Below are 57671 nucleotides of genomic sequence, written 5' to 3'. Positions count from 1 at the left end.
GTTGCTTCCAGTCTGATCGGAACCGTACTGGGTTCACTGGTAGTGGGAATACCTGCCCGCGTTTATGGCCGTAAAAAGGTACTGCTGGCTATTGCTTTACTGTATGTCGTTTCAGCTATCGGCTGTGCTTCCATTTCTGCCTGGCTGTTGTTCGTATTGTTCCGCTTCATGGCGGGTGTTGCCGTTGGCGCATCGTCGGTAGTAGGACCCATGTATATTTCGGAGATCTCTCCGGCTTCGCTAAGGGGCAGACTGGCAGGGTCTTTCCAGTTGAATATAGTAGGTGGGATCTTCATCGCCTACCTGACCAACTTCCTGTTTGTGGGAATGGGAGATGATTCCTGGCGCTGGATGCTGGGCATTATGGTGGTGCCTGCAGCGCTGTTTGGGATATTGTTGAGAACGATCCCGGAAAGTCCCCGCTGGCTGATACTCAACAACCGGGAAGAGGAGGCGGTACCTGTTATGCAGCGCCTGCAGGAACCAGATGTTCCCGGCGCCATCAAAGCTATCAGGGAATCTGTTAAAACGCACCAGGAGAACCTGTTTCAGGCGAGGTATGCAAAGCCAATACTTTACGCGGTTTTACTGGCTATGTTCAACCAGTTATCGGGCATCAATGCCATCCTGTATTATGCTCCACGCATTTTCGAACTGGCAGGTTTCAGTAAAGCTGAAGCGTATCTTCAACCGGTATACATTGGTGCTGCCAATTTGTTATTCACCTTACTGGCCATGACCGTTATTGATAAATTCGGCCGTAAGACCCTGCTGCTGATCGGTTCCCTGGGGATGATCCTGTTCCTGGGCCTGACTGCCTACGCTTTCAGAGACCCGGCTCATCTGGGAGGGAATGTGCTGATCTACCTGATCGGATATATTGCCTTTTTTGCCTTCTCCCAGGGAGCGGTGATCTGGGTGTTCATCTCAGAGATCTTCCCCAACTCGGTACGATCACAGGGAGGAGCGCTGGGCAGTTTTACTCACTGGATAATGGCGGCCATCATATCCTGGACTTTCCCCATTATTGTGGCAGGCAGTGAAATGGGTGGATTTTACTCATTCGTGTTCTACAGCGGCATGATGCTGTTGCAGCTGCTGTTTATCTGGAAGGTGATGCCCGAAACGAAGGGGCGGTCTCTGGAAGAGATCCAGAAAGAACTGGGTATAGAGTAAGCTTTCTCCTGGTCTTCAACAAGTATATAGTCTCCTGCCTACAGGCGCTCTACTATAACATTACAGCCACTATCTATAGCCATCGCTATACAAAAGGAGCTGTAGGCAGGAGACTGTATGCTTGTTGAAGGCTTTCGTGACCGGAACTCATGTAGTCTTTTTACCGGTCATCCTGCAGGCGCGGTCCGGGTTCACTTTTATTTACTATTTTTAGTGATACTCGAAAAAATCAAACCAAACCAGCATGAAGCAATTATTAGTAGCCTTCACTTTATTGTTGTCCCCAGGCGTTTTGTTAGCCCAGAAAGGGGATTTTGTATTGAAGGGCAAAATCGGCAGTTGGAATGCACCTGCCAAACTGCAACTTGTTTACCGTAACGGAGGCGTTGACGTAAAAGACTCTGCCGACTTGAAAGACGGTACATTTCAATTTAAGGGAACGGTGGATGGTCCTTCTCAGGCCATGATGGTGTTAAAGCACGTCAATCCACCGGCCGACCCAAGGGCGCGTGATATGATCGTTTTCTACGTTGAGAAAGGCACGATTACCCTGAGCAGCCCGGACTCTTTGCAGAAGGTTACTTTTGCAGGCTCTCCGGTAAATGCTGATAATCAGCGCTTACAGGAAGCATTGAAGCCGGTAGGGGCACTTTTCGGACAATTGAACGCTGAGTACATGGCTGCCGACGAGCAGAAACGTGGCTCTCTCGAGTTCCGCCAGTACCTCGATCAGAAAGTAGACGAGATCCGCAAACAGGAGAAAGCTGTTTATGTGGATTTTGTAAAGAACAATCCGAAATCCATTATCAGTCTGGATGCCTTACAGCAATACTCAGGCGGTATGCCGGACGACCTGGGTCAGGTGGAGTCTATGTACAACAGCCTGGATGCCAAGGTGAAAAGTAGCAAAAACGGGCAGGAATATGCGAAGCTGCTGAATAGCTGGAAGAGCACTGCTATTGGCGCCGAAGCGCCGCTGTTCACACAGAATGACACCCTCGGTAAACCGGTGAACCTGAAGGACTTCCGTGGAAAATATGTGCTGGTTGACTTCTGGGCCTCCTGGTGTGGTCCCTGCCGTGCAGAGAACCCGCATGTAGTAGCAGCATACAACAATCACAAAGACAAGCCTTTCACCATTGTGAGCGTATCACTGGACCAGCCAAATGGACATGACGCCTGGCTGAAAGCGATTCATAAAGATAACCTGACCTGGACGCATGTGTCTGACCTCAAGTTCTGGGATAATGCCGTTGCAAAAATGTATGGTGTAAGGTCAGTACCACAGAATTTCCTGCTGGATCCGGAAGGAAAGATCGTGGCTAAGAACCTGAGAGGGGAGGAACTGGATAAACGTCTGAGTGAGATACTGAAGTAATCTACCGATAGTTATAAAATAGTCCATAGCAGATCGAAATTGTTGTAGGGTTTTTAGCAGATCAATGATTAAATTGGTATGTTAAGTAACCCGCGACAGGGCCGGTACGCTATGGGCTATTTGTTTTCAGGTAGTTTGTACGGACGGCCCCGGAGGCTTTAAATACGGAAAAATAACCGGATATGGATCTTTTTATAGAAGACAAAGATATTCAATGGGAAACGCCTGACCCGGGCATCCGCAGGAAGGTAATGGCTTATAATCAGCAGCTGATGCTGGTAAAGGTGGAATTTCAGCAAGGGGCGGTTGGAGCACTACATGAGCACTACCACTCACAGATCTCTCATGTGGAAAGTGGGGTGTTTGAGATCACGATTGATGGCGAGAAGAAAGTGCTGAAAGCAGGGGATGCCTATTACATTCCCCCGCATGTTGTGCATGGCGCCCTGTGCCTGGAGCCGGGTGTGCTGATAGACGTGTTTAGTCCTCACCGCGAGGACTTTGTTAAGTAATGTGATGATTTCCAGTTATGAGGACATGTTATATTTTAGCGGCCTCTGGAAATTCAGTACATTTATTCTGTTCAATTTTTCACCCTAAAAGCGAATAATATGTTGTCACAAAGAATGCAGGAGGCCCTGAACCGTCAGGTGGTAATGGAAGCTCAGTCTTCCCAGGCTTATCTGGCAATGGGCAGCTGGGCTGAAATACAGCCCGGTCTGAAAGGCGTAACAAAGTTTTTCTTCAAGCACAGCGATGAGGAGCGTTTCCATATGCTGAAGCTGATCCATTATATCAACGAAAGGGGCGGTTTTGCGATCATACCGGCATTGGCGCAACCTGTGCTAACGTTTGTTTCTCTGAAAAAAGCGTTTGAAGAGCTGTTTGCACATGAGGTAAAGGTGAGTGAAAGTATTAACGAGCTGGTGGACATCGCCTTACAGGAAAAGGACTATGCCACCCACAATTTTCTGCAATGGTATGTAAATGAGCAGATTGAGGAAGAACGGGTAGCCAGGGAATGTAATGATAAGCTGGAGTTGATCGGCGATGACAAGAGTGGTTTGTATCTGTTTGACCGTGATATTATGACTATGGAACAGGAATAAATTGATTTACAATTATTTATATGCCCGCTCTGCGTAAGCAGGACGGGTTTTTTATTGCCCCTCAATAAGCCCTGTTTTTCTAATGTATGGCAGATAATATATATTATAAATAATTAATTCAGAAAGTTTTATTATTTTTATTTGACATATACTTTTACTACATTGCTGTCTGAAATATAATGAAAAGTTAGAATGCAAAAGGAGGTTAATATAAATGATCTATGGGAGCGCATCACGGTTGATAGCGATTCTAAATCATTTGAGGTTTTTTTCCATGAATTAAACCCGAGGCTCGTTAAGTTTTGCACAATGTACGTTCATTATCAACAAGTTGCGGAAGAGATAGTTTCCGATGTATTTGTAAAATGCTGGATGGACAGAGCGAAAATGAGGGACGTTCTCAAGCCTGAGACGTACCTTTTTATTGCTGTAAAGAACCATGCACTGAATTATAATAAGCGTTTTTCCAGTACTCAACTGGTGAATATAGACGATCACGAGGGCGGCGCGCAGCTGGTAAATGCGGCCTCTCCCGAGATGGAATTAGAAAAGAAAGAGTTGTTTTTCAGGATGGACCAGGCTATTTCTTCCCTGCCCCGCCAGTGTAGCATTATTTTCCGGCTGGTGAAGGAAAACGGGATGAAATACAAGGAGGTAGCGGAGATCCTGAATATATCCCCCCGTACTGTGCATACGCAGATGCTGCGTGCTATGAAAAAGATGACAGTTGCTATGGAGCCTTATCTGAAAAAGGCAGGCAAGCAGACGTCGGATAATATTACCGATAGTATTATAACGACATTGCTGATAATATCAATATTTATGGGTAATTAACCCTTTAATATATATGTTAAAAAAATTTTTAAACCTTGTAAGCATATTAGGTACTAAATGTTGTCTTATATACAAAGGGTTATTCCATCGGACAATGAGTGAACGTTTTTTTGAAATTGTTATAAAGGACCTGGCTGGTGATTCAACACCAGAAGAAGGCCAGGAACTGAAACATATCATGAGTGAGGATGCTGTCTTCGCCAGACAGTATGAGCTGTTCCGCATGTACTGGGCCCAGAATCATCATGATCATATTGACAGCAGAAGACTTTTTTCTAATGTGCAGACGCGTATCAGTGAATTGGAGAAAGAAGCCGGTACGTCAGTCATCGAGCCACTGATGACGCCAGTACGCGGTAAAGGCCGCCTGGTATGGATGTCTGGTGTTGCTGCTGCGGTAGCGCTCCTGATCACCGCCGGCGTGTACTATTACAACTCACTGCATGAGCCGCTTATCGCCAAGTACACCTCAAAAGGGGAGAAATCCACTTTTATGATGGAGGACGGCACGCGGGTTACGCTGAATGCGGACAGTAAGCTGGAGTATGCAGCTAATTTCCCGCAGGAAAGCCGTGAAGTGTACCTGACAGGGGAGGCTTTCTTTGATGTGCACAGCGATGCGCAGAAGCCTTTCATCATTCATGCCAATAACATGGATATCAAAGTGTTGGGTACAGCTTTCAACGTAAAATCCTATCCTAACGAAACATCAACAGAAGCAACACTGTTGAAAGGGGCAATAGAAGTAACGGTTGCGGACAATCCATCTGAAAAGATTGTACTGAAACCATCCCAGAAACTTGTCGTAAACAATGACGACTCCAGGAAAAAGAGCTCAGTAAGCCTGAAAGAAGCCGCACCGGCATTAACTACAATGACCTACTTCCAGCAAAAGGATACCGTGATCATGGAAACATCCTGGCTGCAGAACAAGCTGGTGTTCCAGGATGAAGATTTCGAAACACTTGCAAGGAGGATGGAACGCTGGTATAATGTCAGTATCCGTTTTAACCGGAATGGTATGAAGCAGCTGAGGTTTACCGGTATCCTGGAGGGAGAAACAGTCGCAGAAGCATTTAGCGCACTGCACCTGACGGAAGATTTCAGTTACAGAATAGAAGATTCGACGATAGTTATATATTAATCAGGAAAGTACGGAAAAAGAAAAACGATTTTAAATTATCCTTTCAAACATTGAAAGGTGAGATGAGGACCCTATGAAGCCGATACCTATGTCTATGATTACACCGTATGTATTCGCTTGTTCATTTCACCAGAAACAAAGTATTAACGCCTAAAATTTTGTCTATGGGAAAAGAGATCGACTACTACTAGATAAAGCAGGCACCGTTTTTAAATGGTACCTGCCGGCAAAGAAACTTATATCCTTGAAATGAATGGTTTTTTGAACAATCCTGACATTTGAAAGACTTTAATCACCCTTAACATCTAAGTTATGACGTTTATCCTACGCCCCAGGGGCGTAAAGATCCCTTACGGGCTTTTAAAGCCAATGCTACTTATGAATTTGGTACTAGGACTAATGCTTACCATGAGTCTGAATGTACTGGCGGGTTCCCGCGCAACCAAGATCACTCTTAACCTCCGTGACGTTGAATTTAAAAAAGTGCTGACTGTAATTGAAAGTCAGAGCGATTACCGTTTTATGTTCAGCAACAGGAACATTCCGAGTGATAACAAAGTAGATATTAACGTAAAAGACGCACAGATCACTACAGTAATGGATCTGATATTGAACAATTCCGGTTTTACTTACCAGGAACTGTCCAACAATCTGATCGTTATCATGCCGAAAGGCGCTCAGCTGAAAGCTATTAAAGTTACCGGTAAGGTATTAGACCAGACTGGTGAGGCTTTGATCGGGGCTTCTGTAAAGATTAAAGGGACTTCTGATGGGGTAGCAACGGATGAAAATGGTGCATTTACCATTAGCGTTCCGGATGATGCAGTATTGTTAGTGTCTTATGTAGGTTTTAAAACACAGGAGATCCCTGTAAATGGTAAAACCGCTATCACTATCACACTGCAGCCAAATGAAAAAATGATGAATGAAGTGGTAGTAACTGCACTGGGTATCAAAAGAGAGCAAAAGGCTCTCGGGTACGCAGTAAGTACTATCACTTCTGAACAGATCACTGCTGCTGGCGCCACCAACTTCGCCTCTGCCTTATATGGTAAGGCAGCTGGTGTGAAGATCACTACTGCTCCCGGTGGTGCTACGAGCGCGGTGAATATACAGATCCGTGGTGTGAACTCCCTCAACTACAACACGCAACCGCTGTATGTAGTAGATGGTGTGCAGATCAGGAATAACAACGAAAAAGGTGCAGCAGGTACTAACAACAATGATTACTGGGCTGACCCACGTATCCGTGGTAATGGTATCCTCGATATCAACCCTGCAGACATCGAAAGCCTGACGGTATTGAAAGGTGCAAGTGCTACCGCTCTGTATGGTTCTGATGCTGCGAGTGGTGTTGTGGTAATTACTACCAAAAAAGGTATGAAGGGTAGAGGTTTGGGTGTTGATCTGAACTATTCACATACCGCCGAGCGAATTGCTTTTGCTCCTCAGTATCAGAACGTCTACGGTCCTGGTTATGACAGAAAGACCGCCGGTTCAAATACTAACGTTGATGGCTGGGTCCCCATTGGAACAGATGGAACGGTAAGGCCTTACTTCAGGGCCTACGCCCAGTTCGGTCCGAAAATGGATGGACAGATGGTGCCCTGGTGGGATGGTAGTATGCATCCTTATTCACCCCAACCCGACAACTATAAACAACTCTTTCAGAAGGGATACAATTCAAATTTGAATGTATCCCTTTCGAACATGACGGAAAAAGCGAATTACCGCTTCTCTTATACCCGCAGCGATTATAAAGGTATCCAGGTTGGTGGCAATCAGCAGCGTAATACTTTTAATCTGAACAGTACTATCAAGCTGCATAACAAAGTAAGCCTGGATGTTGTAGGTGGTTATGTAAATACAAAGATCACGAACCGTCCGCTGCAAATGGCACGTATCTTCAACGATTTTAACGGATTCTTCTCACGTGCCGAGGATATGGGTATCATATTCGATAAATATAAGACCTCCAAGGGATACAAATGGGTACCATATGATAAGCCACAGTGGAACCCTGACGAGGCTTTAAAATATAACATACGTCCGTCAGAAGTACTGAACCTGCTGTGGTATCAGCTGCGTAACCAGGAGATTGAAAAGCAGGATCGTTTATTGTCCAGCGTAACATTGAACATTGATCTGGCGAAAGGCCTGAGGTTTCGTACCAGGATAGGTAACGACTTTACGAGCCTGAATATCGAAACCAAGAAGTACAACGAGTATCCGATCGCATTCAACGGCGGAACGAGCACAGGTCAATATGCAGTGGCTAAAGGACGTTATTCTATCTTTTATAGCGATCAGTTGCTGACCTTTGCCAAAGATGAGGAAACGAGGAAATTTGGATACTCATTCAGCGCCGGTCTGCAGACACGTAAAGAAACCTACAGTGATCAGAATTCTTCTACCAATGGTGGTCTGGTTACTGCAAACTGGTTCAGTATCAATAACTCCTACAATGTTCAGAATACGTCAGAACAGCGTAGTGGAGCGTTTAAGTACGCTTACCTGGGTATCATGAACCTGAGCTACATGAACTACTTATTCCTGGAAGGTACTGCCCGTCAGGAGTATTCATCAACACTTCCTTCCGGCAATAACAGTTACTTCTATCCATCAGTGAACACGAGCTTCGTCTTCACAGAGGCTTTCCATCTGCCAACCCTCTTTACTTACGGTAAGGTGCGTGCTTCTTACGGTCTCGTAGGTAATGCTCCTCCTCCGTTTGAGTCGAACGTTACCTATACGCAGAAACCAATTTCTTCTGTTAATGGTTCTGTACCCTTGCTGGTAGCGCAGAATAACTATGGTAACGAAGCGCTGAAGTCAGAGAAGAAAAAAGAACTGGAAATCGGTACAGAGGTAAAAATGCTTGGAAATCGTCTGGGTGTAGATATCTCTTATTATAACAGCCGTGTAACTGACCTGTTGATGCGTTTGAACGTTGCAGTAAGTAATGGTGCAAACACAAGGATCACCAACGTAGGTGAACTACACAGTAAAGGTCTGGAGGTTGCATTGACCGCTACGCCTGTTTCAAGGAAGATCAAATGGAGTACCCGTTTGAACTTTGCGACAAATACATCCCGTGTTGAACAGTTGACGCCAGGTGTAAACCAGATCGTGATGCTGTGGGCAGCAAGGAACGCCCTGAAAGTGGTTGCGGAGAAAGGCCAGCCGATTGGTAATATTTATATGTACCCGCGCCTGACAGATAGCAAAGGTAATTTTGTGATTGATGACAATGGACTGTATGTTATTGACGAGACCAGGTACGAGAAAATGGGCAACCTGCTTCCTAAGATAGTAGGTGGTTTTGCGAACACGATCAACTATCATAACCTGTCCCTCGACTTCATGATTGACTACCGTTTCGGTGGAATGATCGTATCTACGCCACTAAAATATCAGACTGCTGCAGGTATGTTTAAAAATACCCTGGAAGGTCGTGATGAAGAACACGGCGGTATCCCATATTACATCAATACAGCTGGTGAGATGGTACAGCTTCCAAGTCATACCTCAGTTCCTCCAAATGGAAAGGCTTATCATGATGGTATGATCCTGAATGGTGTAACTAAAAGTGGCCAGCCAAACACTAAACTAATTCAGGCGGGATATTACTATTTTAGCACGTTTAATGATAATTCTCAATCCTGGAACATACCAGCCCTGCAAAAGAACGACTATGCAAAACTGCGCGAGCTGGTACTATCTTACACCGTTTCAAAAGGAACAGCGGCTAAACTGCGTTTGCAAAGCCTGCGCCTGTCGCTGATAGGAAGAAACCTCATGTATGTTTACAGAACTATGAAGAATCTTGATCCTGAAGCGCCAATGGGTGGTAGCTGGTTAAAACAGGGTATAGATGAAGGTTCTTCCGGTGCTACCCGTAGCTATGGTTTCAGCTTAAACGCCAGTTTCTAATTAATTTATTGTGACTTGCTACAAACAGTTATGATTATGAAGAAAATACTAATAAATATAGGTTGTGTCACGGCCCTTGCCATTGGTATGGCAGGTTGCAAAAGCCAGCTCGATGATTACTACGTAGACCCTGACAAAACAACTAATCCTACTATTGAGAAACTCTTCTCATCCATAGAGGATAATAACCGCGCAAGACCGAACTATACGGAAATGCGTACAATTGCTTTGCCAATGCTGGCTGCATTCTGTCAGACAGCTACGATAGACAATAAAGAGGAGAGGTATCTGCAGCCTGCAGGACCTGTGCAGGATCTTTGGAATGATTATTATACGCCAAGTAACCAGGGAACTGATCTGAACTATAATACCGGTAATGGTGTTGTGGCCCAGTATCGCACCATGCAACGTCTTTATAGTAACCTGCCGCTTGATGAACGCCCTAACTTCCAGATCTTCATGATGGCGGGCAAGGCATTGTTACTTGACCAGACAGCACAGATGATCGATATGTTTGGTGATATTCCCTTTACCGAGGCAGGATCACTGGATATGAGCAACACCATATCAAACGCAAAATTCCAGGATCAGAAGGCGCTTTATGATACCGTGCTGATAGGATTGAAGGATGTCGCTGACTGGTTTACCGGTACAACTCCGAATGCCATTGCAAGTGCATCTTTCACAGCGCAGGACTATCTCATGAGAGGAAGTATCGATAAATGGCGCCGTTATGTGAATTCCATCCGTCTGCGCTATCTGATGCGCATTTCTATGGTTGATGAAGCAAGAGCAAGAACAGAGGTACAGGAAATCCTCGCTAATCCGATCTTATATCCACTGGTGGACGGGGATGGCGTGGGTGATAACTATAGCCCGGCAAGTACTGATATATTATTATATCAGCTGACAAATTATAGCAATACGCCGATGGCTGCATTTACAGAGATCAGGGGACAGATTGCTCCTGACTACATGCTGAACACTGTGATGAAACCGGCAAATGATCCACGCATTCCGTTTATGTTTGACAAGAACACCTCTAAAGAGGGTAAGCCTAATAAGGAATATGTTGCGATGCCTAACACGGCAATTCTCCAGGGGGATAGCATTTCTTACTTTGCAACATATGACTCCACTACTTACCTGACCAATGGTAAATTGCCTGGTATTTACATATCTGCTTCTGAAGTAAACTTCCTGAAAGCTGAGGCGTTCGAACGCTGGGGATTAACCGGTGGTACTGCGCAGCAAAGCTATGAACTGGGTGTTCGCCAGGCCATCGCATTCATGTATTTCCTGTATAGTCAGAACCCTAACAACCGCGAAGGCTTAACAATGCCATCATCGATCACAATTAGTCAGTTCCTGACACAGCCTTCCATTGCTTATTCGGGTGATTCCAATGCGAAGCTCGCAAAAATATGGACGCAGAAGTGGCTGCATTTCAACGTGCTGCAGGCAAGGCAGGCCTGGGCGGAATGGCGCCGCACTGGTTATCCGCAGGTATACACCGTACCGTCAGGAAGGGCTGGTTACGAACTGCCTCCTACCAGGTTCCTTTATCCTGCGAGCGAGGTGGCTTATAACAGCAGCTATGATGACGCGATGAGGGCAAAAGATAGACGTGACGCAAAAATTTTCTGGATGAAAGAATAACAGACAGGATGTAAGAATTATAATTTAGATGGGGGGCAAGGCCACAAAGCTAACAATGGCAGACATTGTTATCTTTGTGGCCTTGTCAATTTTAAGCGGAGTACAATGAAAAGATATCTTCTCACAGCCGGGCTGATAATAGCCTCATTCTGGCAGGCATCAGCGCAGCAGAAGGCGGTATTGGTAAAAGACGAATTTATTATGCAGCACCCGCCTGTACCGGCGGCGCATGCTTCGACCATTACAGAATTACCGGGAGGGGAGCTGCTGGCTGCCTGGTTTGGAGGTAGCCGGGAAAGTGCGCCTGACGTTTGTATCTATACTTCCCGTTTTCACAAAGGAAAGTGGTCAGCACCGGTTATTGCTGCTACCGGTATTGTGAACGATTCCACCCGGTATGCCGCCTGGAATCCTGTACTGCTAACTACGCACACCGGCAGGATACTTTTATTCTATAAAGTGGGGCCTAATCCCCGTGAATGGTGGGGCCTTATGCAATCCAGTACTGACAACGGCCGTAGCTGGTCGCCCGCTGAACGGCTACCCGAGGGTATCCTGGGGCCGATCAAAAATAAACCGGTGCAACTGGCAGACGGCAGCATTCTGCATCCTTCCAGTACAGAAAGTCTGGACGAGAAGCAATGGCATATACACATGGAAATTTCAGACAGCACAGGGCATCATTGGAAGCGTATAGCGATAGATTGTGATACATTTGGGGTGATACAGCCTTCCGTACTTTTCCATGCCGGCAATCGCCTGCAAATGGTATGCAGAAGCCGTCAGAATGTGATTGTCCAGACTTGGTCGGATGATAACGGGCAAACCTGGTCGCCCCTGAGCAGGCAGACCATCAGGAACCCTAATTCCGGTATTGATGCTGTGACCACGAAAAAAGGGCTTCAGGTATTGGTATATAATCCGGCGATAGCAGGGAAGGACTGGTGGTTGGGGAGAAATGAACTGCGGGTGGCGGTGTCAAAAGACGGAGAACATTGGAACGATGTGTATGAACTGGTGAAACAGCCGAAAGGGGAGTTTAGTTACCCGGCGGTTATCCAGACGAAAGACGGACTGTTACATATTACTTATACGTACAATCGTGAGAATATTAAACATGTGGTGCTGAAGTTGGCAAACAACTAAGTATTGATGTGTTAAACCTGATATCAATTATGAAACAACCAGAAGTATGGATGCGGGGACCGGTAGAAGGGATTCCGGCTTTATTGCAGCCAGTAGCACATACACTGTTACAGGCGCAGGAAGAGATACACGCCCTGATGGAAAATTTTCCGGAAACATTATTATGGCAGCAACCTGCAGGTGTGGCATCAGCAGGATTTCATCTGCAACATATCACGGGAGTGCTGGACAGGCTGTTTACCTATGCAGCAGGGCAGTCACTGTCCGATGCACAACTGAGCTACCTGGCGGGAGAGGGTAAACAGGCCGAAGGCGTGACCGTGACTAGCCTGCTCTCCGCTTTCGATACACAGGTGGCGGCTGCTATTACTACATTAAAACTTACTGATGAGAGTACGCTGGCTGATTTCCGCGGAGTAGGCAGAAAGCAGTTGCCTTCTACGGTAATGGGTTTGTTATTTCATTCAGCGGAACATACAATGCGACACACCGGTCAGTTGCTGGTGACGGTAAAAATGCTTGTTAATCCATAGTAACTTTTTATTTTTTGTTGTTTGATATGCGTACTCAACGCTGACTAAAAGGTCAGTGATGCTGATTGTTTTTATCAATTGTTACTCATATAATGTAATATTGAAACCGGTAAACGTTTCATCTTCCAGCTGATAGTTATTTTAACCTGATCTACTCAGTAATACGGCGGATCCATTACAAGATAAATTGGTTGACAGATTTCCATTTGCCCACTGATATCCCACTGCACAACGCATTAATTGTTAATGAACATTAAACATTGTTAACGCAAATCAAAACCCCCTGTTTCCATTTTACTTTGTTAAAAAGTTCTCTATTTTTACTTCAGATTGCTAAATCGATTTTACTTAAGCTGTATGTAGAGGAAGCTATCAACGAATTTATGCTGACGTAATCAGGAATTTATAAACGTAATGAAAAAGGGGACAGATGCGCTATATGCGGGCGTGGTTTGTCCTGGGCTGACGTTATAGAAATATTGAACTTATTAATTCATTTACAAAAAGCCTTTTTGCTTATTAAAACCAGAATCACCAGAGACTAAAACAGGCGCAACCTCCTGCTTTTTGTTTAGGGATCACTACTTAAACCTCCGCTGCTGGTGCAGGGAGTGTAACTAGACTTTATTGCCGTAACATTTACACCTCACTGCAAATGCAGGGAGCGTAACGGGACTTTATTGTCTTAACATTTGAACCTCGTTGCAGATGCAGCGAGCGTAATGGGACTTTATTGCCTTAACATTTAAACCTCGCTGCAGGTGCAGGGAGTGTAATGAGACTTTATTGCCATAATATTTAAACCTCCGTTGCACATGCAGGGAGCGTAAAGGGAATGTTATTGCCGTCACAGTCAGCCTAATACCAAAATTTAAGTATATGAAGAGAGGATTCTCATTTCTTTCTCGGGTATCTCTACACAGCCTATGGATGCTACTCCTGTCGCTGGTAGCATTTTCCCAATCCCGAATTATTACCGGTAAGGTCACAGAGACGCCGGGAAATACACCCTTACCTGGTGTTACAGTACAGGTCAAAGGCTCCACTAAAGGAACACAAACAGGTCCCGACGGAACGTATAAACTGGAAGTACCACAAGGCTCCACCACGTTAGTTTTTACATTTGTTGGTTACAAAAGAGAGGAGCTGCCTATCGCCGCTTCCGGAACAACGAATGTTAGTTTATCTGCTGATGTTACTGCCCTGAAAGATGTTGTGGTAGTAGGATATGGTACACAGAAAAAATCAGAAGTAACTTCCGCTGTTACTTCCATTACTGCTGAAGACTTCAGACAGAGCGGTGCCCGTAACGCGCTCGATCTGGTACAGGGTAAAGTGGCTGGTCTGCAGATCAGCCGTCTTGGTGGTACCAACCCCAATACCGGCGTAGCAATTCAGTTACGTGGTGTTACGTCTTTAACGGGTACACAGCAACCATTGATCGTAATTGATGGTATTCCAAACGGTAACCTTGATCTGCTGCAACAGGATGATATTGAATCTATCTCTGTACTGAAAGATGGTTCTGCTGCGGCTATATATGGTACACAGGCGAACGGTGGTGTAATCCTCGTAACCACTAAACGTGGTAAAAAGGGGCCTGCACGTGTAGATTATAATACCTATTTCCGTAAAGAATATGTGCAGCGCAGACCTGATTTCTTAAGCGCTGATGAATTTGCAGCGAAAATTGCAAGCGGAGAAATTACTGCAGAAGATAAAGGGCACAGAACTGATTTCGTAGATCTGCTGGTAAACCATGCAAATCTTTCCCAATATCATAACCTGGCAGTGTCTGGTGGTAATGAAAACTCCACTTACCGCGCAAGCATGTACTACCAGAATCTGGAAGGTATACTGAAAGAAAACGCACGTCGCCAGTATGGTGGTCGTCTGAGCATTGTTTCAAAAGGCCTGAACGACCGTTTGACCACTCAGCTCAACTTAGCTACCAACTTTAACAAGGCAAACCGTTTGACAGATGGTGGCAACCTGGCAGGATACTATGCATTCCAGCCTACTTATTCTCCATATAATGCAGATGGCTCCTGGTATTTTGAGCAGACCAGTACCAATGAACTGGCTCGTCTGCATCAGCAAACCAACATGCGTCAGCAACAGACTACTTCCGGCGATGCTAAAGTAACACTGGATATCATCAAAGGCCTGAAAGCTTCCCTGTTCGGTTCCCTGCAACGTGACAGCTGGACTGATGGTGCTTACGCTGATCTCGCCTCTGAGTTATCCAAAGAAAGCTACCAGGGTACCGGTTATGCTTCCCAGAACAATGAGATGTCCAACAAATATGCATTAGAGCCAACTGTTGAATATAACATTAGCCTTAATAACAAGCATAACATTACTGCTATCGGCGGTTATAGCTACCGCTACGAAGTATATCAGGGCTTCAATGCCAATAACTATGGTTTTGTGAATGATATCTTCCAGGAAAATAACCTGAATGCAGGTAATCAGCTGGTGCTTGGTAAAGCGGGCATGGGTAGTTACAAAAACGATAATACCCTGATCGCATTCTTCGGAAGAGTGAACTATGCATTCGGCACCAAATACATGTTATCTGCTATCCTGCGTCGTGAAGGTTCTTCCCGGTTCGGTGTGAACAACAAGTGGGGTAACTTCCCGGCTATCTCTGCTGGTTGGAACCTGAAAGAAGAATCTTTCCTGGATGGAGCATCATTCATTGATCAGTTGAAATTAAGAGCTGGTTACGGTGTGACAGGTAACTCCGGTATCAACAATTACAGCTCCCTGGTAACAATGGGTACCGGTGGTAACTATATCAACCCGGATGGTATCTGGCGTCAGACATATGGTCCTAACAAGAACCCTAACCCCGATCTGAAATGGGAAAAGAAAGCTGAGCTGAACGTGGGTGTGGATTATGGTTTCTTCAAAGGCCGTTTAACTGGTTCTGTGGATGTATTCACCCGCAAAACCTCAGACGTGCTTGAATCATTCACTTCCCAGTTGCCTCCTTTTGTAACAGGTAGTGTTTATGCAAACGTGGGTACGCTGAAATCAAACGGTTTTGAGATCACCATCAATTCCACAAACGTCGACATGAAGGATTTCCGTTGGACTACCGACGTAGCTTTCAGTACTGCCAAAACAACACTGGATAAATTCTCCAACAGCGTATACAAAGGTACTTTCAAAACATATGCTGATATCGGTGGATTTGGTGCATTGGGCGCCGCTATCCGTACTTATGAAGGCGGCCGGCTCGGTAACTTCTACGGTAAACGTTTCGCCGGATTTACTGATGAAGGTAAATGGTTGTTCTACAAGAAAGATGGAACAAAAGCATCTGCTGATCAGCTGAACAGTGAAACAGATTTCGCTGTGATCGGTAATGCTATTCCTAAGTATTACCTGTCAGTAACTAACAGCTTCAAATACAAAAACTGGGATCTCCGCGTATTCATGCGTGGCCGTATGGGATATGATGTACTGAATACTATGGAAATGTTCTATGGTAACAGACAGCAGCTGCCAAACAATGTATTGCATTCTGCTTTCACCAAGCATGCTGCACTGAAAGATGGTTATCAGTACTCCAGCTACTACATCGAGAAAGGTGGTTACATGAAACTGGATGAGGTGACCCTGGGTTATAACGTTCCTTTCAAAGGCAACAAGTACTTCCACAACATGAGAGTCTACTTCACTGGCGGTAACCTGGCTACTATTACAGGATATTCCGGCAATGATCCTGACTTCATTAAAGACACAGGCCTGAACCCAGGTATCGATGCTTTGAACAACAGTGATAACCGTACTCCTTACATGAGCACAAGATCTTTCATGTTTGGTCTTAATGTAGGGTTCTAAAAAAATTAAAACATCAGGAATGAAACAGTTTAGAAAAATAGCTACATATACAGCCCTGGCCTTGTTGCCGGTGTTTGCAAACAGCTGTACTGATCTGTCAGAAAATGTATATGACCAGATCATCACAGACGAATTCTATAATAATAAGAACGAGGTAATATCCGCGGTATTACGTCCATATACACACGCGAATGCCTGGATTACTCCCGGACAGAACGGCTGGTGGAGATTGAGTGAACTGTCTGCCGACCAACTGGCATGGCCTCAGAAAGGTCGTCACGGTTATGATGGTGGTAACTGGATCCGCCTGCACTATCATACCTGGACTGTTGATGATGGTCCGATCAGAGATTGCTGGAACCTGTTGTGGACTGGTATGGGTTTCTGTACCACAGCTATCGAAAATATTGACAAGCGTGATGCTACTGCAATGGGGTTGACTCAGGAAGAGAAGGATGGTTATGTTTCTGAGCTGAGATTATTGCGCGCATTCCACTATCTCCGTATTATGGATATCTGGGGTAATGTGCCTATTGTAACAAAAGTAGGTGAGCCTATCAGCCCTGCTACTGCTACACGTAAAGAAGTATTTGAATTTGTAGAGAAGGAGATCAAAGATAACATAGATAAAGCGCCGCTTTTGTCTAAAGCATTATTAGGTCGTATGTCTAAGGCGGGCGCCTATGCAATGCTGGTGGAGCTGTATCTGAATGCAGAGAAATGGACAGGCACTCCGCGTTGGGACGATTGTATCGCTGCAGCTGATAAGCTGATCAATGGTGAAGTGGGCGGCATGAATGGTACACTGACGCTGGATAAGAACATCACAGATACTTATATTCCTAACAACGGTGATGTTGCGAAAGAGATCATATTCTCCATCGCCTACGATTTCCAGATCTCTAATTTCACGCCACAGTGGACCGGCGATTTCTACCACTTCGTACAGGGTAAGATCAATGGGAACGACCGTAACGGTAACGATGGTGTGGTGGTTATTCCTGGTGTATATACCACCTTTAGCGATGTTGACAAACGTAAGAAGGAATGGATACTGGCAGGCCCACAATGGATGTATGGCAGCGCAGATACTATCCCTGTTATCACCACCGGTAATGAGTATGATGGTCAGCAGTTGGTGTTTGTAGATAACATCCGCAGAAATAAAGCAGGTAGCACCGTTTCTGATATGACACAGGGTGAAGAGAACAGTGGTGTACGTTTCAATAAATACAAACTCGGACCAAGCACTGATCCTAAATACAGAAGTACCGACTGGGCTGTATACCGTTTATCATGGGTATACTTCGCAAAAGCAGAAGCACTGATGCGTAAGAATGGTGGTACCGCGACACAGGAAGCTGTAGACCTGGTGAATACTGTACGTCAGCGTTCCTTCGCTGCTGAAGTATGGGATGCGAACAAATATACTACCACTACATTGACCATGGATGAACTGCTGGCAGAACTGGGCCGCGAATTCATATTCGAGGGTTACCGCCGTCAGGAGCTGATCCGTTGGGATAAGTACACTACCGGTACCTGGTGGGATCACAAAGCTTCTGAAGGTTTCAGAACGCTCTTTGCGATACCTCAGAACCAGCGTATCAACAATAATAACCTGGCGCAGAATCCTGGTTATCCTAACTAATAGTACCTACGCTCGCATTGATCTCAATGCGGTTCCATAAACGATAGCGAATGCCGTCTTGTCCTTAGGGGTGAGGCGGCATTCGTGATTTATGCTCATTCCTCATCAAACAACGATAACTGTGCGGGATTACCCGAACGTCCCGCCACGGGGATCACCTCTCCAAAATTAGACAAAGAGATGCCCAGCAGTCTGACGGGTTTATCTTCCGGCTCTGTGGATAATAACAGCTGTTTCGCTGTTTCCAGTATTTTATCGAAGTCTCCTACAGGGAATGGGAAGGATTGATTGCGGGTGATCTGGCGGAAATCGCTGTACTTTATCTTGAGGGTAATGGTGCGGCCCTTCAGACCATACCGTTTTAGGCGTTCGCAGACCGTTATAGCGATCTTTTCCAGTTCTGCATACATTTCCTCTGTTTTGGTAAGATCGAAGGGAAATGTGTCTTCTGCGCCCAGCGACTTGGTTTCTCTGTGCGGTTGTACCTCGCGGTCGTCTATTCCCCGCACAATGCGGTAGTAAAACGCTCCCGGTTTGCCAAAATGCTGCTTCAGATCGTTTTCTGACAGCCGCTTCAGGTCCGCTCCGGTATGCAGTCCCATTCTTTTCATTTTGTCGGCAGTGACCTTACCTACACCATGGAACTTTTCCACGGGCAGTTTCTCCATGAATGCCTCAATAGAGGAGGGGCCGATAAAGGTAAGTCCGTCGGGTTTGTTGAGGTCAGAAGCTATTTTGGCGACGAACTTATTTACAGATATACCCGCAGAAGCCGTAAGCTGCAGCTCTTCCTTGATCGCCTGTTTGATCAGTTTCGCAATTTCTATGGCAGAGCCGATGTGTTGTTTGTCTTCCGTTACATCGAGATAGGCTTCATCGAGGGAGAGGGGTTCAATAATGTCCGTATGCCGGCTGAAGATCTCCCGTATCTTACGGGAAACGTCCTTGTATACATCAAATCGGGGCCTGACGAAAATAATATCCGGGCATAACTGCAGCGCTCTTTTAGAAGGCATAGCGGAACGGACGCCAAACTTCCGTGCCTCATAACTGGCGGTAGCCACTACACCGCCACGGCCTTCAGGAGAGCCACCAACAGCAATTGCTTTGCCCCGGTATTCGGGGTTGTCACGTTGCTCTACGGATGCATAAAATGCATCCATATCTATATGGATGATCTTCCGTTGTTTTCTATTTGTTTCTCCTTCCATGATTGCCGCAACAGTACAAAGATCGCCAAAGAAATAGTAAAGTGGAGCATGCCAGTGGGGTAAGACCACCGATTTCCGGTGAGCTATGTGAAGGACGCCATTATACAAAATCAGGAATTGAGGCGAATGGCGGCTGCTCTCAATTCCTGACCGATGATGATTGATTTCTTTCTAACGTTCGTTTATAACGCCGGGGTATCCACAAGTGCTACTTTAAACTCTTCGTCTGCGCTCGGACCATAACTACCTGGGATCGGGATATCCAGCAGACGCAGGAATACACCTAATTGTGCCCTGTGATGTACGATCTGGCAGTATGCCATACGAATGACTTCTCCTTTAGGCGATACATCATAAATATCCTGACCATTCCTCAATGTCCATTTTTCATCGAACTGGGAGAGTTTGGCTTTCTCGAGATGCGCTCTGCCGTCAGCCAGCGATTCTTCGAAATAAGCCAGTAATTCCTTCACATTCCTGATCTCTCTGGGATTGTAAGGGGCAGTGGCAAAGTCCAGCTCTTCCGTGGTCAATACCATGCTCACCCAGCCAGGCAGCTCTGCAATATGGGTGGCCAGTCGGATAATAGACATGCTTTTGGGATGGGGCTGCCAGTTAAATTTATCTTCAGGAATGATAGAAAGCATTTTACGGGTTGTAATTGCTTCCTGTTCCATTTCTTTAAGCAGAGATTGAATGATTTCCATGATTTGCGTGTTTTTGTTGTTTCTGAAACAAAGTAACTATCGCCTTGTGACAACCCTATGTCAGCAGGAATGTCAGGGATGCAAAACTTTTTATTTGTTCATTTCTGGGTATTCAGACACGCGGCCGGACCAGTAATGGAAAAATGATTGCAGCTCAGCCTGTATTTTATTATACTTACACCGGTATAGTATTTGGGCGGTGCCATTGTTCTGATCGCGTGTACAGACCTGCAGTTAATGTAAACTCAGGACAGGATTCCCGATCGGAAATTGTAGTTTAAATCTTAATGCTTATTATAAAAAATCGAGATGCAGATGAAAAGAAGGATGCTGCTGATAGCAGTTTTTACCGTGCTTTCCTATGCCGTCATGGCACAAACGATCACGGTGGCTACGTACAACATGCGTAATGACAATAACAAGGAAGATGCTGCCAATGGTAATGGCTGGAAGGAACGCCTGCCCGTGATCGCTGCTATGATACGTTTTCATGGCTTTGACATCTTCGGCACCCAGGAATGCATGCATCACCAGCTGGAAAACCTGAGAGACAGTCTTCCCGGATTCGCTTATGTAGGAATAGGCCGGGACGATGGTAAACAGGCAGGGGAGTATTCCGCAATCTTTTACAATACAAAAAAATTCAAACTGCTGGAGAATGGGGACTTCTGGATGTCGGAAGTGACTGACAGACCCAATAAAGGCTGGGATGCTGTACTGCCAAGGATCTGCTCCTGGGGTAAATTCAAAGAAATAAAAACAGGGTTAACCTTTTATCTCTTCAACCTGCACATGGACCATGTGGGCGTAAAGGCCCGGGCAGAAAGTGCCAAACTGGTAATGGAAAAGGTGAGAAAGATGGCTGGTAATATTCCTACTATCCTGACCGGCGACTTTAACGTGGATCAGCACAGTGAATCATATACATTGATCAATACCTCAGGACTGCTGAAAGACGCCTATGAAACAACCGCTATCCGTTATGCGGAGAATGGTACTTTCAACGCGTTTAATCCTAATGGAAAAACCGATAGCAGGATAGATCATATCTTCCTGACCAAACAGTTTCGTGTGGAAAAGTATGGTATCCTGACGGACACTTACCGTAGTCCTGCGGTATCAGATAAAGGGGATGAAAAAGTGAATACGGCTAATTTCCCGAAAGAAGTATCAATGAATAAATATGTGGCCCGTGAACCGTCGGACCACTTCCCGGTAATGATCGTGGTTTCACTGAAATAAGGTCAGCAAACATAATAATATCCAATGCTCCTGATGGCTTGTCTGTCAGGGGCATTTGTTTTTAAATGCCCCAATTTTATGGAGTGGTATTACTCATTTCCGTTTCTGTGAGTATATTTTATAATGTATACTGATTCACAGCCAGTTGACCGGCGAGGGGTGTGGAACGCTGTTTGAACATGCAATAAATCGGTGCTTTATTAAAATCCGCATCACATATATTGTGTATGTCGATAATGTATTATACACATTTTAAGCTCTCATAACCATTTATGATGCACTTACCTGAAAACACTGTCTATACCGCAATCTTCGGTGTACTACTTTCCCTGATCGTTTACCTGCTTACCAGGCAATACTTCGCAAAGCATGGCAAGTCTGACTATCAGAAAAAGATAGAAATTGCCAACAATGAAATGCTGTATTCTATCAGACCTTTACTGGTGGAAAAGAAAGTTCCTTCAAAAGAAATCCTGGTAGCAGTGCGCTATTCAACGGCCAAAAAGTACGGAGTGGAACAAAATGACCTTTACGATGAATTTTCCCTGACCAGCGACTTAATTAATGAAACGATTGCCAATTCATTTTTGACTTCAGATGAAAAACTGGAGTTCTGTAGTTTGCTGCAGTCTATTAAATAAATGCAATCTTCTTTTTGCCGGTAAAAGCCTTCTGAGCCTAGTTCTTGGAAGGCTTTTTACTTGTTGTCTTACCGGTGCTTTTAGCAGCGGTCGACTTGGATGTAGTCGATTTTGATGTGGATGATTTGGTAGCTGTTGTTTTGGCCTTTGCAGTTGTTTTCGCAGCAGACGCTTTGGTGGCAGTAGCTTTTTCTGTAGATGCCTTAGCCGTAGCAGGTTTTGGCATAGTTGCCTTTGGAACCGGCTTCTTGGCGTTTATACGCTTGATCTCGTTGCTGGCCAGGTCTTTAGCTTCCTGATCACCATACTTTAGCGCCTGTTCATAGTATTTGATCGCATTGGCATCATCACCTTTCTTTGCATAGATATTAGCGATGTTATTCAGTACGATGAAATCTTTAGGAGCGATGGCATTTGCCTTCAGTAAGGTTTTCAGCGCATTGTCCAGGTCTTCTTTCAGTGTATATGCCAGACCAAGATCGGAGAGGCTTTCTACATGTTTAGGATAATATTTTAATACAGTTTCAGAGATCAGCTTCATATTGTCAGCCTGGCTCTTACCCACGTTATAGATCTGTGCCACATATTCCTGTACAGCATTCAGCATGAACTGCTCTGGTTTGTCCAGCGGTTTATTGTCAGTCCATTTCCATTTGTTATCAATGGTATGGCCATAGTTGATAGCGCTTACCAGCTCTTTGGTCAGGTAGGTATAATTATAGTTCTCACCCAACATGTAGATCTTGCCAAAACGCATATCCAGCCTGTTGGGAAATTTGGAGATACCGGTGTTAATATATTTGAAGCCTTTGTTCAGTGGTTCTTTTTTATAACCAACCTCGCTGGTATACCCGGCAGGGTCGCCGTTCTTGCCGGCTTTAAGCGCATTCGAGCCGTTGGCAGTATGATTGACGGTCACCACTTCTGTTTTACTCTTTGTTACATAGTAATTGAAGTAGGCGATGTATAGTTCGGCATCATTGGGTTTGGCTTTCTCCCACTTTATCAGCAGGGTACGTTGTTTGGCAGTGTCACCACTGACGCACAATTTCTCGAAATCCTGTTTGTAGCTTTGTCCGGCAGCGGAGAGGGATAGCACTGCGGATAGGAATAGGGATGTAGAAATTCTTTTCATATTCATAGGATTGGAATAAACGGAACTACGCCGCTGATATAAAAAATCGAACCTTGTTCTCACTGGTTAAACCAGACCTGTACTGCAAAGTTACTGAAGATAATACTATTTTTTGCCATATTTCGACATAACGGTCACAAATAAACTACTCTCGTAAATGCTCTGCGGAGAGATAACGGTTTCATTTTCAGGAAGCTTGTCGCCATAACGTTCGCGGATAATCTGTTTTACCGGTTCGCTGCTCAAATCAAAGTCCTTCATTTGCTGTAGTTTTCCCACTTCGATTCCTGCCGCTCTTTTATATATCTTCCATACCAGCTCAGAACAGTATATCTGGTCGTCCGACCATTCGAAATAGCCATCATAAGACTTTCCCAGCATTTGCTTCCCTTCAGCCTCCATCTTTTTCAAGACGTCAGGCGTGAGGATGTTATCTGCATTTTTCAGGCGTCTCACCACATATTTCTTTCCCTCCCCATGAGAGATCCACTCGTCCAGCGGTGTTATTTTCACGGGTTGTACGGCCTCCAGCACATAGTCTTTATCACCCTTCTTCAAGATCATACCACAGTGGCTGAAGACAGAGTGAGTAGCCAGCCTTACGGCATGGCATTGGCGAGACATAGATGTCTGGAAGATAACATCGCCGGAACGTAGCCTGGGCCTGTCTTCTTTGAAGGCATACAGGACTATTGCAAACCCCAAAACGAAAATTACCAGTAAAGCTGTGAGTACCCTTTTCATGCAATGGTTAGTTTAGGTATAAGCGCCGGACGTTATAACATATATAAAATTAGATAATTTTATTGCTAAGCCAAAGTTAAAATACGTGTGCGGTAAGATAGAAGCGCCTCTTTTTGACCTTTTTTGAACAGATTTTTATGTTTTTTTTCTCTTTTTGAGCAAAAAATGACTTTTTTCACCTGAGAGGTGAAAACGCGTAATGAGTCTCAATACTTAGTACTCCTGATCTTTCAGGATGATAATCACCCCCTTTTATGCCTTTACTTTACAGCGGGGTTGGTGATGCACAGGAAATTTCACTGAATTGGCAATAAAGCACAGCTCATTCGCCTTATGATGCAACTCATTGGCCTTGTCGATATGAGCGGCATCGGTAATAGTGACTTCAGGATGGAGGGTAACTTCTGAAAAATAGCCTCCTCCGTCAGCAGTTTCTGTCATCGTGCCGGTGGCATGGTCTACATAATCTACTACCACAATGCCTGCGGCAGAGCAAAGGTGCAGGTACCAGAGCATATGGCAGGAGGAGAGCGATGCAACCAGCATTTCCTCGGGATTATACCGTGTTTTGTCGCCCCGGAAGGAAGGATCCGAAGAGCCGGGTATCTCGGGTTTTCCAGCTGCCTGGAGAATGTGGCTGCGCTCATAAGCCTGATAGCTGGCGGTGCCATTGCCGGTATTGCCTGTCCAGCGGGTGGTCATTGCATAATGGTGTGTACCTTTCATATATAAATGGTTATCCGTTGTATTCTGCTAATCTTTGGAGAAGGGGGAGGAATGCCTCTATCAGCGACAGCTCTTCTGCCGAAAACAACTTCTCCATTGCTTTCACCAGCCATTCTTCTTTGATGCGCCTGTTTTCGTACAGGTGCTGAATACCTTTTTCCGTCAGGGACACGACAGATTTCCGTTTGTCGGTTTCGTCCATGACCCTGTTCACACAGCCTGCTTCCTCCAGCCGGTTGAGTATCTGGGAGATGGCCTGTGCGGAGATCCGTTCCATTTCTGCCAGTGCCGAGGGGAGCAGCTTACCATGCTGATCGAGCAGCCCCATCGTTAATAGCTCTGCGTTGGAGAAATCGGATGAGATATTTTGTTTGCGCAGCTGCCTTACCAGGCGGGTGACCGTACTACGTAAGGAGGCTGCTACTTCATAAGTTTTAGTAGGCATATAATAAAATGAATTTACAAAGTTACTTTACATTTTCTTAACGGCGAATACTTACTTTACTTCCACTCATTTGACTTAAAAGTCGTACTTTTGTAAAGTAGCTTTATTAATTTACTTTATTAAGATGTCAGTATTTCGTTCACTTAAACACCATAACTTCAGACTACACTTTACAGGACAAGCCATATCACTCGTTGGTACCTGGATGCAGCGGGTGGCCATCAGCTGGCTGGTATACCGCCTTACAGGATCCGCTTTTTTACTGGGGCTGGTCACTTTCCTCAGTCTGATACCCTCATTGGTGCTGGCGCCGTTCGCCGGCAGTTTTATAGACAGGCACAATAAATTCAAGGTGGTCATGGTTACCCAGATCGCCCTGATGTTGCAGGCAGGCGCCCTGGCGGCCATGGTCTGGCTGAATTATTATAGTATTGCCTGGATCTCGGCATTGAGCCTGATGCAGGGGCTCATCAACTCATTCGATACCACCGCCCGTCAGGCGTTGATGGTGGACCTGGTAGATGATAAGGATGATCTGCCTAACGCCATTGCCCTGAACTCCTCTGCCTTTAACGCCGCCCGGCTGGTAGGACCTGCCCTGGCGGGTATTATACTCAGCTCTTTGGGAGAAGATGTCTGTTTCCTGATCAACTTCCTGAGCTTTATAGCGGTGATCTGCTGTTTGCTGATGATGAAACTGAAACTGATCCCTGCTTCCCGTTCAGAAGTGAATATCTGGGCCGACCTGCGTAAAGGATATGAATACCTGAAGGAGTCTCCTGACCTGTCTTCCCTGATATTATTGCTGGCAGCTTCCAGCCTGCTGGTTATTCCATATACTACTTTATTGCCCGTTTTTGCAAAGGACGTGTTCCATGGAGACGCAACCACTTTCAGCTGGTTTGAGAGCGCAGCCGGATTCGGTGCTTTATTTGGGGCGGTATTTATGGCTACATTAAAGCCAGGTCACGACCTCATACGTCTTACCATTCTTTCCAGTACCATATTTGCAGTGGCACTGCTTGGGCTGGCCGTCTCTTCCTCCATGTTCCTGGCCCTGGTAGCCACAGCTGCCACAGGCGCCGGACTGATGATCCAGAACTCAGCCATCAATACCTACCTGCAAACGCATGCTTCTTCAGAGATGAGAGCGAGGACGTTGAGCTATTACATCATGTCCTACCAGGGAATGCTGCCCATCGGTAGTTTGCTGATAGGATATCTGGCGCATTTCTTCGGTGTGGGAGTCGTAGTGTTTGTGGAGGGTATGCTGGGAATATTGATCGTGCTGATATTTATGCTCCAACAGCGGGGTATCACTCATTGGTTAAGATGGTTACACGTGATGCGTGTAAGACATTTGCGCTGATAAACGCAGCTACTGACTAAGCTATATACAACGCGGCCTCACCTCTACCAGTGCACAGCAGCAGATTTCCTGCTGCTTGCATTGATAGAAGTGAGGCCGCTTTCATAGGATCCGGTCCTGAGGCGGGTGTTCTAATTGAGGAGTAGGTAACTAAACCCGTCCAGGGTGGTCTGAACATCGCTGTTTGAGAGCTTTGTGGTTTTCAACCGGATCGCGGTAAAATTGTTTCCACCGCAGTTAGGGATAGAAAAGGGTTTCATGAAGGATATGCCAGTATCAAAGTTGACGGTACAGGTACCGTAATAGGCATCTCCCCAGAGACTGAATTGAATATCTACCTTATATGTGAGATCAGTCGGAGGAAGCGGCTGATTAAACAAAACAAATTCTTCATGCAGATCTCTTTCATCACCAAATACAATAACGAGATCGTTGGGAAGTGACGATTGTGGATCGACGCCATAGATCTGTCCAAATGCTGACAAGTGAACAATGCCGTCTGATTTTTTTAATTCTCTGTTGTCAAGTGTGGCAACGGTTGTGATAAACCCACCGGAAGACACCTGTCCGCTTCTTGACAAATACCCCGGGGCGCCAAGATTAAGAACAGTGCTGAATGGTTGGTCGATCTTCGATTTTAACATAGTATATAAAAATTGATGTAATAATGATTTCCGGCAACAACCCACACCGTGGCCAATGAGGCAGGAGTACTCCCGGCCGCATTGACCACCATCTTAAAGCATAGATGACTGTAATTCAGTAGTGCAGGATTGGGGTTCAAACTAATGGTTAAATGGTCTGGGGTTTCATCATGATTTTTGGGGTTTGCTTTAACAAACAATGGCAGGTTTTTCTGTATCATCGTTTGATAAATCAAAGATACTAACGCGTTACGCACTGGTCATGCGTAGTGAAAAATGTGGATAAATGAGATGAGGGAGACGGGAACAAGAACAAAATATCACCAAATTAAAAAGGCCTGTTGAACGCGAATTCAACAGACCTTTTAGCTTTTTATAACAGGGTAACAACCCGGAAGCGGCTTTCACATTGCTCTACCAACTGAGCTACCTGCCTTACGGCAGAGAGGGGCTCGAACCCCCGACACATCCCGAAGTAACGCATTCCTACGACACCTGTCAAAGGAAGGTGTAAAAATAAACAGGGTAATAAACCAGAAGCGACTCTTGCTATTGCTCTACCAGCTGAGCTATGGAGCTGACCAAAATCAAACATGACAACGTTTTGTTTTTGGGCAACTCCAGAGGGACTCGAACCCCCGACCTACAGATTGGAACGAAGTAACGCTTTCTAACGACACCTGTTAAAGAAGGTATAAAAAGAACAAGGTAACAACCCGGAAGCGACTGGTTTCCTTAAACGAAGTAACGCTTTCCTAACGACACTTGTTCTGTAACATAAATAAAACGGGGTAATACCCTGGGAGCGGCTTTCAGTTGTTCTTCCAGCTAAACTATTCGCTTGCAGCGAAGAGGGATTCGAACCCCCGTCTACTTTTTGGATCGAAGGAACGCTTTCCAAACGACACCCGTTTTACAAGAAGTTTGAAAACAGAATGAGGTAACTGGCGGAAGTGAAAGCGACAGTCCAGCTACCAAACAAAGGTAGTCATGAACACGTCAACGGCATTAATATGGCGAAGTAACACTTTCCTGACGACACTCATTCCGAAGAATGTAAAATAAAGCAGGGTAATAAATGGTAAACATATTTTTCCAACCCGGTGCTCTCTCCAGCTGAGCTACCCGCCTTGTTTAACGGCAGAGAGGGACTTGAACCCCCGACCTCCGGAACCATGACGAAGTAATGCTTACCAACGACACCTGCTTTTTCTTTAAACATCCCTCCCTTTCAGAGGGATGTTTTTATGAGGTAACAAAAAATGAATGGCTATAAAGCAAGGCCGGCAATCTCTGTGATAGCATCGCTACCCTTCTCAATGGCATCCATTATTTCGAATACTTTATCACTCCATCCTGCCACCAGGAATACATCGTTCTGACGTACATCCAGCGGTACAGCCTTATGTCCTGCCAGGTCAAAGAGGTATAGCTTCGCATGAGGTGCTATGTTTTTATACTCCATCCACTTTGCTGACATGGTGTTGGCCACAACAGCATTGTTCGTGTTGCTATCCCACAGTTGCCCGTCAGTGAAAAGCATGATCTTATCCACCACAGTTTTCCTTTTGATAAGATCTTCCAGCACCAGGTAACCATTCGTTGCATAACCCACTTCTCCTTCCCGGCGATAAAACTCGTCTACATTGCCCAGGATGTTGTCCGGAGACATACTTACCCTTTTCCAGGTATCACCGAACATACCAGCAGTAACATACTCACACTTGTGCTGCAACAGCATTCCCAGCAACAGTCCTATGTCGTACAACAACACTTTGCTCTTCGGAGAGATCGGCTGCTGCATGGAACCTGATACGTCGCACGCAATTACCACACGGGTCTTCGCATCGAAACCTTTCAGGTGCTGCACACTTACCTGCAGTGCCTTTTCCAATGCACGCTTGATGCCGATGATCATACCATGATTGATGTCCTTCAACTCTCTGTAGGCAGACAGGTAACGGAAAGGCAATTGTTTGGATTTCAATACCGCTTCTCTGTCAGACAATGTTGCACACACCTTCTGCAGATGCTCCGTGCTGACATCATAATCCAGCATGTTACGCAGGTTACGCAAGGTTGCCATATAACCCAATTGACCACTGTCGATCAGCTCTTCCCATACTTTCCTGAAAGCCTTCGCCTTCTTCCTTTCCGAGTCGTACGCCACCTGTCCGGCAGCAGACAATTCTGTCTCCCATGTATAAGGCGTTTTCAGATCATCTTGCACTATCTTATTGAATAATGTTTGCTGTGCTTCGTCTTTCGCTTTCGGGTGTACGATGAACAGTGCATCTTTCAATGTCACGGCTGCTTTCCGGTTATATTTCGCAAACTGGTATTCGTCAAATTTATTGAAGGAAACAGCCAGTCCTTTCTGTAACTGCTTGCTCAGATTATTCAGCTGTTTTACTTTCTTTCTGTCATTAGCCAGTGCATAATATGCCAGCAATTCTGTGATCTCATCCGCACGCTGTACGATACGGCTCGTCATCCGGCTTACCAGATTGTCGCCTTTATGTATCCGCGCCAGTTCTACTGCCAATACTAATGGTACGGAACGCAGGTACATTTTCTCACGGGTATATACCGCCAGTCTTGCCACAAATCCTGGATCGTTTTTAGCGATCAGGGTACGAAGGCGTTCCAGCTTGTCTGTCGTTTTCTCATAAAACTGGTCCTGCAGAGAAGCCGTAACTACAGCACTGTACAGCTCCATCTCCGGCGTCAGCGTGTAAGCCTTTGCTCCCTGGTAGTTAGTAACCTGCTTCGTAGTTTTAATAAAATTGAATCTCATGACCGTTTTTGTTTGTTTGATGATACAAAGTTGAAACGCACATGCGCACTCTTTTTGCGCAGGATAAAATTTCTTTTCAGAATCTTCGAAAATTTATTCTGTCACGGTTGATAAATGTCAAGTCTATTTATCGGCAAATGTCATTCGGGGGGGATAAGTATATGGTTATCTTTGTTAAAACAGCCAGACCCACAAGCATCAGTTGTGAAAACTATCCGTTGGCATGTCACTGGCAGCCAGCCCTTTGTCAGGTATATTGAGTCCTGAGTGAAAGCTAAAATAACGTAAATGGAAAAAGCATTGTTGGCTACCCTGGAGGGTAGAAACGCAAAAGTGGGCGCGCTGTCGATCAATCACCTGTTCCCTAACCGGTATGTTCACGCAATAGGCCCTTTTGTACTGGTAGATCAGATTTGCCCCGCGGGTAATGTGCCCGGTGACCCGCCCTCAGAAGCCGGAAAACACGCTCATCCTCACAGGGGAGTAGCTACGTTCAGTTACATCCTGGAAGGGGAAATGGAGTATGCAGACAGCTATGGTAACCGTGCCACTGCCAAAGCAGGCGACGCCCACTGGCTGATGTCAGGCAAAGGCATCCTGCATGAAGAAATACCGCCTAATACCCCCCAGGGGCATTCCTTACATGCCGTCCAGTGGTGGATCAACCTGCCTGCCACCGTTAAAGGAGATACACCTGTATATATGTTCCTCGATCAGTCACACTTTCCCGAAATTATGCTGCCGGATGCTGCCGGAACAGCCAAAATCCTGATCGGGCAGATCGGAAACGATACCTCTCCTGTTCCTGTATATAATAATCACTTTATCTGTCACCTGCGCCTGCACCCCGGCGCAAAATATACCATGCCTGTAGAGAAGCGCTATGAATACGCCGTATTTGTGCCTTCCGGTGAAGCCATAGTAAATGGACAGAAACAGGGGGCTTCCCGTCTTTCTGTATTTGATTTCGGGGGAGATGAGATTGCTTTTCATAATGAAGCCGCCCGGGCGACAGATATCCTGTTGTTCGGAGGCGCCTCTCAAAATGAGCCTTTCGTTACACAAGGGCCTTTTGTCATGAACAACAGGGAAGAAATAGCTGACGCCTACAGGGATTTTTTTGACGGGAAATACGGTTCCATTACCTACAGCTATAACGCCTGACCACTTTAGGGAAAAAAATACAAATCTTTGGGAAGTATATCCATTTTTCCGGGGCTTGGTTTGTCGCAATTTTACATCGTCAATAACGACGAATAAAACAGATCAAACCTTATAAAAATGAAAACTTTTAATGTACCAACAAGAGAAGAAGTAAGTTCCGCTAACCAGGTGTTGTTCGACAATCTGAAAAAGGGAATCGGTAAAGTGCCTAATCTCTACGCTACAATGGCGCATTCTGAAAATGCATTGGGTACTTACCTGACATTACAAAGTGGTAAAAGTTCTCTGAAAGCAAAAGAAAAAGAAGTGGTGAATCTGGTGGTAAGTCAGGTGAACGAATGTGACTACTGTCTTGCTGCACATACATATATCGCTAAGCTGAATGGTTTTACAGACGAGCAGATCATCGAGATCCGTAAAGGTGGCGCTTCATTCGATCCTAAACTGGACGCACTTGCCCGTCTCGTAAAAAGCGCGGTTGAAAACAGGAGCAAAGCTGATGCAGCAGCAGTAGAGCAGTTCTTCGCTGTTGGTTATACCAACGAAAACCTGGTGGATACAGTAGTACTGATCGGCGACAAAATGATCACTAACTACCTGCACGGTATCACCCATGTACCGGTGGATTTTCCGGCTGCTCCGGCGATTTAATATTTCGGCCCCGGGGTTGCAGCCGGGCTACAAACACAGAATCTAGTGGAGTCTATTATGTTTTGTTAATGATGTTATAACAAACACGTAGTTCCTGGAGAACTGAAATGCAACGCGTTTTATCCCGGGACTGTCTGATACTTTCATATTCTCACTCAACATATAACTTGCATAGAACAGGGGCTTGACCGCATCTTCTTTACAAAGGAGATGCGGTTTGTCTTTTTATAAAGACCTATATAAAAAAGATAGGCCCCCTCGTATAAACGAAGCGGCTTTCCTTCCTGATTAACATAACCATAGTGTACTAATATCGTCTTCGAAAACTCAATTTCTTTATCATGACATCATCGTCTATATCAGAGATGAGGCAATTATTATCCATCACCGAAGGATCTGCTCCCAACAGGTACATATAGGTGCTGAGCGAATGTGTGCAATCGGGTAACCAGCTGAGCGCAGGGTCGCCCAGTGAATCGAGCGGAATTCCGCTATGCACATGGTCATAACCAAAGGCATCCAGGATGGTGGGCACAAGATCCGGCAGATTGTAATAACGCTCACTGGTCGTGATAAGGGCGTTATAAAAGGAAACAAAGGCCGGATCGCCCACACAGGGAGAACCATAGGTATAGGAGCGGCAGGGGTGCAGGGTATAAGCATCCCCCGCCGCAAATAATGTTGCCATTGCTCCACCAAGACCATGACCTGTACATACCATAGGTTGTACATCATCATCCGACTGCATATCTGTATAGCGAATACTGTATCTGATATATTTCAGCAATCCTTTGGGCTTCAGCTGCCCCGGATCGGAAAAGGTCATATGATTGTATATATCCAGGAACCCTGATACGACATTGCCGCTGTTATTACCAAACGGCCCGGGTGAGGGCAGGATGTCCAGCTTATCCACCCAGTCCAGGTAGTTGTCCGTGCCTTTCAATGCCAATACATAGGTCACAGGCGACTCCGGAGAGAAATTGCTTTTTGCCAGAAATCCGCAATACGTCAATCCACCCTTTCCTTTACCAGGATCCTTCATATGAATGTTGTACACCAGTGTATAGCCCGCCGGAAAAACCGGATACTCTTCCTGTAAAGGGCTCTGCTCACTGACCTGGTAAGCGGCTTGAATGAAATAAGCGTATTTCAATGCTGCCGTCTGTATAGACTTTACCATAGCCTCTCTTTTTAAACGGTGATTATATTGTGAAGGTAGCCGCTGCACGCCGTCCGGAGGGGAGAAATGGCATGAAATGAGCTTTTGAGGGTATAAGTGGTTGCAGGAGGAGAATGAAGTAAGCACAGGTTGGCAGAATTGCTTTAGATTTATTTTGTAACTATGGTCCTGGATACAAATCTTTATAAAAAGGCCTCAGGGTGAAACAGCAGATTCCGGTAAAAAATAAGATCAGTCAGGAGAAGCACATAAAAGCAGCTGTTTTCAGGAATGATATCCGGAAAACAGAGCCGCATAAGCACAAGCAATATTTCGAGATCATTTACCTTACCCAGGGTAGCGGTGCTCATTGGATCGACGATGTGTGTTACGAAGTAAGCCCGCCCATATTGTTCTTTATTAAGGAAGATCAGGTACACAACTGGGACCTGCGGGAGGTTCCCGGTGGATATGTGGTTATTCTGAAGAAAGAATTTGTAGGGAAAAGCCTTGACCCTCAGCTGGAAATGTTACTGGCAAAAGTAGGGGATATCCCTTGTTTAAGGGTAGAAGACTCCGCCACCATCGGCCAGTTGTTTGAATTGTTAGTGAAAGAAGGACAGGCAGAAACCGAGCATACCTTTCCCATTATGGAGGGTCTGCTGAAGGTCCTGCTGATCAAAATACAGGAGATGGCCGGACTGCAACTGGTCAGGCCATCGAGAAGGGCAGACCTTTACCAGTCATTCCTGGAATTATTAAGCACTGGTATTCCTGTCAGAAATACCGTAAATTACTACGCAGAGCTGCTGAATACCACCGCGCAGCATCTGAACATTGCCTGCCGTAATGCCACCGGTACGGGGGCTACAGAGGTACTGGCCGGATTTATTATAAAAGAGGCCAGACGCTTGCTGTTGTACACAGATAAGACCGTATCAGAAATTTCTTTTCTGTTAAATTTCAATGATCCGTCTCACTTTGTGAAGTATTTCAAACGTTTATCAGGATCTACTCCACAGGCCTTCCGCTCCATGAAGTAGATACCAAACTATCGTCAGAAAATACCATACATCGGTAAGCCCGTTCTCTAATTTTATGCCTTGTTAATTAATGCCCACCGGCGTAAATCGTATTACGATTCATGATGAAAAGTTTCTTTTGTTCTTATTACCGGTTCTTAACGTTAACCGTTAGTATGTGGGCCATCACTACGTTGCAGCATGCCATCGGGCAGCAGGTTCTTTCAGTGCGGGATGTTTTATCCCTTGTTCAGTCGCAGCAGCCACAACTTGCCGGCTATAAGGAACAGGCTAATGCAGCCGGTTTTAATGTGAAGATCGCTAAGAACACAATAATGCCCGAAGTGACTGCCGGCTATCAGGCAGGTTATGCCACCTACAATAATATCACCGGTATGAGTTATCCCGGATTGATATTGCCCATCAGCGGGCCTCCGTCTTCCGGCAATGTCTATGGTCCCGTTCCTGGAACAGCCCTGGGAGCGATGGTGAAATGGAACCCGCTGACCTTCGGCCAGCGGCAGGCGGCGGTAGAAAAGGCGGCAGCTGAATATAAACTGGCCAGCAGCTTTTATAATGATGTCCTGTTCCGTCAGCAGTATATGGCTATTGCCACTTATTTGAATGCCGTATACCTGCAACAACTGATGGAAAGTTATAAGGCGAATATAACCCGTACCCGCGCCGGATTAGAGCAATCATTGGTATACGCCGCAGAAGGACTACGTCCCGGTATTGATACCACCCAGTTTCAGGCGGCGCTCGCACAGGCAGAAACAGAACTGCTGAACACACAGCGTCAGTATTATGCGGAGTTGACAGAACTGTCCCGTATTGCTGCCATCCCTGGTACTCCCGACAATATCAGGTTATCCGATACCCTGCTGGCAACGCAATTGCCAGTCGCAAAGACGGATACTGTGAATATGACCGATCATCCTTTGTTCCGTTACTACGAGGCAAAGAAAGCAGTGAGTGAGGCGTCCTTAAAAGAAGTACAACGCTTATGGCGTCCGAAACTCGACATATGGGCCAATGCCTATGCCCGGGGCTCCGGTGTTGCGGCAGATGGCACGGTGGATAAGGCAAACGGCTGGAGCCTCACCCGTAAGAACTATGGCGCCGGCATTCAGGTCAGTTTTCCTATCCTGCAGTTTACCCAGGTGAACCTGCAAAAGAAACAGCGCCAGGCGAGTGTAAAAGCCGCGACAGCAGAGATGGGGCAGGTCACCCTAAACCTGCAGAAACAACAGGAAACCGCTCAGTTCAACTACCGTCAGAACCTGTTGATTGCCCGCCAGAGCGCTGTGCAGTCACAAGCTGCGCGGTATGCCTATGATGGCCTTACGCTTAGTTATCAGAGCGGGCTGATAGATTTTACGAGATTGATACAGGGGCAATATGACCTCTTAAAGGCAGAAACAAACGAAGCAGGCGCATTACTGCAGGTATGGCGTGCATTGCTGGATCTCTCCATCGCCAATGGCAACCTGGATGAATTTACCGGCAGCATAAAATAAAGATATATGAAGCTTATTATTTCGGCATTACGACATCCTGTTACTATCCTCGTGGCGGTTATCGGTATTGTCTTCTTTTCAGTGCTGTCTGTCAGGAATACCAAAATAGACATCTTTCCCCGCCTGGGATTGCCGGTGGTATATGTGGCACAGCCCTACGGTGGTCTTTCTCCTGAACAGATGGAAGGTTTTGTTACCTCTTATTATGAATACCATTTCCTCTACATCACTGGTGTGAAATATGTCACTTCAAAAAGCATCCAGGGCGCTGCTATCATCAAACTGGAGTTCAATGAAGGAACCGATATGAGCCAGGCCATGGCGGAAGTGGTAGGTTATGTAAACCGATCCAGGGCATTCATGCCACCTGGAACAGTACCGCCATTCGTGACCCGCTTTGATGCGGGAAGCGTGCCGGTAGGACAGCTGGTATTCAGTTCAGAAAACCGTTCCCTGGGAGAAATATCCGACCTGGCATTGTTCAAAGTACGTCCTATGTTCTCCACTTTGCCGGGTGTATCTGCACCGCCTCCCTTCGGAGGAAATCAAAAGACGGTGCTGATCACGGTAGATCCTGACAAAGTGAGAGGTTATGGCCTGGCGCCCGACCAGATCGTACAGGCTTTGGCGAGATCCAATAGCATCTCTCCGGCGGGAAATGTCCGCATTGGAGATACTACCTACATCACACCGCAGAACAGCGTAATAGAAACCCTGCAGGACCTGCAGAACACACCTTTACAATTAGGTGCAGGTCCGGCAGTATATGTAAGAGATATTGCCTCGGTAAGTATGGGATCTGACGTGACCACCAGCTACGCGCTGGTGAACGGCAAACGGGCGGTATATATTCCTGTCACCAAACGGGCGGATGCGTCCACCTGGGATGTAGTACAGCGGGTGAAGGCCGCCTTGCCCGATATGCAGGCCGCCATCCCTTCAGATATTAAAGTAACCTACGCTTTTGACCAGTCAGGATACGTGATCAACTCACTGAAAAGCCTGTTGTTCGAAGGTGGGGTAGGAGCACTGCTGACCGGCCTGATGGTATTATTGTTCCTGGGCGACAGGCGCAGTGCATTGATCGTAGTGATGACCATTCCGCTTGCATTGCTTACTTCCGCCACCTTGCTTTACCTTACAGGGCAGACGATCAATATCATGACGTTGGGAGGCCTTGCATTGTCTGTGGGAATATTGGTCGATGAAGCCACGGTTACAGTAGAGAACATCCACCGCCATATGGAAGCCGGTAAAAGCAAGGCAAGAGCCATTGCTGATGGCGCCAAAGAAATTGCCGGTCCGAAGTTACTTATCCTGCTCAGCATACTGGCCGTGTTTGTGCCTGCCATATTTATGAACGGTGTACCGGGAGCCATGTTCCTCCCTTTATCACTGGCAGTGGCTTTTGCTATGATCGCTTCTTTCTTTTTGTCGCAGACCTTCGTACCGGTAGCTTCAAACTGGCTCCTCAACACACATTTAAAAACAACCACCACCTCCGGTCGCTTTGACCGCTTTAAGAACTGGTATGTGGATAAAGGCAGAAAGCCGGTATTCGATAAAAGCTGGGTAACTATATTGTTCATCGCCGCCTCTGTGCTGCTGGTGATATTGTTGTTCAAAGGCACAGGCACTGCTTTGTTTCCCCGTACCGACAGCGGTCAGACGCAGGTGCGTATGCGCCTGCCCGTGGGCACCCGTTTTGAACGCACGGAGGATGCCACCCGGAAGTTGCTGGCACTGACAGACAGCATCGCTGGTAAAGGCAATGTTGAGCTTACATCGGCTTTTGTAGGTACACAGCCATCCAGCTACCCGGTGAACTATATCCATCTGTGGACAGGAGGACCGCAGGAATCAGTCGTGCGTATAAAACTCAGGAAGGGCGCCATCGCCATGCCGGTTTTCATGGAATCGTTGCGTGCTGCTGTAAAGAAAGAAATGCCGGCTGCTACTATCTCCTTTGAACCGGGCGACATAGTAGAGCAGGTCTTAAACCTCGGCAATACTAATCCGGTGGAGATTGCCGTAGCAAACAGGAACCTGGTGGAAGGAAAGGCAACAGCGGTAAAACTCATGAAGAAATTAGCAGCCATACCGGAATTGCGCGACCTGCAGATCACCACACCGCTGGAATATCCTGCTATCAGGTTGGACATAGACAGGGTGAAGGCTGGCCAGTTAGGGCTTAGCACCGAGCAGATCTCAAGATCGCTGGTAACAGCCACTTCTTCCAGCCGTTTTACCAATCCCAGTTACTGGCTGGATAAAACTACCGGAACGGCCTACCAGGTACAGGTGCAGTACCCCGAATTCCGTATGAACAATACATCACAACTGGAAGCGATCCCTGTTGCGGGAGGTGATGGCAAGACCCATTATCTCAGTGAAGTTGCCTCCTGGAAATATGCCAGCGTAGCAGGGGAATATGACCGGTTGAACCAGCAGCGTTATATAACGATCACCGCCAATATACAATCGCAGGACCAGGGGGCTGTGTTCAAACGTGTGAATAAGGCCATTGCAGATATGGGAAAATTGCAGAACGGCGCACGCATCCTGTTGCGCGGTCAGCCGGAACTGCTGCAGCAAACGCTGACAAGCCTGCAGTTTGGCTTACTGGTAGCACTGGTTGTTATTTTCATGCTGATGGCGGTTTACTTCCAGTCCTTCCGTGTGGCGCTGGCTGCATTATCGGTTATTCCTGCAGTAATTGCCGGGGCATTGCTCTTCCTGTTCATAACAGGCAATACCCTGAATATACAATCCTATATGGGTATCATTATGGCGGCGGGAGTGGCCATTGCCAATAGTGTGTTGTTCATTACCAATGCTGAATATTACAGGCGCGCAGGCGAAAGTGATTCCTATATGCTGGCCGCAGAAAACAGGCTGCGTCCCATCCTGATGACCAGTGCAGCGATGATAGCGGGCATGATACCGATGGCGCTGGGATTGTCTGAAGGTGGCGATCAGACGGCGCCGCTGGGTATTGCAGTAATAGGAGGTTTATTGTTTTCAGCAGTAGGTGTATTATTTTTCCTGCCTCATATTTACCGGTCATATACAGGAAAACGACCTTACCGATTTGTATCTCTCGATCCGGACGATAAAGACAGTATTTATTATGACAAAGAAGATAAAAAGTAAAGCTACCGGGCTGCCATCAGCCATTGCTATTGGTACTGTTTACCTGCTGACTGCCTGTGGTGGTCCAACACAAACAGATACCACGGAGGCCGGTACGGCAAAAGATACCGTAGCGGCATTCATCGTACAGCAGGATACGCTGCATAAAACGGTAGAGCTGCCGGCCGAATTGCTGCCCTATGAATATGCAGATCTGTATGCGAAAGTGGAAGGCTTTGTACAGGAAATGAAAGTAGATCTTGGCGATAAGGTCAGGAAAGGTCAGGTACTGGCAGTCATAAAAGCGCCGGAGGTAAATAGCCGTTTTGCAGAATCCGAAGCCAGTGTATTGTCGGCGAAAGCGAAGTGGACTTCCAGCAAAGATCAATACCAGCGGTTATACCGTGCCTCCCAGGCCAGGACGCCGGGCATAGTAGCGCCTGTTGATCTTGAGCGCAGCAGGAACCAGATGATGGCCGACAGTAGCGCCTATGTGGCCGCTGAGAAGCAATCACAGGCATACCGGAATGTATCGGGTTACCTGTATATCACCGCCCCTTTCAATGGTATTATTACAGCAAGGAAAGTAAATGAAGGTGCTTTTACCGGCACAAACACGCCATTGCTTACCATACAGGACCTCCACCTGTTACGCCTGCGTGCTGCTGTGCCTGAAATGTATACCGGAGCAGCCCGGGCCGCTGCTAATATAGATTTCAGGGTAGATGCTTATCCGCTGGAACGGTTTGCAGCAAAGCTTACCCGTAAATCGGGCGCCATTGACCCCGCCACCCGTACAGAACTATGGGAGTTTGAAGTACCGAATAGCGAAGGGAAACTCAAAGCCGGCGCTTTCGCATATGTGAAAATAGCTTTACAGCGCGACATGCCATCCGTGATTGTGCCTGCCACTGCAATAGCTACTACGCAGGAAAAGAAGTTTGTAATCCGTATAAAAGAAGATAAAGCCGAATGGGTGGACATCAGGCAAGGGATCACCACCGATAAGGGAACCGAGATATTTGCAGGCATACAACCGGGAGATACCCTGTTAGTAAAGGCTACCGATGAAAGGAAGCCCGGAAGTACTGCCTTTTGGAAAGTAAATAAGTAAAACCGGGGGCCGGTTGTCAGGCGTTCTGCCTGACAATCTGTTCCAGGTTGGTTACCGGCACTACGCCAGATTGGCGCCATACTATTTTCCCCTGCTTAAAGAGGATGAGTGTAGGTACACCCTGTACCTGATACGCATTGGCTGCCGCCGGATTTTTATCCACATCCACTTTGATAATGGTGGCTGCATCTCCTACACGCTGTTTCAACTGGTCCAGTATGGGCGCCTGCATTTTACAGGGGCCGCACCAGGTAGCAAAGAAATCCACCAATACCGGTTTGTCACTATTTATAAGCTCTGAAAACGTTGCCATATGTTATGCTGTTAGTATGTACCTGGTAACACAAAAAATATGCAAAAGTACCTGCAACTGTACTTGTGGCAGTCACTACTATTTTAGAAGATAGGATGGACAGGCGCTGCATCATCTCCTATATGTACAGATATACATATAATTTATACAGGTCAGGATATGGAGAAATCGTGATCTTTGTACGGCTATCTAAATTGTTTAATAGTTAACGTAAAACAAGATGGAATACAGATTTTTAGGCGGATCAGGATTGCAGGTGCCTGTATTAACATTTGGCACCGCCACTTTTGGTGGAAGTAACGAGTTTTTCAAGGCGTGGGGAAGTACACAGGCAGAAGAGGCAACAAGGCTGGTAAATCTTTGCCTCGATGCCGGCGTTAATTTATTTGATACCGCAGATATCTATTCTGACGGACTTTCGGAAGAGATATTGGGAAAAGCTATCAGTGGAAAGCGCGATCAGGTGCTTATCTCCACAAAATCCACTTTCCCGATGAGCAACAAGCCCCGGATAGCTAACTACCAGGGATCATCCCGCTTTCAGCTGATTAAAAACGTGGAAGCCAGTCTGAAACGGTTGAATACCGACTACATCGACATCTACCACATGCACGGATTTGACAGCAATACACCTGTAGAAGAGGTGATGCGTAGCCTGGACGATCTGATACAGAGTGGTAAGGTGCGGTACATTGCCGCTTCTAATTTCTCCGGATGGCACCTCATGAAATCACTTGCTGTTGCCGACAGATATGGCTGGAATAAGTATGTAGCTCACCAGGTGTATTACTCGCTGGTAAACAGGGAATACGAATGGGAATTAATGCCATTGGGCATAGATCAGAAAGTAGGCGCCCTGGTATGGAGTCCGCTGGCTGCAGGTATGCTGGGCGGAAAATACCGCCGTAACCAGCCTTTCCCTGCCGATAGTCGCGTAGTACAGGGTGGTAGTCCTGTTCCTTCATTTGCAGTGCCTGATGAGCTGTTGTATAAGGTAGTGGACGCCATGGATGAAGTGGCTGCAGAAACAGGGAAAACAGTGGCGCAGGTAGCGATTAACTGGTTATTGCAGAGACCAACTGTATCCAGCATTATAATCGGCGCCAGGAATGAAGAGCAATTAAAACAGAACCTGGCCGCAGTAGGATGGAACCTGACAGTGGAACAGGTGAAGAAACTGGATGCTGCAAGTGAGACGCCAACCATTTACCCGTACTGGCATCAGCGTGATAATCTTGCTTTGAACCCATTGCCGGATTTTTACTAGGAAGAATATTACAGTTTGGTTCATAAAAAAGACCCGCGTTATACATAGTATGTACGCGGGTCTTTCTGTATAAGACAGTTTAACTATTTCACTGCTGTATTGGGTTTATAGTCTGCATACCATTGTCCCAGCGTGGTCAGTTTACCATCGGCAGCCACCAGCGCGGAAGGCCATAACCTGGTGCTGGTAGGAGAACCGGAGAACCAGGAATAACGGTGTACAAATGGTAATGCTTCCAGTTTAGGCAGCAGGCGTTGCATAAATGCCAGTACCTGATCCGGCCTGTACATGTTACCATCTATGGTAGTAGCGTTGTGATCCACTGTAGCAAATTCGGTGATCCAGATAGGCAGGTGGTATTTATCGTAGAGTTTCTGCAGCACGCTCACGAAATGCGTATCGTCAAGACCAACATACATGTGTACACAGATGAAGTCTACGCGGCGTTTCTGCTCGATCGCCTTATCGAGGAACTCATAGATCCAGGCTTGCTCAGGCCATACAGTAGCTGGGCTGCCCAGCGGCAGGCCAATGCTTTCCAGTTTAGGCCAGAGGTCCAGTGCCTGCTGTACCGTCATGTTGGATTGATCGCCGGCATCAGGTTCATTGAAGCCCAGCACATATTTCGCAGTGCCGGCAGCTTTCATTCTTTTAACAGAATCGATCAGCGCATCGGTCACATTACCTTTTCCCCAGAACATAGGTACGAATTCACAATTCTGCGGTACTGTTTTAGCAGGCGAAGTAGTACCCCATGTATAGAACCAATGGCTTTTCAGATTTACCACGTTCGTATACCACGTGCCGTTAGTAGTATTGGTGCTGAAGTCTGTGCCTTTTTTACCGGTTTTAGGCGCTTCATAACCACCGCCGTTTTCAGTTCCACCACCACCGGGTGCCGGTGTTGTAGTTGTGTCTTTGTCTTTACTGCAGGCGATGAACAGGGACAAGCTCATTAAGAGCGCAAGTTTCAATTTGGTCATTCCAGGATATTTAAGTTGGCTTCAGAATATGGTTGTACTTGGATTACAGAGTGCAATGATATTGCTTTTTACTATCATTTAATGTTATTATTCAAAGCGCCAGCAAACAGGCATTACCGTGGTATGATTTTACTGTTTGAGAATCAATAAGCAACAGTGTTAAGTACAATAATCTTACAATTGCTGAGATATACGCTATCCCCTTATATGGGGATGCTTTTCGACCACTTTAGGTGGCAACAACAACACACACGCAGCAATAACTTTGTGGCCCTGATCTGAGAAAGTCTGATAAAAATAGTTCGGGGAAAAAACATCCATTACACTTTTTATGAACAAGAAAACGATCCTGCGTATTTTAGCCACAGTTGTATTGTTAGTGGTATTAGTTGCCATCAGTGGTTATTCTTATCTCCGGTTTGCGCTCCCTAATGTAGGCGCGGCGCCTGACATTACCATAGAACGTACGCCAGCCCGTATAGCGCGGGGAAGCTATCTGGTGAACCATGTAGCTGGTTGTACGGACTGTCATTCACAACGTGATTTCTCAAAACTGGCCGGACCTGTCTTGCCTGACTCCAGGGGCGCCGGAGGCGTACGATTTGATCAGAGCTTCGGTTTTCCCGGCGTGTTCTACTCAAAGAATATTACGCCTTATGGTTTAAGTAAATGGTCAGATGGTGAGATATACCGGGCTATTACCAGTGGCGTGGACAGGCACGGGAAAACACTCTTTCCGGTGATGCCTTATACCAGCTATGGAAAGATGCAGACGGAAGATGTATATGCTATCATAGCCTATCTCCGTACTTTGCCTGCTGTGCCTAATGATGTACCGGCATCTTCAGCCGATTTTCCTGTCAGCCTGCTAATGAACCTGACACCTGCTGACCCTCAGCCTGTTGCCCATGTTGACCGCGCCGACACTGTAGGATATGGCCGTTACCTGGTAATGACCGCCGGTTGTGCCGACTGTCATACCTATAAAGTGCAGGGAAAAGATTCAGGAGATGCCTTTGCAGGAGGAACTGCTTTTCCATTGCCTGGCGGCGGAATGTCGCGTGCTGCCAATCTTACGCCTGATAAGGAAACAGGTTTAGGTAGCTGGACGGCAGAGCAGTTTGTAGCGCGGTTTAAAGCGTTTACAGATAGTGCAACGCGTAATCAGCCTGTTGCCAAAGGCGGCTTTAATACCATGATGCCCTGGGCGTATTACTCAGGTATGGACACCAGTGACCTGAGATCTATCTATACATACCTGAAAACGCTGAAGCCAGTGCATCATCAGGTAGCGAAATTTACTCCCTGAGCCGGAGTATCCCCTTAATCGGGGGTATGCAGCTACCGGATTAGGTGGCATAAACAGTGAAGAGATGAGTATAACTTCGCGAACCGGATTGAAGAAACAAACATATTTTATATCAGAAGAATGAAACAGCCTGCTATATACAATTATTGAAGAACCTGAAGGTTTACGTTAAGAGTGATGAAGTGTTATTATCCTGATTATCCTTAGAAGACACACACGTTGTGAGTAGGCCGGTCGAAAGACCGGCCTTACGCTTTATATCGTATATTCCTGCTCGAGAAATTGATAGATGGCCATCATATCTGAAGCGCCCAATCCTTTCGCTAATGCATCCTGTAATGTAGTAGAAAGGGTATTGACAGCAGGGGTATCCATGCCCTGTGCTTTGGCCAGCCGTATGTCTTTCGCCAGGAGACCTAAGGGAAACGAAGGCGTGAAATCATGGTTGATGATATTCTGTGACTTGCTCCGCGTGACCACACTGGCTAAAGGCCCGTCGTTGATCAGCGGCAGGAGCTGCTCTGGAGAGACGCCGTTGTTTTTGGCGAATATAACAGCTTCCGACAGTCCCTGCAGGGTAATACCGAGGAAGGTATTAATGGCCAGTTTCGCATAATTTCCTGCTCCATTATCACCCAGCAGATAAGAGGCTTTGCCCAGGACGTTGAAGATGGGTCTGGCCCGTTCAAAATCCTCAGGACGGCCTCCGGCCATAATGACCAGCTGCCCTTCTTCTGCAGGTTTAACACTGCCCGATACCGGTGCGTCCATATACCAGATGCCTTCCGCCTCACATAAGGCCGCCAGTTGCCGGGTGGTATCCGGTGAAACCGTGCTCATATCAATGGCCAGCATATTGGGAGGCAGCGTCACGGAGAGGATGCCTTCCGGGCCCTCATATACTTCTTTGAGCGCAGCATCGTCCGTCAGCATGGTGATCACCATGTCCACATCTTCTACCAGGTGCTTTGGGCTCCTGGCTACGTCTACACCCAGCTTTTCCTGTAGTGCCTTTGCCTTCGCTGCTGTGCGATTGTACACTTTAACCTTAAAACCGGCTTTGACGAGGTTCGTGACCATTGGCGTTCCCATATTGCCCAGACCGGCCCATCCAATTTTCAGATGACTCATAAAACTGCTTTTTTGGTGGTCTGTATAAATCTAGGAAAAACATGCTAAAGGAGCACAATTTATTCCTGCAAAATGGAAGTGTTCGCCAGCTTAACTAACCAGATCAACGGTTATCCAGCCATTGGAGAAACTCAGGCGCTTTATTTTTCCCGATGATGATCTGCTCAGGTGTAGCCGTTTTGAGATGCACCAGGAGCTTACGTGCAAAGTAACGCTCTACCTCATGTACTGCATCGAAATTGATGAGGTATTGACGGTTGATACGATAGAATTGTGCCGGCGACAGCTGGCTGCTGGTAGTGTCCAGCGATTGGCTGGCGATGTATTCCGTTCCCTCAAAGGTCACTATCACCGGTTGCTCGCCCCTGACATAAAAGAAAGCGATCTGCTCCACCCCGATCACGGTATATTTGTTATCCTTGAAAACGAGGAAACTTTTTTTCCCTTTCGGTACATACTGCGGATATAAGTGATGTGTTTCCGCCGTTCCACGCGTCTGTTTTAAAGTGGCTGCTTTGCTGACTGCAGCCACTGGCGTTACCTTGATGAATGGCTTCAGAATGTAGTCAATGCCATTAGCTACCTCCATGACATATTCATCGTAAGCCGTGCTCGATCCCTGGAATGTGCGTATGTTCTTCATAGTACAACTTGCAGCGTTTAGTTAAAGATCACCGATGCTCTCAGGTGCGTTATATAATTGATCCTGTCTGATTGGTCTGCTGTTGGTAATTGCTTCCATGAAGGGGCCTGATAACCCTCGTAAGATGTTGTTGTACTCACTTTCACCGTTTCTACTGTCTGCAGATGTTCAGGGATCTTTGCACCAAACCAGTGCGCATCTTCCTGCTGTGACCAGGTGGCCAGTGTGAGTATTGCCCCCTCAGGGTAAGCGCCTATAGCGCCGCTTCTGGCATGTTGTACCGCAATGCTGTTCCCAAACAGTACGGTATGTGTCTGACGTTTGTTGTCGATCACGGAGGCAATCAGCTGCTGCTGTGCTCCATTGACCACTTTATCAGGTCTGTCGGCATCTGCGAGGGGCGGCGTGAACACAAAGTCATTACCTTTCATCGGCTGGTGACAGTTCACACATTCCTGTGTAAAGGTGAGTGTTTTGCCATAAGGTTTCAGGTCATTGCCTTTCCATCTTGCCCAGCCCCAGCCTGCAGTACCGGCATATTTTTTATCATCTTTTATCATGAACTCAACCTGTTTCAGTTCGCCGGTATTGGCAACGAGGTTACTGTCAGTCAATTGTTCCCAGGCCACTTTTGCGAAGATGGTGCCGTTGGGCCATGGATTGGTCTTGTGTTTATTGATCGCTTCCATCGCCACATCATTGCCCAGGATGACCCTCATGGTACCATTATCGAACCTGTCTGAGATATTCACGATCTGCCAGTCCCTGTAGTCGTGTATATAGGCGATGCCATTGGGAGCGGGGTGTATGTCTTCTACAGCAGGAAGCGCTCCGGCAGCCCACTTGCTGAATTGTTGCTGTGCCACGCCAATACGGGAGATGTCAGATACTTTAAAAGGTGCCAGCCCTCTGACATATGTTTTGAGGGTATTGAGGGCCTTTTCTGTTAACCTGGCTTCTCCATGGAAGGTGGTGTAAGAGGGGAGTGGCATTACTCCAAACATTGCCTGGTTCACAGACAGGAAGAGATTGGCCTTCTGATCTCCGGCGGAGAGGCTGTCCCAATGCGAGAAGTTCAGCGCCTTCCTGCCATCTTTGATATGGCCGGCTACCAGCCAGGAAGCAGGTGCTATCTCATCAAACCATTTCAGTCTGGTCTCGTTTGAATGGCAATCGTAACAGGAAACCCGCAGGATGTGCGCAACGTCAGCAGGTACCTGGATGTCTTTTGTAACGGGAGGATTTTTAATACCGGGCCTGATAAATTGTATTAAGATCAGGCCACCGGCGATGATCAGGGCGATGTTTACAAGCTTTTTTCTCATGAAGGTGGATATAGACATTGTCGGGCAGATTTTTCTTACTGACAAAGATGCCCGTAGCAGGTACTAATAGCAAGCAGAAATTGTTGTACGGGGGGAATAAATAGCCGAATGTGGAAAAATAGGGGATGAAGAGTCCGGGGCGTTTTTACATATACGCTACACTGCTGACGGGCTGACGCCAAAGACCATTTTGAAGCTCCTTGAGAAATGCGAGAAATTAACAAACCCTACATCGAAGTATACTTCAGAAGGTGGAGTCCATCCAGCATATAAGCTCCAGGGAGGAAGTCAGCGTTCAAAAAAACTATAAAAGAGACTTTTATGCTAAAAACTACCCAAAATAAAAAAGGTGCCTCAATTACTTTTGAGACACCTGACGGGAAAACTTGTATTTTCTATGGCAAAACTGTAGTTTTTTCTTCCATTGTATAAGCAGAGAATATACCTAATGCCCCGTTGGAAATATTATTCGGTGGATTGTTCGGCGTTGTACCCCCGCCCGGACCACTATCAGATATTAAAGCTAATGTTCTGTAATACAATGCCACATTTTTATCAATGCATTGCATTTGTAAAGTGATCGAATCTCCCTTTTTAAACTCAATATCATCATCGTTTATTTCCAGCCTCACTGTGTTAACAACGCCGTTTCTTACTTCATCATTTTGAACCAGGTGCTGATTGAGCAGCTTATTGTTTAGCCACATTACAAACCGGTAATTGTCGCCTTTTGATAATGGGTCTTTGTAAGCCGGTATTAAACTGTATTCCGTTTCACCGGTAATAATATCGGTCTCCACTTTAATGGAATCAAAAGGCACCCGCTGTGGCATCGTGCTTTGTGCTGTGTAGGTTTCATCCTCAGCCTGTACAGTGAGGGTGTATGTGCGGCCTTCTACGCCGGTCAACGTGCTGGTGCTATACATCCCTTTGCCCATTGCGGCGAGGCTTTCAGTATTTCCGGCATCGTCGCTGATAGTTACTACGGCGTCATCGACGGTGGGATAAGTGCCGGTTTCAGTCAACCTGACGGACTTTGTGATCTTCACAAAATATGGCCCGGGCCCGTTAGTGATGTTTCCTTCAATGATGATCCTGGACTGGTTGTCTTTGTATTTTAAATCAACCGTTTTTTCGCAAGCCGTCAGAAGGAAGGCGATAAATAATATGCTGACAATATTTTTCATTTGTATGCTTTCTTAAAATTTGAAATTATAAGTGATGCTGGGTACCCATTGAAAGAGCGAGGTTTGTACCGCATCTATTTTCTGTGGATTATCCTTATTTTCTTTAAACGTGATGGCAAATGGATTGCGGCGGCCATATACATTATACAGTCCGAAGCTCCACGAACTTTGCCAGTGTTTCCTGGCCGGCCTTTCGTAAGTGGCGCTGATGTCCAGTCTGTGCGTAGCGGGCATCCTGTCGGCATTGCGGGCGCCATATTGATAAATAACCATATTGTTCAGAACATATTTGCCTGTAGGGAATGTGACGGCATTGCCGGTATTGTAAATGAATGTACCGGAGAATGTCCATCGTGGTGAAAGCGTGTAAATGCCTACAATTGACAAGTCGTGCGTACGGTCTTGCTTTGCATTATACCATTGCCCATTGTTAATGCCGTTTATTTGTCTTTCGGTTTTAGAAAGGGTATAACCAATCCATCCTGTCAGTTTTCCCTTTTTCTTCCTCAATAAAATTTCTACACCATAGGCCCGGCCTTTACCAAACAGCAATTCCCGTTCAACATCAGGTACAGTGTTGATATCGGCGCCATCCCTGTAATCTATCTGGTGCTGCATTGTTTTATAATAGGCCTCCGTATTCAGCTCAAATGCATTGTTACGGAGGTTTTTACTAAACCCGATGCTGAACTGGTCGGCTACTTCCGGCTTGATGTTATAACTGTTGCCGATCCATGCGTCGGTGGGGCTGCCCCCGGTTGAGTTGCTCATCATGTGCAGGTGCTGGGTATTACGCGCATAACCCATTTTGATAGCTGCGGTACTGTTCAGACTGTAGCTTGCGGAGATCCTGGGCTCAAGGTTGTAGTACTTTTTGCCAGATTTTCCATTGGCTAATCTGACAGAGTCGACGAGCTGATTACCCTTGTAAATATTGTAGGTGCTGCCTCCCAACACACTATAAAACGAAAGCCGCAATCCATAGTCGATATTAAGGCGGTCGGAGGCTTTCCATGAATTGCTCACATATACCGCATTCTCCAAGCCTTTACGGCTCTTTTTGTTATTCACGATATCCGTTCCTTCGGCCTTGGTGGGTGTAATGGTATGGTGTATGATATTAAACCCCATGCGTACTGTATTGTGAGCGTTTGCATACCAGGTGAAATCCTGCTTCATGTTCAGGTCCTTGATATGGGAATTGAAATTCATCTCACTGGCGTCAGTTTTAAAACCCACGTTGAAATCGTAGTTGCTATAAATGAAAGATGTATTGGAGAATAATTTGTTGCTCAGAATGCTGTTCCACCTTAGCGTAGCCGTAGTATTGCCCCAGTCGCTTCCAAACAGTGAAGACACACTGAATACATCTTTCCCAAAGTAGCCGGAGAAATACAATTTATTCTTACTGTTGATGGCCCAGTTTGCCTTAGCATTCAGATCATAGAAATATAATTTGACGTCTTTCATGTCTGAAGAAAGCCTTGCAAAGAGGTCGGCGTAAGTCCTTCTGCCAGATATCATGAACGATGATTTATCTTTCTGAATAGGACCTTCAAGCAGCAATCTGCTACTGATCAGGCCCAGTCCTCCGCTTACCTGGTAATCTTTGTTGTTACCTTCCTTCATTTTTACGTCGAGCACGGATGAAAGGCGGCCGCCATATTGTGCCGGACTGTTGCCTTTGATAATGGTGGCATCTTTAATAGCATCACTGTTGAAAGAGCTGAAGAAACCCAGCAGATGAGAGGCATTGTATACGGGCGCCTCGTCAAGCAATATCAGGTTCTGGTCGGTAGCGCCGCCTCTGACAGAAAATCCATTGCTTCCCTCCCCATTAGATTTTACACCAGGCAATAACTGGATAGTTTTTACCAGGTCTTTTTCGCCAAATACCACGGGCAGTTTTGCCGCCTCTTTCATATTCAGTACTTCCGTACCCATTGTGGCCTTCGTAAGATTGTCGTTATCTTTTTTAGCGCTTATCACCACCTCCTGCAAACTGGTTTCGTCAGACAGATTAATGCTCCCCCTGATGCTTGAATCCAATTGTACAGCAACTGATTCCTGTTTGTATCCAACATAAGAGAACCGTAATGTATAGTTGCCTTTAGGCAGCGAAATAGAATAAAACCCGTACTCATTTGTAATTACGCCTATTGTGGGTTTTTCCACTACCACAACAGTTACTCCTATGAGTGTTTCGCCTGTGGAGTTTTGTTTCACCGTTCCGCTTACGGTATATTTTGACTGCCCCATCAATAGTGTTGTGCCCAATACAAGTAGTAAGGGCAACACTACTAATATCTTGTGCATGATAGTGGGTTGGCATATTCGTTTTTCTGTTCCAGTTTGCATCCGAAAAATATTTTTGTGATTACGATGCAAATATGAAATCAAGAATACCGCTGCTGAAATTTTTGAGAAGAAGTGAAAGATTTATGCGAAGAATGTAGCGCTTTTCTGAGTTTTGTACATATTGCTGATAATAGCGTATGAGCTATATGCCCAAGGCAAACCTGGACGTTACAATGGGGATTATTACCATAACCTGGCTGTGTAATCCCGTATTGACGAGCCATGACAGGTGGCAGTGCTGTTTTGAGGGGCCTAAGAAGAATAACGGTTGAAAAACTCTTCAGCGTAAGTTCGACCGATGGGGAACTCTTTGTCGCCAATAAAGATAGTCGTTCCCCTCACTGCCTCAATTTTATTGAATGGCAATATGAAACTGCGATGCACGCGGATGAAGTCAGCAGCCTGTAACTTCTCCATCATGTCTTTCATGGACATGCGGGCTACGATAGTTTTACGGTCTTTGATATGGATTTTGAGATAATCGGCCAGGCCTTCGATATACAGAATGTCTGCCAAAGGGATTTTGACCAGGCTAAAATCGGCGCGAATGAATATGTTTTGTTCCGCGCTATGATCTTTTTTACTGATGTATGAAAAGTATTCCTGTGCTTTGACAATAGCTTGCGTAAAGCGTTTCTGGTTGATGGGTTTGAGTAAGTAGTCAATGGCGTTCAACTCGTAACTGACAACCGCGTATTCGCTGAAGGCGGTGGTGAAAATCACCATGGTGTTTTTCTGCAATGACTTCACTAAATTGATCCCGGTCATGGCGGGCATTTGTATGTCGCAGAAAATCAGGTCGGTGGGGAATTTGCGTAAATGTTTTAATGCCTCGCTGGGCTGAGTGAAAGTCTTTTGCAGATGGATGCCATCGCTCTTGTCGCACAGCGATTTAATCACCGTAAGTGCTAAAGGCTCGTCGTCTATGGCAATGGCATTTATCATTGTAAGTTGATATACAAAGAAACAAAAAATTCCTTCTCAGTGTCATTAATAACCAGTAAATGTCTGGACGGATAGATCAAATTCAGGCGATGTTTTGTGTTCTCTATCCCTAATCCACTTCTTTCAGAAATGTCTCGTTGAATATCCACTTTATTGTTCACCACGCTCAGCTGGAACTCTGTTCTGTCCATTGTTATCTCAATTTTAATACGGCTTTTCTGTTCGGAATTGACGCCATGTTTAAAAGCATTTTCAACAAAAGGAATGAGTAACATGGGCGCAATGCGCAGCGCAGGAATATCTTCCAGGATATGATACTCCAGTTTTACACTTCTGTCCAGCCGTAATTTTTGGAGCTCAATAAAATTGCTGATGTAATTTATTTCATCTTCCAGTAAAACAAAATCCTGCTGTGTGTCTTTCATGGTGTAGCGCATCATGGCGGAAAGCTTGTCAACCATGTCTGCCGTTTTGGGCGAGGTGTCAATGGCAGTAGCATAAATATTGTTTAAAGTATTAAACAGAAAATGAGGATTGATCTGCGATTTGAGCGAAGTGATCTGCGCCGAGAGCTTTTCGCTTTCTGTCTGCTTTAATCTGTTATAGGCTGTCCATAGAATAGACGATACAATAGACAGGAGCCATAATAACAGCGCGTTCAGTATTATAACAGGGAAGATTTTTTCAACAGCCGGATTCGTTTCAGGCGATGTTGCAAGGTTGAAATCGGAAGAGAAAAACATCATGCCGGAAAGCAGAAACACGGTTATTATTGCCAGTAGTAGAAATGAAAAATAGATCCAGTATTTCTTTGTAAGCAGATATTTTGGAATGAGGAAAAAGTAATTGAAGTAAAATATTATTATCAATACAGCGCTTAAAGCGAGCGAGAGTAAAAGATACTTTTCGTCAGATGATGGATCTAACGCGTTGAACAGCTGATCGGTTGAAATGTAAGGAATAACCAGCAATAGTATCCACACTAAGGCATGTGTGGCAATGGTGAAACGTTTGATTTTCATGATTATTTTCGAAATAATGCCCAAAACAAAGGTATGTTTCTTTCCCCTCAAAAAATATGAGAAGAAGGGGGCTGGTTTGTAGAAGTATGAATTACTCCCCGGTGATAATCTTCCCATATAACAAGATCTCAGAAAAAAAATAAATAGACAGACTTGTCTGTTTGTATTATAAATCCCCTTACCTTTGTGTCATGAGTAAAGAATCATTACAACCACGCGAGCGGATATTAGCAACCGCGTATGCGCTTTTTCTGAAGCAGGGTTATAACTCCACCGGTATTAACCAGATCATAGAAGAGGCGGATGTGGCCAAGGCCAGTTTTTACCAGCATTTTAAATCCAAGGAAGATCTGTGTGTAGGGGTTCTGGAAAAGCGTCATCATTATATAGAAGAGCAGATGCAGGCATTGACGGCACAAAAGAGGAGCGCTAAAATGAAGATCCTCGCTTCTTTCGACCTGATATCACTGCTGAATGAAAAGGAAGATTTCAGGGGGTGCGCCTTCCTGAACATTCTTTCAGAGATCCCTGCGGATAATACAAAGGTCAGGCAGGTCATTTATGACCATAAAAGCAATATAAGGCAGTCTTTTAGAGAGCTGCTGGAGCATGCAGAACTGGCAGACCATATTTATCTGTTATATGAAGGCGCTTTTGTGGAAAGCCAGTTATACCGTGATCAGTGGCCGGTGAACAGGGCCAGGAAAATAGTCAATTCATTAATCAATTAATATATATACAACATGGAAAAGAGATATCCGTTACCGCCGTTTACGCTGGAAACAGCCAAAGAGAAAGTTCAGCTGGCAGAAGATGCATGGAATTCACAGGACCCTGAAAGGGTATCACTGGCTTATACGGTAGATACAGAATGGAGGAACCGTTCTACCTTCCTGAACGGCAGGGCCGAGGCGAAGCAATTCCTGGAAGAGAAATGGAAGAAAGAGCTGAACTATAAATTAAGGAAAGAGCTCTGGGCTTTTACAGACAACAGGATCGCTGTACGTTTTGAATATGAGTACCACGACAAGGACGGCCAGTGGTTCCGGGCTTATGGCAACGAGAACTGGGAATTTGACGAAAACGGCCTGATGCAGCGCAGATTTGCCAGTATTAATGACCTGCCCATACAGGAATCAGAGAGAAGATTGTAGGCAAGAGAGGGGCGCGGGGTAAAATGTACAAGAATAGTGGCAAAATGTGCATTGTCTACCCTTGCCGGCCGGCTTAATTTTGTGTCATCAGTTAATGATAAACAAACAAGCCAAATAACTCTTAAAACATTCAATACTATGAAACGCACAGCATCTGCCATCTGGAATGGCACTATCAAAGAAGGTAATGGTAACATCTCTACACAGAGCACTGTTCTGAACAAAACACAATACTCTTTCAACAGCCGTTTTGCAGAAGGTGTAGGTACCAATCCGGAAGAACTGATAGCGGCCGCACACGCAGGTTGTTTCAACATGAAACTAACCCTCGATCTGGAAGCAGCAGGGTTTAAAGCCGATACACTGGAAACAACATCAACAGTTACGCTGGACAATGGTACAATTACCCGTTCGGATCTGGTGCTGAAAGCAAAAGTGCCGGGCATTACCAACGAGAAATTCCAGGAAGTGGCAGCAGGTGCGAAGGCAGGTTGTCCTGTAAGCAGGGCCCTGAATCTGGAGATCTCCCTGCAGGCTGAGCTGGTAGGCTAATAAGCTGATAGGCTAATAGGTTCAACAATCAATTATATATCTAATCTGAATCCTCGCCGGTCGACCGGTGAGGATTCGCATTTTGTTATCCCCTGTATCCCGTTCCTTTGGTGCGGGGAGTAAAGTCTTCACACAAATAAGTTTCCTGCACGAACCTGTCAAAATCATCCATTATGTCCATATACTCGCTCTTGTTGCGCACTTTCAAATACTGATCTTTTACATTTCTGAAACATAACATGGTGGCAAAAATATCAGAGCCATATACACTATAATCGGAATACTGACAGGTGTAACAGGTTTTTATAACAATATTGTCAGGCAACTTTTCCTCTAGTCTTTCGAAGACGCCTTCAAATTGCGATAGTTTCCCAATTTCGATGATGTCGCCTTCAAGTGCAAAGCTGAAATCAAAATAAGGTGCATTGGGGTCTTGCCGGGTTGCAGCTTCATGATAGTCTACAGTAAACAGCAGGAACCCCGGTACCTGTGTTCCCGCTTTCCAGGCGGATACAGGAATACGGCAGGATAATGAATAATCATTCAGCTGGCCTAATTCGCCCAGGGTGAAACGGTCAGGCAGAGGAAGCGTTGTTTCCGGCTTAAAAAAGACAAAGGTGCTTCCGGAGAAGGTATAGCCGTCCAGTTCAATGCTCAGTGTTAATGAATCGTTGATAATAGTCGTTTGGATAGTGCCATGTTTGTCGGTGTAAACGGCGGGGATTTCCGAGTGCATAGGTGTTGGTTTGGAGTTGTAAAGGTAAGTCTTCAGCGTTGATTTCCGGCATTTCTCTATCTTAGCTCAATGGCTGTAAGAATATATTGGCTGTACAGGTTTGAAAATTTATCCCAGTTAGGGATCATGGCAAGACCAAGAGGAAATGAGTGGTTGGAAGAGGAATTGCTAAGTATTAAAAAACAGGGAACAAAGGTAATTGTATCCCTGCTGGAGAAAGATGAGATCCTCGAGCTGGGGCTGGAACGACAAGCTACACTATGCGCTAAACATGGAATAGAATATTTACACTTCCCTATACCAGATAGATCTATCCCCGATAATGAGAAGAACGTACAGCACTTCATCAGACAGGTAAAAGAAAGAATAGACCGGGGAGACTGCACGGTAGTTCATTGTCGTATGGGTATCGGTCGCTCCTCCATCATAGCGGGATGCCTGATGGTGCAGGATGGATTTAAGCCTGATGATGTATGTAGTTACATCAGTAAGATCCGTGGATTGAGAGTCCCTGATACCGATGAGCAGGAAAACTGGCTAAAAAGGATCAGCCATGCACTAAAAAAATAATCCTCAGATATATCGCCCATATTTTCATGAAGACATTCCGGCTACAACATTTACAGTTTTGGCTACAACTTCCTTTTTCTTTACATGGAATTTTGCTGCATAAATGTTAGCAAATGATGAAACACGAAATCAAAGGAAAGGTGATCGCCATTACCGGGGCAAGCAGTGGTATTGGCAGAGCCATTGCGCTAATGCTGGCTGGGGAAGGAGCTAAGGTAGTGCTTGGCGCCCGCCGGGCCGACCAATTAGAAGAACTGGCTGCAAGTATAATAGCAAACGGTGGCGAGGCAGCCTATATAGTTACTGACGTAAAGCGCCGGGATGACCTGAGCCGTTTGGTAAAACTGGCGCGCGACCACTATGGCAGACTGGATGTGATGGTCAACAATGCCGGCATGTGCCAGTTATCGCGCATAGACGAACTGGATGTTGATGGCTGGGAGGAGATGATCGATGTGAACCTGAAAGGTGTTTTATACGGTATTGCGGCAGCGATACCGGTTTTCCGTGAGCAGGGTGCGGGGCAGATCATCAACATCATTTCCACTTCCGGCATGAAGATCGTGCCCTTACAGGGTGTTTATGCCGGTACAAAGAATGCGGTACGCACCATCAGTGAAGCATTGCGGCAGGAGTCTGACGGCTGGCTGCGCGTAACGGGCATTTCTCCTGGAATTGTGCAGACGGAATTTGTGAACAATCTGAAGAATGAACAGATGAAAGCCGCGATTCTCGATAAGATGGATACCCTTGGCATTTCTCCCGACGCCATTGCCGCTGCGGTAGCATATGCCATCGGACAACCTGCAAATGTGGACGTGGGTGATATTGTTATCCGTCCGGCTGCACAGGATTAATTACCTAATTTTATACGGGCGCTATACCAGCGCCTGTATAGTTTCATACTCAACAACGGTTTACGCATGAAGAAGGCTCCGTCTGAATTACATATATTCAACAGCATATCTGAGTTAATGCGACGTCTGGAGCAGCCCCCTCCGCTACACCCGCTTGTGGCATTGATCAACTACGATGATACCAAAATCGCCCTTGCAGATGCAGGGGAGAAATATTCCCTCAACTTCTACAAGATATCATTCAAGACCAGCTTTAAGGGGCAGGTGAAATATGGCCAGCATTACTATGACTTTGAAGAAGGCGGCCTTGCCTTTTTAGCCCCCAATCAGATTGTGACCCTTTCCGGCGAAGAGACCAGCTATGAAGGCTATGCTCTTTTCTTCCATCCCGACCTGATCAGGAATTATACGCTGGGCAATAACATCCACAAATACGGTTTCTTTTCCTATGCTGTGTCTGAGGCGCTGTTCCTGTCTGACAAGGAGAAGAAGGTGATTGCTACCCTCTTTGACGCTATTGCAAAGGAACTGGATAACAACATCGATCATTTTAGTCAGGATGTGCTGGTGTCTCAGATAGAACTGCTGCTGAATTATAGCAACCGTTATTACAACAGGCAATTCATTACCCGCAAAACTGTTTACAATGATCTGATCAGCAAAATGGACGCGTATTTATCTGATCGCTTTGATATCCGTAAATCTGCTTTAACCGGCATTCCATCAGTCCAGGAACTGGCAGATCATCTGGACGTTTCTCCGAGATATCTGACCGATATGCTGAAATCTCTCACCGGACTGAGTGCCCAACAGCAGATCCATCATCATCTCATCGAAAAGGCGAAACATATTCTGAGCCATACAAGCCTGAGCGTTGCCGAGATTGCATATGAACTGGGCTTTGAGCATCCGCAGTCGTTCAACAAATTGTTCAGGCAGAAGACGAATATGACGCCTGTTGAATTCAGGCAATCTTTCACCTGAATGGTTGTCGTTTTTTAATAGCGTTCGCACCGTGCACAGCCCGCGGGTCCTCATCCGGCAATGCGGCATCAGTAACGAATACATGTTTATATGGACGCGCTGATAACGCGGATTTTTTCTCAAAAGACGCTCAACTAACCGGGGAAGAGTCGTCAAAGCAATGCTGATTACATCACAAAGCTAAGTAGAAAACTGATGCGGGAAATACTGATTTTTAATACTTTAACAAACAGATTTACAGTGTGTTATGATATGTTTTAGATATGGGTAATCCGGTTTCTCTTCCGGAAATAACTTAGTTTTGATGACCCTATATGACCAGGATCTTAGTCCGTCCTCCTTCCGTCTCATGTGAACCTCATCTTAGTGTATTAATTCAGGATTGGCTTTACATATTTGGTAAGAAGCGTAAGCTAAATTAAATTACTAATTATGAAAAAGAAAGCCATGGGCCGCCCAGCGGTGTATGAAGCGAGTTTTAAGGTAAGTATTGC

General features: G+C 45.9%; 48 protein-coding genes and 1 pseudogene (1 of these 49 running past the window's edge). 29 read left to right on the top strand and 20 right to left on the bottom strand.

The features are described 5' to 3' along the window. From L3C95_RS26530 to L3C95_RS26475, 12 genes are all read left to right on the top strand, one after another. Positions 1-1176 carry the 3' portion of a sugar porter family MFS transporter gene (locus L3C95_RS26530; protein ID WP_236392501.1) on the top strand. The gene continues 141 nt to the left of window position 1, outside the view, so 1176 of the gene's 1317 nt are visible here — the last part of the coding sequence; its start codon lies beyond the left edge, outside the window; its stop codon occupies positions 1174-1176. A 244-nt stretch (positions 1177-1420) separates the two neighbouring features. Further along, positions 1421-2554 carry a TlpA disulfide reductase family protein gene (locus L3C95_RS26525; protein WP_236392499.1) on the top strand — a complete coding sequence of 378 codons (1134 nt, stop codon included), beginning with the start codon at positions 1421-1423 and terminating at the stop codon, positions 2552-2554. A gap of 182 nt (positions 2555-2736) precedes the next feature. Further along, complete coding sequence (locus tag L3C95_RS26520) at positions 2737-3066, top strand: cupin domain-containing protein (protein WP_236392497.1); 330 nt, start codon at positions 2737-2739, stop codon at positions 3064-3066. 99 nt (positions 3067-3165) lie between these two features. Next, positions 3166-3663, top strand: a complete 498-nt coding sequence (locus L3C95_RS26515) for a ferritin (protein ID WP_236392495.1) — start codon at positions 3166-3168, stop codon at positions 3661-3663. Positions 3664-3855: 192 nt separating this feature from the next. After that, on the top strand, positions 3856-4497 hold the full coding sequence (locus L3C95_RS26510; protein WP_262915971.1) for an RNA polymerase sigma-70 factor: 642 nt from the start codon (positions 3856-3858) through the stop codon (positions 4495-4497). Positions 4498-4591: 94 nt separating this feature from the next. Next, complete coding sequence (locus L3C95_RS26505) at positions 4592-5641, top strand: FecR family protein (protein ID WP_236392490.1); 1050 nt, start codon at positions 4592-4594, stop codon at positions 5639-5641. A gap of 378 nt (positions 5642-6019) precedes the next feature. Continuing rightward, complete coding sequence (locus L3C95_RS26500; protein ID WP_236392488.1) at positions 6020-9574, top strand: SusC/RagA family TonB-linked outer membrane protein; 3555 nt, start codon at positions 6020-6022, stop codon at positions 9572-9574. 36 nt (positions 9575-9610) lie between these two features. After that, positions 9611-11233 (top strand): SusD/RagB family nutrient-binding outer membrane lipoprotein, encoded by a 1623-nt coding sequence (locus tag L3C95_RS26495; RefSeq protein WP_236392486.1) that lies wholly within the window; start codon positions 9611-9613, stop codon positions 11231-11233. Positions 11234-11338: 105 nt separating this feature from the next. Further along, positions 11339-12379: a sialidase family protein gene (locus L3C95_RS26490; protein ID WP_236392484.1), complete on the top strand. Its 1041-nt coding sequence runs from the start codon at positions 11339-11341 to the stop codon at positions 12377-12379. Positions 12380-12408: 29 nt separating this feature from the next. Further along, complete coding sequence (locus tag L3C95_RS26485) at positions 12409-12912, top strand: DinB family protein (RefSeq protein ID WP_236392482.1); 504 nt, start codon at positions 12409-12411, stop codon at positions 12910-12912. A gap of 879 nt (positions 12913-13791) precedes the next feature. Beyond that, positions 13792-16764 (top strand): SusC/RagA family TonB-linked outer membrane protein, encoded by a 2973-nt coding sequence (locus L3C95_RS26480; RefSeq protein ID WP_236392480.1) that lies wholly within the window; start codon positions 13792-13794, stop codon positions 16762-16764. Positions 16765-16783: 19 nt separating this feature from the next. Then, positions 16784-18415 carry a RagB/SusD family nutrient uptake outer membrane protein gene (locus L3C95_RS26475; protein ID WP_236392478.1) on the top strand — a complete coding sequence of 544 codons (1632 nt, stop codon included), beginning with the start codon at positions 16784-16786 and terminating at the stop codon, positions 18413-18415. Positions 18416-18510: 95 nt separating this feature from the next. Here the strand turns inward: L3C95_RS26475 and dinB are convergent, their stop codons facing one another. Continuing rightward, positions 18511-19626 (bottom strand): DNA polymerase IV, encoded by a 1116-nt coding sequence (dinB, locus tag L3C95_RS26470; RefSeq protein WP_236392476.1) that lies wholly within the window; start codon positions 19624-19626, stop codon positions 18511-18513. A 182-nt stretch (positions 19627-19808) separates the two neighbouring features. Continuing rightward, complete coding sequence (locus L3C95_RS26465; RefSeq protein ID WP_236392474.1) at positions 19809-20333, bottom strand: DinB family protein; 525 nt, start codon at positions 20331-20333, stop codon at positions 19809-19811. Between the two features lie 315 nt (positions 20334-20648). On the opposite strand from L3C95_RS26465, the gene L3C95_RS26460 reads away from it, so the two are divergent. Next, on the top strand, positions 20649-21575 hold the full coding sequence (locus tag L3C95_RS26460) for an endonuclease/exonuclease/phosphatase family protein (protein ID WP_236392472.1): 927 nt from the start codon (positions 20649-20651) through the stop codon (positions 21573-21575). 272 nt (positions 21576-21847) lie between these two features. Beyond that, complete coding sequence (locus L3C95_RS26455) at positions 21848-22216, top strand: hypothetical protein (protein WP_236392470.1); 369 nt, start codon at positions 21848-21850, stop codon at positions 22214-22216. 37 nt (positions 22217-22253) lie between these two features. Here L3C95_RS26455 and L3C95_RS26450 read toward each other — a convergent pair whose 3' ends face one another. From L3C95_RS26450 to L3C95_RS26435, 4 genes are all read right to left on the bottom strand, one after another. Then, positions 22254-23351, bottom strand: a complete 1098-nt coding sequence (locus L3C95_RS26450) for a tetratricopeptide repeat protein (protein WP_236392468.1) — start codon at positions 23349-23351, stop codon at positions 22254-22256. Positions 23352-23456: 105 nt separating this feature from the next. Continuing rightward, positions 23457-24095 carry a YiiX family permuted papain-like enzyme gene (locus L3C95_RS26445; RefSeq protein ID WP_236392466.1) on the bottom strand — a complete coding sequence of 213 codons (639 nt, stop codon included), beginning with the start codon at positions 24093-24095 and terminating at the stop codon, positions 23457-23459. 252 nt (positions 24096-24347) lie between these two features. Next, complete coding sequence (locus tag L3C95_RS26440) at positions 24348-24821, bottom strand: OsmC family protein (protein WP_236392464.1); 474 nt, start codon at positions 24819-24821, stop codon at positions 24348-24350. A 10-nt stretch (positions 24822-24831) separates the two neighbouring features. Further along, positions 24832-25266 carry a MarR family winged helix-turn-helix transcriptional regulator gene (locus L3C95_RS26435; protein ID WP_236392462.1) on the bottom strand — a complete coding sequence of 145 codons (435 nt, stop codon included), beginning with the start codon at positions 25264-25266 and terminating at the stop codon, positions 24832-24834. A 124-nt stretch (positions 25267-25390) separates the two neighbouring features. Between L3C95_RS26435 and L3C95_RS26430 the strand changes: the two genes are divergently transcribed. After that, positions 25391-26635 (top strand): MFS transporter, encoded by a 1245-nt coding sequence (locus L3C95_RS26430; protein ID WP_236392460.1) that lies wholly within the window; start codon positions 25391-25393, stop codon positions 26633-26635. Positions 26636-26766: 131 nt separating this feature from the next. Here L3C95_RS26430 and L3C95_RS26425 read toward each other — a convergent pair whose 3' ends face one another. Next, entirely contained in the window at positions 26767-27279 is a 513-nt protein-coding gene (locus L3C95_RS26425) for a hypothetical protein (RefSeq protein ID WP_236392458.1), read from the bottom strand. A 1270-nt stretch (positions 27280-28549) separates the two neighbouring features. After that, a complete protein-coding gene (locus L3C95_RS26420; RefSeq protein ID WP_236392456.1) occupies positions 28550-30076 on the bottom strand; it encodes a TROVE domain-containing protein in 1527 nt (508 codons plus the stop codon). Between the two features lie 288 nt (positions 30077-30364). Between L3C95_RS26420 and L3C95_RS26415 the strand changes: the two genes are divergently transcribed. Together L3C95_RS26415 and L3C95_RS26410 are read left to right on the top strand one after the other, a co-directional pair. Then, positions 30365-31240 (top strand): pirin family protein, encoded by an 876-nt coding sequence (locus L3C95_RS26415; protein WP_236392453.1) that lies wholly within the window; start codon positions 30365-30367, stop codon positions 31238-31240. A gap of 117 nt (positions 31241-31357) precedes the next feature. After that, positions 31358-31891: a carboxymuconolactone decarboxylase family protein gene (locus tag L3C95_RS26410; protein WP_236392451.1), complete on the top strand. Its 534-nt coding sequence runs from the start codon at positions 31358-31360 to the stop codon at positions 31889-31891. A gap of 307 nt (positions 31892-32198) precedes the next feature. Here the strand turns inward: L3C95_RS26410 and L3C95_RS26405 are convergent, their stop codons facing one another. Beyond that, the gene (locus tag L3C95_RS26405) at positions 32199-33074 is read right to left on the bottom strand and encodes a lipase family protein (protein WP_236392449.1); all 876 of its coding nucleotides are present in this window, start codon (positions 33072-33074) and stop codon (positions 32199-32201) included. A 200-nt stretch (positions 33075-33274) separates the two neighbouring features. On the opposite strand from L3C95_RS26405, the gene L3C95_RS35145 reads away from it, so the two are divergent. The 4 genes from L3C95_RS35145 (at position 33275) to L3C95_RS26385 (ending at position 39841) form a co-directional block, all read left to right on the top strand. After that, a complete protein-coding gene (locus L3C95_RS35145) occupies positions 33275-34096 on the top strand; it encodes a helix-turn-helix domain-containing protein (RefSeq protein ID WP_236392447.1) in 822 nt (273 codons plus the stop codon). Between the two features lie 101 nt (positions 34097-34197). Beyond that, positions 34198-35595, top strand: a complete 1398-nt coding sequence (locus L3C95_RS26395) for a TolC family protein (protein WP_236392445.1) — start codon at positions 34198-34200, stop codon at positions 35593-35595. Positions 35596-35601: 6 nt separating this feature from the next. Next, positions 35602-38748, top strand: a complete 3147-nt coding sequence (locus tag L3C95_RS26390) for an efflux RND transporter permease subunit (protein ID WP_236392443.1) — start codon at positions 35602-35604, stop codon at positions 38746-38748. After that, on the top strand, positions 38726-39841 hold the full coding sequence (locus L3C95_RS26385; protein ID WP_236392441.1) for an efflux RND transporter periplasmic adaptor subunit: 1116 nt from the start codon (positions 38726-38728) through the stop codon (positions 39839-39841). The genes L3C95_RS26390 and L3C95_RS26385 overlap by 23 nt, the downstream gene beginning before the upstream one ends. Positions 39842-39857: 16 nt before the next feature. Here the strand turns inward: L3C95_RS26385 and trxA are convergent, their stop codons facing one another. After that, positions 39858-40154, bottom strand: a complete 297-nt coding sequence (trxA, locus tag L3C95_RS26380) for a thioredoxin (RefSeq protein ID WP_236392440.1) — start codon at positions 40152-40154, stop codon at positions 39858-39860. A gap of 220 nt (positions 40155-40374) precedes the next feature. Here trxA and L3C95_RS26375 point away from each other — a divergent pair, with 220 nt between their 5' ends. Beyond that, on the top strand, positions 40375-41421 hold the full coding sequence (locus tag L3C95_RS26375) for an aldo/keto reductase (protein WP_236392438.1): 1047 nt from the start codon (positions 40375-40377) through the stop codon (positions 41419-41421). An 83-nt stretch (positions 41422-41504) separates the two neighbouring features. Here L3C95_RS26375 and L3C95_RS26370 read toward each other — a convergent pair whose 3' ends face one another. Continuing rightward, complete coding sequence (locus L3C95_RS26370; protein WP_236392436.1) at positions 41505-42404, bottom strand: glycosyl hydrolase; 900 nt, start codon at positions 42402-42404, stop codon at positions 41505-41507. 331 nt (positions 42405-42735) lie between these two features. Here L3C95_RS26370 and L3C95_RS26365 point away from each other — a divergent pair, with 331 nt between their 5' ends. After that, the gene (locus L3C95_RS26365) at positions 42736-43713 is read left to right on the top strand and encodes a c-type cytochrome (RefSeq protein WP_236392434.1); all 978 of its coding nucleotides are present in this window, start codon (positions 42736-42738) and stop codon (positions 43711-43713) included. A gap of 255 nt (positions 43714-43968) precedes the next feature. Here L3C95_RS26365 and L3C95_RS26360 read toward each other — a convergent pair whose 3' ends face one another. The 8 genes and pseudogenes from L3C95_RS26360 to L3C95_RS26330 all read right to left on the bottom strand — a co-directional run bounded on the left by L3C95_RS26360 (position 43969) and on the right by L3C95_RS26330 (position 52324). Next, positions 43969-44844, bottom strand: a complete 876-nt coding sequence (locus tag L3C95_RS26360) for an NAD(P)-dependent oxidoreductase (RefSeq protein ID WP_236392432.1) — start codon at positions 44842-44844, stop codon at positions 43969-43971. Between the two features lie 103 nt (positions 44845-44947). Next, entirely contained in the window at positions 44948-45487 is a 540-nt protein-coding gene (locus L3C95_RS26355; protein ID WP_236392430.1) for a LytR/AlgR family response regulator transcription factor, read from the bottom strand. A gap of 17 nt (positions 45488-45504) precedes the next feature. After that, the gene (locus L3C95_RS26350; RefSeq protein ID WP_236392428.1) at positions 45505-46812 is read right to left on the bottom strand and encodes a cytochrome P460 family protein; all 1308 of its coding nucleotides are present in this window, start codon (positions 46810-46812) and stop codon (positions 45505-45507) included. Between the two features lie 156 nt (positions 46813-46968). Continuing rightward, positions 46969-47058: pseudogene (locus L3C95_RS35280) on the bottom strand (helix-turn-helix domain-containing protein); the annotation flags it as partial. A 149-nt stretch (positions 47059-47207) separates the two neighbouring features. After that, entirely contained in the window at positions 47208-47999 is a 792-nt protein-coding gene (locus L3C95_RS26345) for a DUF4249 family protein (RefSeq protein WP_236392427.1), read from the bottom strand. A 12-nt stretch (positions 48000-48011) separates the two neighbouring features. Beyond that, on the bottom strand, positions 48012-50315 hold the full coding sequence (locus L3C95_RS26340; protein ID WP_236392425.1) for a TonB-dependent receptor: 2304 nt from the start codon (positions 50313-50315) through the stop codon (positions 48012-48014). Between the two features lie 294 nt (positions 50316-50609). Next, positions 50610-51302: a LytR/AlgR family response regulator transcription factor gene (locus tag L3C95_RS26335; protein ID WP_236392423.1), complete on the bottom strand. Its 693-nt coding sequence runs from the start codon at positions 51300-51302 to the stop codon at positions 50610-50612. After that, a complete protein-coding gene (locus L3C95_RS26330) occupies positions 51299-52324 on the bottom strand; it encodes a sensor histidine kinase (protein ID WP_236392422.1) in 1026 nt (341 codons plus the stop codon). Before L3C95_RS26330 ends, L3C95_RS26335 begins: the two co-directional genes overlap by 4 nt. Positions 52325-52515: 191 nt before the next feature. Between L3C95_RS26330 and L3C95_RS26325 the strand changes: the two genes are divergently transcribed. The 3 genes from L3C95_RS26325 (at position 52516) to L3C95_RS26315 (ending at position 54030) form a co-directional block, all read left to right on the top strand. Continuing rightward, complete coding sequence (locus L3C95_RS26325; RefSeq protein WP_236392420.1) at positions 52516-53055, top strand: TetR/AcrR family transcriptional regulator; 540 nt, start codon at positions 52516-52518, stop codon at positions 53053-53055. Between the two features lie 12 nt (positions 53056-53067). Further along, positions 53068-53478, top strand: coding sequence for a DUF1348 family protein (locus L3C95_RS26320; RefSeq protein ID WP_236392418.1), 411 nt, complete (start codon positions 53068-53070; stop codon positions 53476-53478). A 138-nt stretch (positions 53479-53616) separates the two neighbouring features. Further along, complete coding sequence (locus L3C95_RS26315; protein WP_089829868.1) at positions 53617-54030, top strand: OsmC family protein; 414 nt, start codon at positions 53617-53619, stop codon at positions 54028-54030. An 85-nt stretch (positions 54031-54115) separates the two neighbouring features. Here the strand turns inward: L3C95_RS26315 and L3C95_RS26310 are convergent, their stop codons facing one another. Continuing rightward, on the bottom strand, positions 54116-54766 hold the full coding sequence (locus L3C95_RS26310) for a DUF6304 family protein (RefSeq protein WP_236392416.1): 651 nt from the start codon (positions 54764-54766) through the stop codon (positions 54116-54118). A 126-nt stretch (positions 54767-54892) separates the two neighbouring features. On the opposite strand from L3C95_RS26310, the gene L3C95_RS26305 reads away from it, so the two are divergent. The 3 genes from L3C95_RS26305 (at position 54893) to L3C95_RS26295 (ending at position 57177) form a co-directional block, all read left to right on the top strand. After that, positions 54893-55336 carry a dual specificity protein phosphatase family protein gene (locus L3C95_RS26305; RefSeq protein WP_236392414.1) on the top strand — a complete coding sequence of 148 codons (444 nt, stop codon included), beginning with the start codon at positions 54893-54895 and terminating at the stop codon, positions 55334-55336. Between the two features lie 113 nt (positions 55337-55449). After that, complete coding sequence (locus L3C95_RS26300; RefSeq protein ID WP_236392411.1) at positions 55450-56193, top strand: SDR family oxidoreductase; 744 nt, start codon at positions 55450-55452, stop codon at positions 56191-56193. 117 nt (positions 56194-56310) lie between these two features. Continuing rightward, positions 56311-57177, top strand: coding sequence for a helix-turn-helix transcriptional regulator (locus L3C95_RS26295; protein ID WP_317207720.1), 867 nt, complete (start codon positions 56311-56313; stop codon positions 57175-57177). Positions 57178-57671 lie beyond the last annotated feature (494 nt).

The sequence above is a fragment of the Chitinophaga filiformis genome (genome assembly GCF_021646545.1).
Classification (GTDB): domain Bacteria; phylum Bacteroidota; class Bacteroidia; order Chitinophagales; family Chitinophagaceae; genus Chitinophaga; species Chitinophaga filiformis_A.
Note: the sequence above shows the minus strand (reverse complement) of the source record. Positions and strands in the feature narration are given on the sequence as shown.

What these genes read in the sequence shown, in the direction of transcription:
- L3C95_RS26525 (WP_236392499.1), top strand. Translation starts at nt 1,421, where the DNA reads ATGAAGCAATTATTAGTAGCCTTCACTTTATTGTTGTCCCCAGGCGTT.
- L3C95_RS26520 (WP_236392497.1), top strand. Translation starts at nt 2,737, where the DNA reads ATGGATCTTTTTATAGAAGACAAAGATATTCAATGGGAAACGCCTGAC.
- L3C95_RS26515 (WP_236392495.1), top strand. Translation starts at nt 3,166, where the DNA reads ATGTTGTCACAAAGAATGCAGGAGGCCCTGAACCGTCAGGTGGTAATG.
- L3C95_RS26510 (WP_262915971.1), top strand. Translation starts at nt 3,856, where the DNA reads ATGCAAAAGGAGGTTAATATAAATGATCTATGGGAGCGCATCACGGTT.
- L3C95_RS26505 (WP_236392490.1), top strand. Translation starts at nt 4,592, where the DNA reads ATGAGTGAACGTTTTTTTGAAATTGTTATAAAGGACCTGGCTGGTGAT.
- L3C95_RS26500 (WP_236392488.1), top strand. Translation starts at nt 6,020, where the DNA reads ATGAATTTGGTACTAGGACTAATGCTTACCATGAGTCTGAATGTACTG.
- L3C95_RS26495 (WP_236392486.1), top strand. Translation starts at nt 9,611, where the DNA reads ATGAAGAAAATACTAATAAATATAGGTTGTGTCACGGCCCTTGCCATT.
- L3C95_RS26490 (WP_236392484.1), top strand. Translation starts at nt 11,339, where the DNA reads ATGAAAAGATATCTTCTCACAGCCGGGCTGATAATAGCCTCATTCTGG.
- L3C95_RS26485 (WP_236392482.1), top strand. Translation starts at nt 12,409, where the DNA reads ATGAAACAACCAGAAGTATGGATGCGGGGACCGGTAGAAGGGATTCCG.
- L3C95_RS26480 (WP_236392480.1), top strand. Translation starts at nt 13,792, where the DNA reads ATGAAGAGAGGATTCTCATTTCTTTCTCGGGTATCTCTACACAGCCTA.
- L3C95_RS26475 (WP_236392478.1), top strand. Translation starts at nt 16,784, where the DNA reads ATGAAACAGTTTAGAAAAATAGCTACATATACAGCCCTGGCCTTGTTG.
- dinB (WP_236392476.1), bottom strand. Translation starts at nt 19,626, where the DNA reads ATGGAAGGAGAAACAAATAGAAAACAACGGAAGATCATCCATATAGAT.
- L3C95_RS26465 (WP_236392474.1), bottom strand. Translation starts at nt 20,333, where the DNA reads ATGGAAATCATTCAATCTCTGCTTAAAGAAATGGAACAGGAAGCAATT.
- L3C95_RS26460 (WP_236392472.1), top strand. Translation starts at nt 20,649, where the DNA reads ATGAAAAGAAGGATGCTGCTGATAGCAGTTTTTACCGTGCTTTCCTAT.
- L3C95_RS26455 (WP_236392470.1), top strand. Translation starts at nt 21,848, where the DNA reads ATGATGCACTTACCTGAAAACACTGTCTATACCGCAATCTTCGGTGTA.
- L3C95_RS26450 (WP_236392468.1), bottom strand. Translation starts at nt 23,351, where the DNA reads ATGAAAAGAATTTCTACATCCCTATTCCTATCCGCAGTGCTATCCCTC.
- L3C95_RS26445 (WP_236392466.1), bottom strand. Translation starts at nt 24,095, where the DNA reads ATGAAAAGGGTACTCACAGCTTTACTGGTAATTTTCGTTTTGGGGTTT.
- L3C95_RS26440 (WP_236392464.1), bottom strand. Translation starts at nt 24,821, where the DNA reads ATGAAAGGTACACACCATTATGCAATGACCACCCGCTGGACAGGCAAT.
- L3C95_RS26435 (WP_236392462.1), bottom strand. Translation starts at nt 25,266, where the DNA reads ATGCCTACTAAAACTTATGAAGTAGCAGCCTCCTTACGTAGTACGGTC.
- L3C95_RS26430 (WP_236392460.1), top strand. Translation starts at nt 25,391, where the DNA reads ATGTCAGTATTTCGTTCACTTAAACACCATAACTTCAGACTACACTTT.
- L3C95_RS26425 (WP_236392458.1), bottom strand. Translation starts at nt 27,279, where the DNA reads ATGTTAAAATCGAAGATCGACCAACCATTCAGCACTGTTCTTAATCTT.
- L3C95_RS26420 (WP_236392456.1), bottom strand. Translation starts at nt 30,076, where the DNA reads ATGAGATTCAATTTTATTAAAACTACGAAGCAGGTTACTAACTACCAG.
- L3C95_RS26415 (WP_236392453.1), top strand. Translation starts at nt 30,365, where the DNA reads ATGGAAAAAGCATTGTTGGCTACCCTGGAGGGTAGAAACGCAAAAGTG.
- L3C95_RS26410 (WP_236392451.1), top strand. Translation starts at nt 31,358, where the DNA reads ATGAAAACTTTTAATGTACCAACAAGAGAAGAAGTAAGTTCCGCTAAC.
- L3C95_RS26405 (WP_236392449.1), bottom strand. Translation starts at nt 33,074, where the DNA reads ATGGTAAAGTCTATACAGACGGCAGCATTGAAATACGCTTATTTCATT.
- L3C95_RS26395 (WP_236392445.1), top strand. Translation starts at nt 34,198, where the DNA reads ATGATGAAAAGTTTCTTTTGTTCTTATTACCGGTTCTTAACGTTAACC.
- L3C95_RS26390 (WP_236392443.1), top strand. Translation starts at nt 35,602, where the DNA reads ATGAAGCTTATTATTTCGGCATTACGACATCCTGTTACTATCCTCGTG.
- L3C95_RS26385 (WP_236392441.1), top strand. Translation starts at nt 38,726, where the DNA reads ATGACAAAGAAGATAAAAAGTAAAGCTACCGGGCTGCCATCAGCCATT.
- trxA (WP_236392440.1), bottom strand. Translation starts at nt 40,154, where the DNA reads ATGGCAACGTTTTCAGAGCTTATAAATAGTGACAAACCGGTATTGGTG.
- L3C95_RS26375 (WP_236392438.1), top strand. Translation starts at nt 40,375, where the DNA reads ATGGAATACAGATTTTTAGGCGGATCAGGATTGCAGGTGCCTGTATTA.
- L3C95_RS26370 (WP_236392436.1), bottom strand. Translation starts at nt 42,404, where the DNA reads ATGACCAAATTGAAACTTGCGCTCTTAATGAGCTTGTCCCTGTTCATC.
- L3C95_RS26365 (WP_236392434.1), top strand. Translation starts at nt 42,736, where the DNA reads ATGAACAAGAAAACGATCCTGCGTATTTTAGCCACAGTTGTATTGTTA.
- L3C95_RS26360 (WP_236392432.1), bottom strand. Translation starts at nt 44,844, where the DNA reads ATGAGTCATCTGAAAATTGGATGGGCCGGTCTGGGCAATATGGGAACG.
- L3C95_RS26355 (WP_236392430.1), bottom strand. Translation starts at nt 45,487, where the DNA reads ATGAAGAACATACGCACATTCCAGGGATCGAGCACGGCTTACGATGAA.
- L3C95_RS26350 (WP_236392428.1), bottom strand. Translation starts at nt 46,812, where the DNA reads ATGAGAAAAAAGCTTGTAAACATCGCCCTGATCATCGCCGGTGGCCTG.
- L3C95_RS26345 (WP_236392427.1), bottom strand. Translation starts at nt 47,999, where the DNA reads ATGAAAAATATTGTCAGCATATTATTTATCGCCTTCCTTCTGACGGCT.
- L3C95_RS26340 (WP_236392425.1), bottom strand. Translation starts at nt 50,315, where the DNA reads ATGCACAAGATATTAGTAGTGTTGCCCTTACTACTTGTATTGGGCACA.
- L3C95_RS26335 (WP_236392423.1), bottom strand. Translation starts at nt 51,302, where the DNA reads ATGATAAATGCCATTGCCATAGACGACGAGCCTTTAGCACTTACGGTG.
- L3C95_RS26330 (WP_236392422.1), bottom strand. Translation starts at nt 52,324, where the DNA reads ATGAAAATCAAACGTTTCACCATTGCCACACATGCCTTAGTGTGGATA.
- L3C95_RS26325 (WP_236392420.1), top strand. Translation starts at nt 52,516, where the DNA reads ATGAGTAAAGAATCATTACAACCACGCGAGCGGATATTAGCAACCGCG.
- L3C95_RS26320 (WP_236392418.1), top strand. Translation starts at nt 53,068, where the DNA reads ATGGAAAAGAGATATCCGTTACCGCCGTTTACGCTGGAAACAGCCAAA.
- L3C95_RS26315 (WP_089829868.1), top strand. Translation starts at nt 53,617, where the DNA reads ATGAAACGCACAGCATCTGCCATCTGGAATGGCACTATCAAAGAAGGT.
- L3C95_RS26310 (WP_236392416.1), bottom strand. Translation starts at nt 54,766, where the DNA reads ATGCACTCGGAAATCCCCGCCGTTTACACCGACAAACATGGCACTATC.
- L3C95_RS26305 (WP_236392414.1), top strand. Translation starts at nt 54,893, where the DNA reads ATGGCAAGACCAAGAGGAAATGAGTGGTTGGAAGAGGAATTGCTAAGT.
- L3C95_RS26300 (WP_236392411.1), top strand. Translation starts at nt 55,450, where the DNA reads ATGATGAAACACGAAATCAAAGGAAAGGTGATCGCCATTACCGGGGCA.
- L3C95_RS26295 (WP_317207720.1), top strand. Translation starts at nt 56,311, where the DNA reads ATGCGACGTCTGGAGCAGCCCCCTCCGCTACACCCGCTTGTGGCATTG.